Origin of the sequence: Pseudomonas sp. FSL L8-0168, from assembly GCF_037976155.1 — a bacterium.
Taxonomy (GTDB): Bacteria; Pseudomonadota; Gammaproteobacteria; order Pseudomonadales; family Pseudomonadaceae; genus Aquipseudomonas; species Aquipseudomonas paracarnis.
In genome coordinates, this window is record NZ_CP150262.1 from 1,435,510 (window position 1) to 1,492,782 (window position 57,273).

Annotated in this window: 51 protein-coding genes, 1 tRNA gene and 1 pseudogene (2 of these 53 cut by a window edge); 24 read left to right on the top strand and 29 right to left on the bottom strand. The window is 60.3% G+C overall.

Translation table 11 applies throughout. From position 1 onward, the window contains the following. The 3 genes from MHH62_RS05980 to MHH62_RS05990 form a co-directional block, all read left to right on the top strand. Positions 1–23 carry the end of a hypothetical protein gene (locus MHH62_RS05980; RefSeq protein ID WP_014718000.1) on the top strand. Its footprint begins 586 nt before the window's first position, so 23 of the gene's 609 nt are visible here — the last part of the coding sequence; its start codon lies beyond the left edge, outside the window; it ends in the stop codon at positions 21–23. 42 nt (positions 24–65) lie between these two features. Next, complete coding sequence (locus MHH62_RS05985) at positions 66–482, top strand: hypothetical protein (protein ID WP_103451814.1); 417 nt, start codon at positions 66–68, stop codon at positions 480–482. A 114-nt stretch (positions 483–596) separates the two neighbouring features. Then, on the top strand, positions 597–842 hold the full coding sequence (locus MHH62_RS05990; protein WP_258035785.1) for a YecR-like lipofamily protein: 246 nt from the start codon (positions 597–599) through the stop codon (positions 840–842). A gap of 234 nt (positions 843–1,076) precedes the next feature. Here MHH62_RS05990 and MHH62_RS05995 read toward each other — a convergent pair. From MHH62_RS05995 to MHH62_RS06015, 5 genes are all read right to left on the bottom strand, one after another. Continuing rightward, positions 1,077–1,152, bottom strand: a tRNA-Gly gene (locus MHH62_RS05995). A gap of 60 nt (positions 1,153–1,212) precedes the next feature. Next, positions 1,213–1,773, bottom strand: coding sequence for a CDP-diacylglycerol--glycerol-3-phosphate 3-phosphatidyltransferase (gene pgsA / locus MHH62_RS06000; RefSeq protein WP_003190391.1), 561 nt, complete (start codon positions 1,771–1,773; stop codon positions 1,213–1,215). 32 nt (positions 1,774–1,805) lie between these two features. After that, entirely contained in the window at positions 1,806–3,629 is a 1,824-nt protein-coding gene (uvrC, locus tag MHH62_RS06005) for an excinuclease ABC subunit UvrC (protein WP_034127084.1), read from the bottom strand. Position 3,630: 1 nt separating this feature from the next. Further along, a complete protein-coding gene (uvrY, locus tag MHH62_RS06010; protein WP_003190387.1) occupies positions 3,631–4,272 on the bottom strand; it encodes a UvrY/SirA/GacA family response regulator transcription factor in 642 nt (213 codons plus the stop codon). A gap of 151 nt (positions 4,273–4,423) precedes the next feature. Next, a complete protein-coding gene (locus MHH62_RS06015) occupies positions 4,424–4,789 on the bottom strand; it encodes a helix-turn-helix transcriptional regulator (protein ID WP_003190384.1) in 366 nt (121 codons plus the stop codon). Positions 4,790–4,871: 82 nt separating this feature from the next. Here MHH62_RS06015 and MHH62_RS06020 point away from each other — a divergent pair, with 82 nt between their 5' ends. Continuing rightward, complete coding sequence (locus MHH62_RS06020) at positions 4,872–5,111, top strand: DNA-binding protein (RefSeq protein ID WP_003190382.1); 240 nt, start codon at positions 4,872–4,874, stop codon at positions 5,109–5,111. A 35-nt stretch (positions 5,112–5,146) separates the two neighbouring features. Here MHH62_RS06020 and MHH62_RS06025 read toward each other — a convergent pair whose 3' ends face one another. Continuing rightward, positions 5,147–5,593: a GNAT family N-acetyltransferase gene (locus MHH62_RS06025; protein ID WP_019821445.1), complete on the bottom strand. Its 447-nt coding sequence runs from the start codon at positions 5,591–5,593 to the stop codon at positions 5,147–5,149. Then, positions 5,594–6,343, bottom strand: coding sequence for a carbon-nitrogen hydrolase family protein (locus tag MHH62_RS06030; RefSeq protein WP_339232678.1), 750 nt, complete (start codon positions 6,341–6,343; stop codon positions 5,594–5,596). Between the two features lie 828 nt (positions 6,344–7,171). On the opposite strand from MHH62_RS06030, the gene MHH62_RS06035 reads away from it, so the two are divergent. Then, positions 7,172–8,251, top strand: a complete 1,080-nt coding sequence (locus MHH62_RS06035; RefSeq protein WP_032903478.1) for a 3-deoxy-7-phosphoheptulonate synthase — start codon at positions 7,172–7,174, stop codon at positions 8,249–8,251. Between the two features lie 289 nt (positions 8,252–8,540). On the opposite strand, the gene MHH62_RS06040 is transcribed toward MHH62_RS06035, so the two are convergent. From MHH62_RS06040 to MHH62_RS06080, 9 genes and pseudogenes are all read right to left on the bottom strand, one after another. Next, complete coding sequence (locus tag MHH62_RS06040) at positions 8,541–8,963, bottom strand: hypothetical protein (RefSeq protein ID WP_014717994.1); 423 nt, start codon at positions 8,961–8,963, stop codon at positions 8,541–8,543. Between the two features lie 134 nt (positions 8,964–9,097). Then, positions 9,098–12,711: pseudogene (locus MHH62_RS06045) on the bottom strand (transporter substrate-binding domain-containing protein). 11 nt (positions 12,712–12,722) lie between these two features. Next, the gene (locus MHH62_RS06050) at positions 12,723–13,349 is read right to left on the bottom strand and encodes a response regulator transcription factor (RefSeq protein ID WP_014717992.1); all 627 of its coding nucleotides are present in this window, start codon (positions 13,347–13,349) and stop codon (positions 12,723–12,725) included. Positions 13,350–13,638: 289 nt separating this feature from the next. Next, positions 13,639–14,355 carry an MgtC/SapB family protein gene (locus tag MHH62_RS06055; protein WP_019821435.1) on the bottom strand — a complete coding sequence of 239 codons (717 nt, stop codon included), beginning with the start codon at positions 14,353–14,355 and terminating at the stop codon, positions 13,639–13,641. A gap of 167 nt (positions 14,356–14,522) precedes the next feature. Beyond that, the gene (gene mgtA / locus MHH62_RS06060; protein ID WP_014717990.1) at positions 14,523–17,228 is read right to left on the bottom strand and encodes a magnesium-translocating P-type ATPase; all 2,706 of its coding nucleotides are present in this window, start codon (positions 17,226–17,228) and stop codon (positions 14,523–14,525) included. A 434-nt stretch (positions 17,229–17,662) separates the two neighbouring features. Continuing rightward, a complete protein-coding gene (locus MHH62_RS06065; protein WP_339232679.1) occupies positions 17,663–18,262 on the bottom strand; it encodes a GNAT family N-acetyltransferase in 600 nt (199 codons plus the stop codon). A gap of 11 nt (positions 18,263–18,273) precedes the next feature. Continuing rightward, positions 18,274–18,615 carry an FKBP-type peptidyl-prolyl cis-trans isomerase gene (locus MHH62_RS06070; RefSeq protein ID WP_032903474.1) on the bottom strand — a complete coding sequence of 114 codons (342 nt, stop codon included), beginning with the start codon at positions 18,613–18,615 and terminating at the stop codon, positions 18,274–18,276. A gap of 247 nt (positions 18,616–18,862) precedes the next feature. Continuing rightward, entirely contained in the window at positions 18,863–19,483 is a 621-nt protein-coding gene (locus MHH62_RS06075; protein WP_003190361.1) for a hypothetical protein, read from the bottom strand. Between the two features lie 78 nt (positions 19,484–19,561). After that, positions 19,562–20,530, bottom strand: coding sequence for a hypothetical protein (locus MHH62_RS06080; RefSeq protein WP_019821429.1), 969 nt, complete (start codon positions 20,528–20,530; stop codon positions 19,562–19,564). Between the two features lie 203 nt (positions 20,531–20,733). On the opposite strand from MHH62_RS06080, the gene MHH62_RS06085 reads away from it, so the two are divergent. Then, complete coding sequence (locus MHH62_RS06085) at positions 20,734–22,230, top strand: helix-turn-helix transcriptional regulator (protein WP_014717983.1); 1,497 nt, start codon at positions 20,734–20,736, stop codon at positions 22,228–22,230. 102 nt (positions 22,231–22,332) lie between these two features. Continuing rightward, a complete protein-coding gene (locus MHH62_RS06090; RefSeq protein WP_003190355.1) occupies positions 22,333–22,605 on the top strand; it encodes a DUF1652 domain-containing protein in 273 nt (90 codons plus the stop codon). On the opposite strand, the gene MHH62_RS06095 is transcribed toward MHH62_RS06090, so the two are convergent. From MHH62_RS06095 to MHH62_RS06105, 3 genes are all read right to left on the bottom strand, one after another. Beyond that, positions 22,568–23,761, bottom strand: a complete 1,194-nt coding sequence (locus MHH62_RS06095; protein WP_339232683.1) for an MFS transporter — start codon at positions 23,759–23,761, stop codon at positions 22,568–22,570. The two genes, MHH62_RS06090 and MHH62_RS06095, sit on opposite strands and share 38 nt — an antisense overlap. An 88-nt stretch (positions 23,762–23,849) precedes the next feature. Further along, entirely contained in the window at positions 23,850–24,158 is a 309-nt protein-coding gene (locus MHH62_RS06100; RefSeq protein WP_339232684.1) for an RcnB family protein, read from the bottom strand. A gap of 218 nt (positions 24,159–24,376) precedes the next feature. Then, entirely contained in the window at positions 24,377–24,868 is a 492-nt protein-coding gene (locus MHH62_RS06105; protein ID WP_050587242.1) for a transposase, read from the bottom strand. A gap of 269 nt (positions 24,869–25,137) precedes the next feature. Between MHH62_RS06105 and MHH62_RS06110 the strand changes: the two genes are divergently transcribed. The 3 genes from MHH62_RS06110 to MHH62_RS06120 all read left to right on the top strand — a co-directional run bounded on the left by MHH62_RS06110 (position 25,138) and on the right by MHH62_RS06120 (position 29,092). Then, positions 25,138–25,695 (top strand): XRE family transcriptional regulator, encoded by a 558-nt coding sequence (locus tag MHH62_RS06110; protein ID WP_019821423.1) that lies wholly within the window; start codon positions 25,138–25,140, stop codon positions 25,693–25,695. An 11-nt stretch (positions 25,696–25,706) separates the two neighbouring features. Beyond that, positions 25,707–27,053, top strand: coding sequence for a glutamine synthetase family protein (locus tag MHH62_RS06115; RefSeq protein ID WP_019821422.1), 1,347 nt, complete (start codon positions 25,707–25,709; stop codon positions 27,051–27,053). Positions 27,054–27,232: 179 nt separating this feature from the next. After that, complete coding sequence (locus MHH62_RS06120; protein ID WP_339232685.1) at positions 27,233–29,092, top strand: DUF3857 domain-containing protein; 1,860 nt, start codon at positions 27,233–27,235, stop codon at positions 29,090–29,092. 132 nt (positions 29,093–29,224) lie between these two features. Here MHH62_RS06120 and MHH62_RS06125 read toward each other — a convergent pair whose 3' ends face one another. Beyond that, positions 29,225–30,118 (bottom strand): LysR family transcriptional regulator, encoded by an 894-nt coding sequence (locus tag MHH62_RS06125; RefSeq protein ID WP_014717977.1) that lies wholly within the window; start codon positions 30,116–30,118, stop codon positions 29,225–29,227. Between the two features lie 128 nt (positions 30,119–30,246). On the opposite strand from MHH62_RS06125, the gene MHH62_RS06130 reads away from it, so the two are divergent. From MHH62_RS06130 to MHH62_RS06155, 6 genes are all read left to right on the top strand, one after another. Further along, the gene (locus tag MHH62_RS06130; protein ID WP_014717976.1) at positions 30,247–31,914 is read left to right on the top strand and encodes a GMC family oxidoreductase N-terminal domain-containing protein; all 1,668 of its coding nucleotides are present in this window, start codon (positions 30,247–30,249) and stop codon (positions 31,912–31,914) included. Positions 31,915–32,005: 91 nt separating this feature from the next. After that, a complete protein-coding gene (locus tag MHH62_RS06135; protein ID WP_020303184.1) occupies positions 32,006–33,628 on the top strand; it encodes an MFS transporter in 1,623 nt (540 codons plus the stop codon). A gap of 217 nt (positions 33,629–33,845) precedes the next feature. After that, the gene (locus tag MHH62_RS06140) at positions 33,846–35,795 is read left to right on the top strand and encodes a DNA topoisomerase III (protein WP_032905030.1); all 1,950 of its coding nucleotides are present in this window, start codon (positions 33,846–33,848) and stop codon (positions 35,793–35,795) included. Between the two features lie 129 nt (positions 35,796–35,924). After that, a complete protein-coding gene (locus MHH62_RS06145; RefSeq protein WP_032903469.1) occupies positions 35,925–36,365 on the top strand; it encodes a CBS domain-containing protein in 441 nt (146 codons plus the stop codon). 9 nt (positions 36,366–36,374) lie between these two features. Then, positions 36,375–37,220 (top strand): NAD-dependent protein deacetylase, encoded by an 846-nt coding sequence (locus MHH62_RS06150; RefSeq protein ID WP_200599396.1) that lies wholly within the window; start codon positions 36,375–36,377, stop codon positions 37,218–37,220. A 597-nt stretch (positions 37,221–37,817) separates the two neighbouring features. Further along, on the top strand, positions 37,818–38,147 hold the full coding sequence (locus MHH62_RS06155; protein WP_003190335.1) for a hypothetical protein: 330 nt from the start codon (positions 37,818–37,820) through the stop codon (positions 38,145–38,147). 58 nt (positions 38,148–38,205) lie between these two features. Here the strand turns inward: MHH62_RS06155 and MHH62_RS06160 are convergent, their stop codons facing one another. Further along, entirely contained in the window at positions 38,206–39,108 is a 903-nt protein-coding gene (locus MHH62_RS06160) for a LysR family transcriptional regulator (RefSeq protein WP_020303180.1), read from the bottom strand. A 133-nt stretch (positions 39,109–39,241) separates the two neighbouring features. Here MHH62_RS06160 and MHH62_RS06165 point away from each other — a divergent pair, with 133 nt between their 5' ends. Genes MHH62_RS06165 through MHH62_RS06175 form a run of 3 tightly spaced genes read left to right on the top strand, consistent with a single transcriptional unit; the run spans position 39,242 to position 41,824 of the window. Then, complete coding sequence (locus tag MHH62_RS06165) at positions 39,242–39,940, top strand: CoA transferase subunit A (protein ID WP_003190329.1); 699 nt, start codon at positions 39,242–39,244, stop codon at positions 39,938–39,940. A 31-nt stretch (positions 39,941–39,971) separates the two neighbouring features. Next, positions 39,972–40,631 carry a CoA transferase subunit B gene (locus tag MHH62_RS06170; RefSeq protein ID WP_005786928.1) on the top strand — a complete coding sequence of 220 codons (660 nt, stop codon included), beginning with the start codon at positions 39,972–39,974 and terminating at the stop codon, positions 40,629–40,631. A gap of 11 nt (positions 40,632–40,642) precedes the next feature. Continuing rightward, entirely contained in the window at positions 40,643–41,824 is a 1,182-nt protein-coding gene (locus tag MHH62_RS06175; RefSeq protein ID WP_019821410.1) for an acetyl-CoA C-acetyltransferase, read from the top strand. 244 nt (positions 41,825–42,068) lie between these two features. On the opposite strand, the gene MHH62_RS06180 is transcribed toward MHH62_RS06175, so the two are convergent. Beyond that, positions 42,069–42,491: a PaaI family thioesterase gene (locus tag MHH62_RS06180; RefSeq protein ID WP_020303179.1), complete on the bottom strand. Its 423-nt coding sequence runs from the start codon at positions 42,489–42,491 to the stop codon at positions 42,069–42,071. Between the two features lie 157 nt (positions 42,492–42,648). Between MHH62_RS06180 and MHH62_RS06185 the strand changes: the two genes are divergently transcribed. Further along, positions 42,649–43,443 (top strand): DUF4349 domain-containing protein, encoded by a 795-nt coding sequence (locus tag MHH62_RS06185; RefSeq protein WP_032892467.1) that lies wholly within the window; start codon positions 42,649–42,651, stop codon positions 43,441–43,443. Here MHH62_RS06185 and MHH62_RS06190 read toward each other — a convergent pair whose 3' ends face one another. Further along, positions 43,444–44,529, bottom strand: coding sequence for a DUF1615 domain-containing protein (locus MHH62_RS06190; protein WP_032892469.1), 1,086 nt, complete (start codon positions 44,527–44,529; stop codon positions 43,444–43,446). A gap of 273 nt (positions 44,530–44,802) precedes the next feature. Between MHH62_RS06190 and MHH62_RS06195 the strand changes: the two genes are divergently transcribed. Both MHH62_RS06195 and MHH62_RS06200 read left to right on the top strand, forming a co-directional pair. Then, entirely contained in the window at positions 44,803–49,470 is a 4,668-nt protein-coding gene (locus tag MHH62_RS06195) for an RNase A-like domain-containing protein (RefSeq protein WP_339233027.1), read from the top strand. Next, positions 49,467–49,769: a contact-dependent growth inhibition system immunity protein gene (locus tag MHH62_RS06200; protein WP_019817509.1), complete on the top strand. Its 303-nt coding sequence runs from the start codon at positions 49,467–49,469 to the stop codon at positions 49,767–49,769. Before MHH62_RS06195 ends, MHH62_RS06200 begins: the two co-directional genes overlap by 4 nt. Positions 49,770–49,845: 76 nt before the next feature. Here the strand turns inward: MHH62_RS06200 and hemB are convergent, their stop codons facing one another. The 3 genes from hemB to MHH62_RS06215 all read right to left on the bottom strand — a co-directional run bounded on the left by hemB (position 49,846) and on the right by MHH62_RS06215 (position 52,481). Next, a complete protein-coding gene (gene hemB, locus MHH62_RS06205) occupies positions 49,846–50,820 on the bottom strand; it encodes a porphobilinogen synthase (protein ID WP_019817510.1) in 975 nt (324 codons plus the stop codon). Positions 50,821–50,936: 116 nt separating this feature from the next. Beyond that, on the bottom strand, positions 50,937–51,779 hold the full coding sequence (locus MHH62_RS06210; protein WP_038449690.1) for a PhzF family phenazine biosynthesis protein: 843 nt from the start codon (positions 51,777–51,779) through the stop codon (positions 50,937–50,939). 3 nt (positions 51,780–51,782) lie between these two features. Further along, positions 51,783–52,481, bottom strand: a complete 699-nt coding sequence (locus MHH62_RS06215) for a glutathione S-transferase N-terminal domain-containing protein (RefSeq protein WP_019817512.1) — start codon at positions 52,479–52,481, stop codon at positions 51,783–51,785. Between the two features lie 251 nt (positions 52,482–52,732). On the opposite strand from MHH62_RS06215, the gene MHH62_RS06220 reads away from it, so the two are divergent. Further along, positions 52,733–53,434, top strand: coding sequence for a histidine phosphatase family protein (locus tag MHH62_RS06220; protein WP_102667030.1), 702 nt, complete (start codon positions 52,733–52,735; stop codon positions 53,432–53,434). A gap of 58 nt (positions 53,435–53,492) precedes the next feature. Next, positions 53,493–54,548, top strand: coding sequence for a permease (locus MHH62_RS06225; protein WP_019817514.1), 1,056 nt, complete (start codon positions 53,493–53,495; stop codon positions 54,546–54,548). Positions 54,549–54,657: 109 nt separating this feature from the next. Here the strand turns inward: MHH62_RS06225 and mnmH are convergent, their stop codons facing one another. The 3 genes from mnmH to MHH62_RS06240 all read right to left on the bottom strand — a co-directional run. After that, positions 54,658–55,761, bottom strand: coding sequence for a tRNA 2-selenouridine(34) synthase MnmH (mnmH, locus tag MHH62_RS06230; RefSeq protein ID WP_019817515.1), 1,104 nt, complete (start codon positions 55,759–55,761; stop codon positions 54,658–54,660). Continuing rightward, positions 55,761–56,795: a selenide, water dikinase SelD gene (gene selD / locus MHH62_RS06235; RefSeq protein ID WP_020302053.1), complete on the bottom strand. Its 1,035-nt coding sequence runs from the start codon at positions 56,793–56,795 to the stop codon at positions 55,761–55,763. The genes mnmH and selD overlap by 1 nt, the downstream gene beginning before the upstream one ends. Before the next feature lie 93 nt (positions 56,796–56,888). Continuing rightward, positions 56,889–57,273, bottom strand: partial view of a TerC family protein gene (locus MHH62_RS06240; RefSeq protein WP_014717958.1) — the 3' portion only. Its footprint extends 365 nt past the window's final position; 385 of the gene's 750 nt are visible here — the last part of the coding sequence; the start codon falls outside the window, past its right edge; the stop codon is at positions 56,889–56,891.

Consider the following 57,273-nt stretch of genomic DNA (forward strand, 5'->3'; position numbering starts at 1 on the left):
TGGGCGCACCTGAGAAAAAATGACCTCCGGCGTCAACCGGCACGCTTGAATAATGAGTGATCAACATGAAATACACAGGTGCATTGGCCTTGGCCCTCGCGCTGCTGCAGACCGGCTGCGTCAGTTTTGACACCGTCCCGGAAATGTACGCGCGCAGCCAATGGAAAGGCCGCCCGGCGCAGGACGCCATCAATTTCTTTGGTCCACCCCAAAAAATGGATCGCACCGCGGACGACCAGCATGTGGTGATGCAGTGGTACCGCGACACGTCTTACAACAGCAATGAGGTGGTGGCACAAAGCGCGGAAAGGCAGGGCAATGTGATGGTGCACACCAACTATTGGGCAACCGTCAATAACCCGAATCGCTGCATCCTTTCCATCACCGTCGACCAGGACAGGAAGGTCGTCGGGTTTGAGGCCGATGAAGGCGAATTGCTGCTGTCCAGTGGCTGCCAGTCGGCCAAGTTTGGGCCGCCTTAGGCAACCGACGTTGAGACAGGCTAGTGGAAACACCTCCTACAAACGTCATGTTTTACTCTTGAAGGACCGCCCTCGACAACGAAATCCGTCATCGTCGCCATCGCCCTACCGCTCATTGCAGGCTGCGCAACGCCGAAATATTGGGGGGCCACCGGCGGCAACCCGTCCGACGGGCTTGTGCAACTCTTCTACGTCCATACGCCGTTTGAGTACGGCCAAATCCGGGCATCCCAAGGGTTGGCGATTGCCACGGGGCGTTGCCAATTTTGGAACTACGCGCGCGCTGAGCGCGCAGGCGCACAAAAATCCGTGTGCCGCACGATGGGGCAATTCCACTGCCTGGAAACCACCGTCACTTAGGATTATCGGTGCCAGAAGTGACGCCCTCCCCAAGCGTCGAGGCGCGTCGGGAAGTTGAGCGAACAGTAGTTCGCCTGGCGACCCAGGCGAACTGAGCGGATCTAGTAACAATACGAATTTGAGCGCGCGCCCTACGGTTGTGCGCACAAACAAAAAAAGACGCCTAAGCGTCCATTCCGTAAATCACACAGGCAAAAAAAAGCCACTCGTTAGAGTGGCTTTTTCATTAATGCTTGGAGCGGGAAACGAGACTCGAACTCGCGACCCCGACCTTGGCAAGGTCGTGCTCTACCAACTGAGCTATTCCCGCTTGGTGATGCGCATTCTATAGAATCCTCAGCACCCGTCAACCCCTTGATTCAAAAAAGTTTTATTTCTTTTCAACGGTGGTTCGCAGATGGGGCCAGGCCGCACGCAGATATTGCAGCATGGACCACAGGGTCAGGCCGGCCGCGACCAGCAGCAAGGCGTAGCCCGTGAGGACCCAGAACGAGAAGTCCGACGGGTTGGCCAGCAGGATCACCAGCGCGAGCATTTGCGCGGCGGTTTTCCATTTGCCCATGTTGGAGACGGCCACGTGGGCGCGGGCGCCGATTTCGGCCATCCATTCGCGCAGGGCCGAGACGACGATCTCGCGGCCGATGATGACGGCGGCCGGCAGGGTCAGCCACAGGTTGCCGTGTTCCTGTACCAGCAGGACCAGGGCGACGGCCACCATGAGTTTGTCGGCCACGGGGTCGAGGAACGCGCCGAAGGGCGTGCTCTGTTCCAGGCGGCGGGCCAGGTAGCCGTCGAGCCAGTCGGTGGCGGCTGCGAAGGCAAATACCGAACTGGACGCGACGTAGCTCCATTCATACGGCAAATAGAACAACAAAATGAAAATCGGGATAAGCAGGACGCGTAGAACGGTGATCAGATTAGGGATATTCATCGGCACAACTGGCTACGAGGTGAGAAGGCATTCTATTCGCTGTGCAGATTGGCATAAATCAATTCAGCGAGCTTTTTACTGATACCGGGTGCTTTGGCTATCTCGTCAATGCTGGCACGGGAGAGCTCCTGCAAGCCACCAAAATGTTTAAGCAAGTCGCGACGCCGCGTCGGGCCAACCCCTGCCACCCCTTCCAGGGTTGAAGTTCGCCGGGTTTTGCCACGGCGGGCGCGGTGGCCGGTAATGGCGAAACGGTGGGCTTCGTCGCGGATTTGTTGAATCAGATGCAGTGCGGGTGAGTCGCCTTTCAACGTGAACTCATGGGCGGCATCATTCAAGTACAACGTCTCGAAACCGGCCTTGCGCGTGGTGCCCTTGGCCACACCGAGCAGGATCAGGTCGGGCACCGCCAGTTCGTTGAGCACGTCACGGGCCATGGATAACTGGCCCTTGCCCCCGTCTACCAGCAGGATATCGGGCAACTTGCCCTCCCCGTCCTTCAACTTGCTGAATCGCCGCGTGAGCGCCTGGTGCATGGCGGCGTAGTCATCCCCTGCGGTAACGCCTTCGATGTTGTAGCGCCGGTAGTCGGCCTTGATCGGCCCTTCCGGCCCGAATACCACGCAGGAGGCCACGGTGGCCTCACCGCTGGAGTGGCTGATGTCGTAGCACTCCAGGCGCTGGGGCGGCTCGTCCAGGTTGAGGACCTCGGCCAGGGCGTCGAAGCGTGCAGCGACGTGCTGTCGATTGGCCAGGCGTGCACCCAGCGCCTGTTCGGCGTTGGTGACTGCCAGTTGCTGCCAGCGGGCACGGGTGCCGCGTACGCGGTGGCTGATGGCCAGCTCGCGGCCGCGCAGCTCGTGGATGGCCTCGATCAAGGTGGGGAAGTCTTCGTGCACCACGTTGACGATCAGTTCAGACGGCAGGTCGCGCTCAGGGCTGCTGACGTAGTACTGGCCAAGGAACGCGGCCATGACCTCTGCCACGTCTTCGTCGATACCGGTCTGCGGGAAAAAGTTCTTGCTGCCCAGCACCCGCCCGCCACGCACGCTGATCAGGTGCACACAGGCGCCGCCCGGGTTGACGAACGCGGCGATCACGTCGACGTCACCGGTGCCGCCTTCCATGCTTTGCTGGTCCTGGACACGGCGCAGCAGGGAGATCTGGTCGCGCAGTTCGGCGGCCTTTTCGAAATCCAGGGTGCTGGCGGCCTGCTCCATGGCCCCGGACAACTCATCGGTGAGTGCGTTGCTGCGCCCTTCGAGGAACATCACCGAATGGCGCACATCCTCGGCGTACTCCGAAGGTTCCACCAGCCCCACGCAGGGCGCCTTGCAGCGCTTGATCTGGTATTGCAGGCACGGCCGGGTGCGGTTCTTGTAGAAGCTGTCTTCGCACTGACGCACAAAAAAGGTTTTTTGCAGCAGGCTCAGGCTTTCACGAATCGCCCCGGCGCTGGGGTAAGGCCCGAAGTACTTGCCCTTTTGCTTCTTTGCCCCGCGGTGAATGCTCAGGCGGGGAAAGTTGCCGTCGGATAAAAACACGTAAGGGTAGGATTTATCATCACGCAACAGGATGTTGTAAGGCGGCCGCCATTCCTTGATCAGCGTCTGCTCAAGCAGCAGCGCCTCGGTTTCATTGGCGGTGATGGTGGTTTCGACCTGGGCGATACGCGCCACCAGGGCGGCGGTTTTCGGCGCAAGGCCGGTCTTGCGAAAGTAGCTCGCCAGACGGTTCTTCAGGTTCTTGGCTTTGCCCACGTAAAGCAGGCGCGCCTCGCTGTCGAACATGCGGTACACGCCGGGGCGGCCACTGCAGGTGGAGAGAAAGGCACTCGGATCAAACGGTGTGGTCATGTCAGGCGCTGGCGTCCACCATGCCGTGGCGCACTGCGAGCAGGGTCAATTCAACATCACTGCTGATGGCAAGCTTCTCGAAGATACGATAACGGTAGGTATTGACGGTCTTGGGCGACAGGCACAGCTTGTCAGAGATGGTCTGCACCTTCTGGCAACCGACGATCATCAGGGCGATCTGGATTTCCCGCTCCGACAGCGCATCAAATGGCGAATCGCTGGTGGGCTGGAACGACTTGATCGCCAATTGCTGGGCAATCTGCGGGCTGATGTAACGCTGGCCGGCAAATACCAGGCGAATGGCTTGCACCATCTCGGCCAGGCCCGCGCCCTTGGTGAGGTAGCCGGCGGCACCGGCTTGCAGTAAACGGGTGGGAAACGGGTCTTCCTCGCACACCGTGACCACCACGACCTTGATGTCCGGATGGCTGCGCAATAACTTGGTCGTGGCACCAAGACCGCCAATCCCAGGCATCTTGACGTCCATCAGTACCACATCGGGCTTCAACTCCCGGGCCTTGATCAGGGATTCCTCCCCCGACTCCGCCTGGCCGACTACTTGCAGGCCGTCGATGTCAGCCAGCATTCGTGTAATGCCTGTACGAACGAGATCATGGTCATCGACTACTAGCACCCTAATCAAGCAGACACCTCGCGATATGGTCTTATAGGTTGCTGAACACCTTAGCAAAAAACCAAGGCGCAGACCTAGTTGCAAGTGTCATATATATAGAGATTAAACGTGCTGCGGCTGTTCGCCGGCTGGCGAACAGCCCTGTTTCCTGGGCTAAAGGTCAGGATTCCTGGGGGGGCGACTTGGCTTTTCCGTTCACCACGGATGAATGCTCAGCCAAGGTACTGGTCAAGCGACGGATTGCGTCCTGGTCTTCCTTGAACATCGCTCGGTAATTGCCCAGCACTTTCTCTTCGATCTTGCTCAGGTTATCCAGCTGGATCGGCGTTGGGCTGCCGGTCAACACGTACAGGATATCCACACCTTTTTCGGCGACGCGAGACAAATAGTCGGCCTTGGGTGCGCGACCACCGCTTTCATATTTGCCTTGGGCGTTCGCTTCAACGCCTCCAATTTCTCCAAAAACTTTCTGCGACAGGCCAAGTCGCTCTCTTTCTTGCCTTAAGCGCGAACCGATTCCACTCATTTGGATGTATGATCCTAAATTGGCACACCCCAAGAGGTGTCACACCATCACTTCGTTAAACAAACTTGAACGGTTTTGAACTATGCCCGGAATCCGTACTGCTGCACAAGCCAAGGCCTGGCTGGAACATCAAGGAAAGTCAGTTCAAGCGTTCGCCCGGGAGCATGGCGTAGACCCGGCAACCACGTATCAAGTGCTCTCCGGGCGCAAAAAGGGACGGCGTGGAGAAGCCCATAAAGTGGCGGTACTTCTGGGCATGAAAGAGGGCGTTATCGTGGATGAGCCAAGAGCTCAATCCCACGACGAACAAAGCACTAACTGACAGCAGTATGCGCTTATTTGTAGGACGTGCATGTTTTAGTCCGATGTGAGTGCGCGACACTCACGCTCCATCCGCCAGAAGCCATCCTCTTCACCGACAATGCTCAACCCCAAGCGCTGATACAGCCTTCTTGCCGGGTTGGTCTTGAACACCGTCAAACGTAGAAAGCCCAGGCCTTCGACGCGTGCCTTGAGCGCCATTTGCTCCAGCACCCATGTGCCCGCGCCCTGCTTGCGCCAGCATTCCAGCAGGTGCAGCTCGCGGATATACAAGGCCTTGCCATCGCGGCTCAGGCTGATAAAGCCCATGACGACGTCATCGTTGCAGATCAGCCAGTTCTCGCGGCCCGCCCAGGCCACGTCGAAGCCGTCGTTGGACCACAACAAGCCGTTCTGACGGTAGTAATGGCTCATGGCCTGCTGGGTCAGGGTGCGGGCAAACGGCAGGTCCTGCTCGATGGCCCGGCGCAAATGAAACCTCATTCAGAGGGCGACCACTTGGCCGGTCCACTGCCCGCCGTCGCGACGGGCGATCACCAACGCGTCGCCGACACCGGGGGCGGCAACAAGCAAGTTGCCATCGGCGGTCCAGATCGCACTGCGGCCCGCACAAGCCCAGCCTCCGGATGGGCCACCATGGTTAGCCATCAGTACCAACAGGCCATGCTCGGCCGCATAGCCTTCAAGCAAAGCACTGTCCGCCGCGTAGCCTGCCTCGCTGATCAGTACGCTTGCGGCATACACTGTGGCGCCCGCTGCCGCCGCTTGGCGTGGATGGCTGGCCTGGGAAAAGTCCGCACACACCGCCAGCGCGATGCGCTCCTCTGCCAATTCCAGAGGCTCGCCGCCCTGCCCCGCAGCAAATGCCAGCTCTTCGCCGGGGTGCAGATGCTGCTTGGTGTAGACGCCTACTGAACCGTCCGCCTCAAGCACCAGCGCGCCGATCAGCACACCTGTTTTTGGCGCCAAGCGCACCGGCATGCCCACCACGGCCGTCAACTGCAGCTCCCGCGCCAGTTCACGCAACGGCGTCAACACGGCGTCTTGCGGGTCGATGGCCAAATCGGCCGCCAGGAACGGCTCGTAGCCTGTCAGTGACAGTTCTGGAAACACCAGGCATTGCACACCCTGTTCAGCCGCGGCCCGCATCAACGCCAGGTGCCGCTGGATATTGGCAGCGATATCGCCCGGGATGGAAACGGTTTGCGCCGCAGCAAGGGTCAAGGCAGTCATGGTCGCGTCCTGGCAATCATTGTTTGAGAGCCGTCAGCATATCCACACTTGCCCCATAGCGGCATAGGTATCGCCGTTACCGCAGGAATGGATATGTACACGGTCCAACTGTGTTGACGGTCCGGCCGTCTTCGCAGGCAAGCCAGCTCCCACATTTGGATCGCGGTGCCTCAGCCAGATCAGCGCCGGCTGTCAGGCCGTCACGGGAGCAGGCTCCCTCGCCACAGGTACAGCGTCGCAGCAACGTTGTGTAGATACCTATGCCCATAGCGGTAAGTACTGCCACGCGATAGAAATTACTGATTGAATCCACCCGCACGCCTCTAGTAAGCTCCCCCCATCATTTGGAGAGCCCCATGTTGCCACTCACCCACACTCAGGTTTGCCCTGCTGCCAGCGCCTTGCGCTCGGTGTCGGCTACCCGTGTGAATGGTTCGAGCGCACTGGCCGGCTTTTATTTTGGGTATTGGTTTAGCCACTGGCGCGCCTGATACCTGAAATCGGCGCCCACTACTCAAGGGGTCGCCTACCAGAGAAATCTAAACCCCCGGTCGGCTCCCCGACCGGGGGTTTTGTTTTTTCAGCGCCTGACAATTTGTTTTTCACGCTCACTTAAAGGAATCACACCATGAACTACGCCACCTATTACCGCTACGACACTTGCACTGCATGGCGATTTAGCCAGCTCCGTTCGGGACAGCCTGCCGCCTCCGACCGGTCACCCCGTGGTGGCAAGCCAACACACGTAGCCGATACGGCCAATTGTCGAACACCCCAGTAGGCCAAGCGTGCGGGAATCGCCCGCCGCTTGCCCAGGAAGCCTTGAATATGAACTCCTCCGTCGCCGCTTTGCCCGTCTCTGCCCTCAACAGCGCCAATGAAGCCCTGACCCAGCGTTTGCCCAGCGCTCTTGAACTCAAGCACCAACTCCCGCTCAGCCCGTTCCTCAACGAACAAGTCCACGCCCATCGCCAAGCCGTGCGCGCCATCCTCAATGGCGAAGATTCACGCTTGCTGGTGATTGTCGGCCCGTGCTCGATCCACGACCCGGAATCGGCCATGGAATACGCGCGCAATCTGAAGAAGCTTGCGCTTGAAGTCAGCGACCAGATGCTGCTGGTGATCCGTGCCTACGTCGAGAAACCGCGCACCACTGTGGGCTGGAAAGGCTTGGCCTACGATCCGCACTTGGACGGCAGCGATGACATGGCCGCCGGCCTGACCCTGTCCCGCCAATTGATGCGTGAAATGCTGCGCCTGGGCCTGCCGGTGGCCACCGAGTTGCTGCAACCCATGGCCGCCGGCTACTTCGATGACCTGCTCACTTGGGTCGCCATTGGCGCACGCACGACCGAATCGCAGATTCACCGCGAAATGGCCAGCGGCCTGGGCATGCCCGTGGGCTTCAAAAACGGCACCGACGGTGGCGTCGCCATTGCCTGCGATGCAATGCGCTCAGCCTCTCACCCGCATCGTCATTTCGGCGTCGACAGCCAGGGCCACCCGGCGATCATCCAGACGCCCGGCAACCCCGACACTCATTTGGTGCTGCGCGGCGGCCATCGTGGGCCCAACTACGATGCGCAAAGCGTGGCCGACGTAAAGCATGACCTGGCCAAGTCCAAAGTAGCGCCACGAATCATGGTCGATTGCAGCCATGCCAACAGCGGCAAGAACCCGCTGCGCCAACCGGCGGTATTCAATGACGTGCTGGAGCAGCGTTTGCAAGGTGATACCTCGCTGGTCGGCATGATGCTTGAGAGTCACCTGTTCGAAGGCTGCCAGCCGCTGAGCGCGTCGATGAAATACGGCGTTTCGGTGACCGATGGTTGCCTGGGTTGGGACGGGACCGAGCAGTTGTTACGCAGTGCCGCCGAGCGTTTGCGGGAACACGGCAAAGCCGACTGATCGGTGAAAAACATTAGATCGGCCTGGAATTTCTGTTTGGCAAACTCCTGCAGTGGGCGGGCATGGGCCGGTAGTGGCGTGTGCTCGATGCCTTCTCTTGCCTGCTTCTGCGAAGATTGAACTGGCCCGTAGATTTCGTGGCATACGGTAAACACGATGCACCCTTGAATCGCCTTCGTGCAGGAGCGAGCTTGCTCGCAAAAAACATCAACGATAACGCGTGCTTCCTGAATAAACGCAGCGCCTGCGAGTTTTTCGCGAGCGAGCTCCTACAAACAATGGCTGTGGACTAGGCCCGGGCCACCGGCATGCGGGACAGCTCTCGAAGCCACGGCAACACCCGCAGGCCGTGGGCGGTCTCGCAGGGGTCGACGATGTCCATGAAGTGTTCGAGGTTGACGTGGTCCGGCACACCCGGCAATCGCACTCGCACAGCCGGCGTTACACCGCAAGGGGCGCCCAGGTCCAGATGCTCGTAGACGAGTACATGACGCACCTGGGGCAGAGGCTCATGGGCTTGGGCCATCAGCCCCGCATTGATTATCAGCACGTCGAAGGGTTCGGCAGGAATGGCAGTGAGAATCCGCACCTCTTCGAATGTTTGCACCGGCACGATCCGGTAATAACCCAACTGGTTGAGCATTTTCTCGATGTACAAGCGTTGCAGATGCTGTTCATCGGCAATCAGGATGGTCAGTGCTTTGTTCGGCATGGCAAACCCCTGGGCAGGCAGTGCTCGGCAGTGAGCGCAGCCCATTCTCCAGACATATGCCGACGACAAAATCAGGCATGTTCCCGGTTTGTGTAAGAGTTTTCCCAAATTTCCCGAATGGCGATCAACCGCAGTCAGGGCTGATTGCAATAAGCTTTCAAGCCACGATGCAAAACATCAAGCGCTTCGTTCACGCCGTCAACCGCGGGCCCCAATGCCTGACGGTCGCGCTGTTCACATGCGGCCTCCAATGCTTCACACCCACTGATCAATAGGTATGCCTTGACCATTCGCGCGCCGCCCTTGGCACGGTGGGCCAGGTCGTGCAGCTTGGCAAAATCTGCCTGGCTTGCCAGGCGTGGCAGCAAGGCACGGTCCTCCCCCAGGCTTTTAAGCAACGGCGCCAACAATCCGACAAGCGCTGCGTGATCATCGCCGGTCAGCGCGACGAGTGTGCTCAAGTCGAATGTCGGAACAGGCTGCGGGCCTGCGTCTGCCAAACGCGAGGCCAGCGCCGACTGCAAGTCGTCAAGCCCGGTTGGCTTGAACAGGCACCCATCCATGCCCGCCTGCCGACAGCGCTCAGCTTCCTCCGGCTGGGCGTTGGCGGTGAACCCCAGCAACAGGCAGGGTTCAAGACCCTGTTCACGCTCTTGCGCGCGAATGTCCTGTGCCAGCTGATAGCCGTTCTTGAAGGGCATGTTGCAATCGGTAATGACGCCATCGAACTGCCCCGCTCGCCACTGCTCCAGCCCTTGCACACCGTCTTCGGCCGTGACGATACGGTGGCCCAGAAAGCTCAACTGTCGAGCCAGCAGCAAGCGATTGGCCGGGTAGTCGTCCACCACCAGAATGCTCAGCGCACGGCCCTCAGGCGCCGCCTCTTGCACAGGCTCAATCGGGGCCGGCAGCGTGGCGGTCAGGCCAGGGCCAACGTCACGTCCACCCGAGTGCCATGCCCCAGCACACTACTCAAGTGCAATTGGCCGCCCATCATTTCGCACAAGCTGCGGCTGATCACCAACCCCAGCCCAGACCCGCTGCGTGCCGACTGCTGATTGTTGCTGCCCTGGATAAACACGCTGAACAGCCGCTGCTGGTCGGCGACGCTAATTCCAATGCCGGTGTCTTGCACCCATAATTGCACGGCCAAGCGATCGCCCTCGACCACCGCCCGTGCAACCAGGCTGACCTGCCCATGGGGAGTGAACTTGATGGCATTGCTCAGCAGGTTCGACACCACTTGCTTGAATCGCAGCGGGTCGACCAGCACTGCCTGGTCAATCAGCGGGTCCAATTCAACCTGCAGCGCCAACCCCTTGGCTCGGGCCAGCCCCTCGAACACCCGTGCGACCGACGCCAACAGCTCATGCAGGTTGGCGGGCTCCAGGGTCAGCGACAAGTGCCCGGACTCGATCCGCGCGATATCGAGAATATCGCCGATCAACTCCAGCATCCCCCGCGAAGCCACCGAGGCCACCTCCAGGGCGTCGCGGTCGACCCGCCCCTGTTCGGCATTTTTCAACGCCAGCTCAATCATGCCGATCACGGCATTCATGGGCGTGCGGATCTCGTGGCTCATGGTCGCCAGAAAGGTAGTCTTGGCGCGATTGGCGGCGTCGGCATCGTCCTTGGCTTCCTGTAGCTGGCCGAGCAACCGGTGCCGCTCGCTCACGTCGACCCAACCGGCAATCATACCCACCACCTTGTCGTCGCCGTCGCGGTACGGCAGCATCCACTGGTAAATGGTCAGCACATCGCCGTTGGGCACCTTGAGTATTCGATCATGAATCTGCGGCTCGCCCCCAGCCATCAAGCGCAGGTAATCCTCATGAAACGACTGGGCCTGTGGCGGGTTTTCGACGTCGGTTTCCACCACCGTCCTGCCGATTACGTCTTCAAGCTTGTAGCCAAACACGTCGAGGTAGGCGTTATTGCAGGCCATCAGCCTCCCTTGGCGATCACGCACGTAAATCGGGTGCGGCGTGCCGTCAATCAATACACTCATGAACCGCATCTGATCGCTCAGCGCCCGCTCGGCCTGCAGGCGCTTGCGAATCAGGCTGCGCAGGTAAATGGCCCAGCCCAGCGTGACGGCCAACAACAGCGCCGCCAACCCAAAGCCTTGAAGAATCACGTTGCGATAGCGCAACCAGTAACTGTCCTCGATGATGACCTCGCTGCGCCACTGGCCAATCAACTCGTCCATTTCCTGCGGGGTGATACTCAGCAGTGCCTTGTCGAGGATCGAATACAACTCCAGTTGACTGCGGTTGACCCCAAAGGTCACGCGTGCAGGCTCGGTGCCGACCGTACTGGTGACACGCAAGCGGTCGCGGTAATACCGGTTGATCAGATAGCGTGCGCTGATCAATGAGTTGACCGCGCCATCGGCGTCACCATTGGACACCAGCGCCATGGCTTGCTGGGGGGTCTCCACGTCGACAAAGATCACGCCTGGAAAATTCTGCGCTATCTCATCGTGCAGCCCATTGCCAACCACCATGGCCAGGCGTTTGCCGACCATGTCCTCCAGCGTGAGCGGGCTGTGCGGACCGTCGCGGGTAACCAGCACAAAGGGGTTGGTCAAGTAGGGCCGGGTAAAGCGCACTTTATCAGCCCGCTCCACGCTAGGCGTGACGACCGCCAGCATGTCCGCCGTGCCCGCGCTGACAATGTTGATCTGGCGCGGCAACGAACTGCCTGGCACCACATCGAACTTCAAGCCGGTACGCAAGCTGATGCGCGACAGCACTTCGGCACTCAGCCCTTCAAATTGGCCTTGATCGCCGATAAACGATAAGGGAAGGAAATCATTGAGCACCGCGACCCTGACCCGTGGATTTTTCTGCACCCAGCGTTGTTCACTGGCGCTCAAGTGCAGCCGGTCAACGCCGATTATGCCCAGGTTACCCCCGCTCCAGCGGCGTAGAATTTCCATCTGCTCGCTGGCGGGAATCGCCTCCAGCGCAGCATTGAGGATGGGCAGTAAACGCGTATTTTCCCGGGTGACGGCAAACGCAAACGGATTGACTTCCAGGCCGGAAAAATCCGCCATGCGTACATTGTTGAGGTGGTTGCGATTGATCAGGTAGTTGCTACTGATGGCATCCCCCAGGTAGACGTCGGCACGACCAAACGCCACGGCACCAATGGCTTCGAAGGTCGAGGCAAACAGTTCCAGCTGGGCCTGGGGGTAAAACGCCCGTACGGCGTCGGGCTGCATATAGTGATACAGCATCGCCACGCGCTTGCCGGCCAGGTCATCATTCAACACTTGGCTGTCACCGCTGCGGGTCACCAGGGTCGGTTGATCGTTGGCATAAGAGCGAGACAACAGCAGTTGCGGATCGGCCGCTTCATAGCCATTGGCGGAACCGAGGAAATCCACCGCTCCCTGCTTCAGGGCCTCGATCACTTCATCGCGTGTGTCGTAACGCCGAACCTCGATGGAGATATGCAGGGCCTGGCCGACCAATGCGGCAAAATCGGCCGTGATACCTTCGAGCTCGTCGTTGTTGTTAGTCAAGTCAAAAGGTACGTAATCGGGCGCCGAGACGCCCATCAGTAATGAGCGCCGCTCACGCAGCCAACGCCAGTCGGCCTCGTCCAGCGTCACTTGCGGGGTTTCGATATGTGAGTGCCCCAACAGCCGCAAAGCGTGAGGCTCTTCGAGGGCCACCGCGATCAGGGGTAACAGGCTCATCCAAAGGACCGTGGCGAACCTCATCAACGCGGTGGTGACCATTTCAGTTCGGATCAGATCAGATGGTTGCGCTGGGCAAACTTGGATAAGTGCACTACCGAGGACATTCGTAACTTCTCCTTGAGTCGAGTCTTGTAGGTACTGATAGTCTTGTGGCTCAGCAGCATTTGCTCGGCGATTTCCTTGTTACCCAGCCCCAGGGCCAGCATCTGCAACACGGTCAATTCACGATCCGACAGGCAGTCGATCATCTGCCGTTCCGTTTCTTGCAGATCGTCGCGACGCACCGAACTGGTCGGCAAACTGGGGAAGCAACTGTAGCCCGACATGATGGCTTTGATAGCCTTTTGCAGCTCATCCAGTTCACCGGTCTTGGCGACGAACCCCATGGCACCGGAACGCATGCAGCGGGTAGAAAAAAACACCGCCAGGTAGGAGGTCAGTACCAGAATCTTGCATGGCAGGCCCAACGCCTTGATGCGGCTGATAACCTCCAACCCGCCTAATTTAGGCATCGCCAGGTCGAGGATAATCAGCTCGGGACGTTGCTCCCTCGCCAACTGCATGGCATCTGCGCCATCCCCTGCCTGGAAAATCTCATCAAACCCCTCCACTTTCAGGAGATATTTGACCGTCGCCCGGATAAACGGATGGTCATCCACAATTAATGCTTTGCTCATAAAACTTCCCTATGTGGACAAAATACCCTTACACATCACACCGGACCTGGGTACCTGTGAGAACTGACAGTTCCGACGAGCGGCGCTGCCTTCTGAGGACGGTAACGAGGCGGTGTCTGGCCCCTTCAATTAACTCAGCATAACCACGGACGCCGGACCTCAACGACCCAACAGCCGCAAGTGCCCAACCTTAGCAACGCAATGATGTTTCAACTGAAGGGATAATCCGGACTACATGTAGGATTTTTCCACAAACAAGCTTAGCCAATCCTGGCCAGCCCAAAGGAGATCAATCGGTGGTACTCGGGCTCCAGAAAGCCTGTACCACCAGGGTTGATGTTGAGAGGCGCGCCACCAGTGCATCCAGTTCATCGCCATCCACCGACGTGGCGGCCAGGATGGCCTCGATTTCCACTTCGTCGCTGCCGAATGGCCGCACATCGACATCACTGGCCGGGTAGTTGCAGCGGGCCAACTCGGCTTCCAGCAATGCCATCACCGCCTGTTGCTGACTGCGGCGCGCAATGACATAGAGGATATTGGTGACCTCTGCCGACACCACGTCCAAGGGTTGGCGGTTGATGTTATTGACGATCGGCCGCAGCAAGGTGTTGGCCGCCAGCACAAACAGCGTGCCCAGCAAAGCCTCGAGGATCAGATCGGCCCCGGCGCAGGCGCCCACCGCCGCCGAAGCCCAGAGGGTGGCGGCAGTGTTAAGCCCGCGTACATTGCCCTCCTCCCGCATGATCACACCCGCCCCCAAAAAGCCGATGCCCGACACCACGTAAGCGACCACGCGCACCGCGCCTTCCGCACCGCCCAGGCGGTTGGCCATGTCGACAAAGATCGCCGCGCCTACCGCCACTAGCACATTGGTACGTAAGCCGGCGGTGCGTTGGCGGTACTGGCGCTCGAACCCGATCAGGCCACCGAGAATAAACGCAGCGCTGAGGCTGACCACGGTGTCGACCAGGGAGTTGAGGTTGATGTTGTTGATTGCCTGCATAAAAAATCTCCATGAATGCAGCGACAAATTGAAAAACACCGCAGGTCCCTGTGGGAGCTGGCTTGCCTGCGATAGCGGTACACCGACCCATGAGTCTGGCGACTGATACACCGTCATCGCGGGCAAGCCCGGCTCCCACAGGGTTTGGCGATGTTGCATGGGATCTGTTACTGCCAGCCAAACCTGCGAATGTAGTAGCCCTTCACTGCCTGAGTCAGCGCCATGTAAGCCAGCAAAATCACCGGCAAGAACACGAAGTACAGCGACGGCAGCGCCTGCAATTTGAAGTAGTGCGCCAAAGGCCCCATCGGCAGGAATATCCCCACGGCCATGATCACGCCGGTCATCAGCATCAACGGCAGCGCTGCACGGCTTTGCAGGAACGGGATTTTCGGCGTGCGGATCATGTGCACGATCAGGGTCTGGGTCAGCAGCCCCACCACGAACCAGCCGGACTGGAACAGCGTCTGGTGGTCTGGAGTGTTGGCATCGAACACATACCACATGAGTGCGAACGTGGTGATGTCGAAGATCGAACTGATCGGCCCGAAGAACAACATGAAACGTCCCACTTCCCCGGGCTGCCAGCGTTGCGGCGTGGCCAGCATCTCGTCATCGACGTTGTCGAACGGAATCGCAATTTGCGAGATGTCATACAGCAGGTTTTGCACCAGCAGGTGCATCGGCAGCATCGGCAGAAACGGAATGAAGGCACTGGCTACCAACACCGAAAACACGTTGCCGAAGTTGGAACTGGCGGTCATCTTGATGTACTTGAGCATGTTGGCGAAGGTGCGCCGGCCTTCCAGCACGCCCTCCTCCAGGATCATCAGGCTCTTCTCCAGCAGGATGATGTCAGCCGCTTCCTTGGCGATGTCCACCGCACTGTCCACCGAAATCCCGATATCCGCCGTGCGCAACGCCGGAGCGTCGTTGATGCCATCGCCCATAAAGCCCACCACATGTCCGTTGGCCTTGAGCAGCCGTACGATGCGTTCCTTGTGGCTGGGGGTGAGCTTGGCAAACACATTGGTGGTTTCCACCGCCAGGGCCAGTTCGGCGTCGCTCATCGCCTCGATGTCGTTACCCATCAGCAAGCCTTGTTGCGCAAGACCCACTTCGCGGCAGATCTTCGCCGTGACCAGTTCGTTGTCGCCGGTCAACACTTTCACCGCCACGCCGTGGGCCTTCAGGGCCTTGAGGGCGGGGGCGGTGCTTTCCTTGGGTGGGTCGAGAAATGCCACATAGCCGATCAGCGTCAGGTTGTTTTCATCCGCCAGGCTGTAGGTATCACGCCCTGCCGGCATCGGCTGCGCCGCTACCGCCACCACCCGCAGCCCTTCTTCGTTAAAGGCTGCGGTCACCTGGCGAATGCGCGCCAGCAGTTCGTCGGTCAGCGCTTCATCGACGTCGCCATGGCGCACGCGGTTGCACACCGACAAAATTTCCTCCACCGCCCCTTTGCAGATCAACAAGTGCGGTTGATGCTGCTCGGCCACCACCACCGACATGCGGCGGCGGTTGAAGTCGAAGGGAATCTCGTCAACCTTGTTGAACGCGGTGCCGACTTTCAACTCGCGATGGATATCCACATGCTCGAGCACGGCCACATCCAACAGGTTTTTCAAGCCGGTCTGGTAGTAGCTGTTGAGGTAGGCCATTTCCAGCACGTCGTCCGACTCCTGGCCCCACACGTCCACATGGCGCGCCAGGAAAATCTTGTCCTGGGTGAGCGTGCCGGTCTTGTCGGTGCACAGCACGTCCATGGCGCCAAAGTTCTGGATCGCGTCCAGGCGCTTGACGATGACCTTTTTGCGCGACAGAAACACCGCGCCCTTGGCCAAGGTCGAGGTGACGATCATGGGCAGCATTTCCGGGGTCAGGCCGACCGCAATCGACAGCGCGAACAGCAACGCCTCGGTCCAGTCGCCCTTGGTGAAGCCGTTGATGAACAGCACCAGCGGCGCCATCACGAACATAAAGCGAATCAGCAACCAACTGACCTTGTTAACCCCCTGCTGGAACGAGGTGGTCGCACGGTCTGTCGCCGTGACGCGTTGCGCCAAGGCACCAAAATACGTGCTGTTGCCGGTGGCCAGGACCACCGCCGTGGCGGCGCCGGACACCACGTTGGTGCCCATGAACAGAATATTTTCCAGCTCCAGCGGGTTGCGCGTGTGGGCGTCCTGCTGGTGGGCAAACTTCTCCACCGGCATGGATTCACCGGTCATCGCCGCCTGGCTGACGAACAGGTCCTTGGCGCTGAGCACGCGGCAGTCCGCGGGGATCATGTCGCCGGCCGACAATACAATCAGATCGCCTGGCACCAGTTGTTTGATCGGCAGTTCAATGCGCTTGGCAGCATCGCGGCGCAGCACCGTCGCGGTGTTGCTCACCATGGCCTTCAAGGCGTCGGCGGCCTTGTTCGACTTGGCCTCCTGCCAGAAGCGCAACAGGGTCGAGAGCACCACCATGGAGAAAATCACCGTGGCGGCCTTCATGTCTTCGGTCAGCCAGGAGATCACCGCCAACAGAGTCAGCAGCAGGTTGAACGGGTTCTTGTAGCAATGCCACAGGTGCACCCACCACGGCAGCGGCTGCTCGTGTTCGACTTCATTGAGGCCGTACTGCACGCGCAGGGCGTCGGCCTCCTGAGTGTTCAGGCCCTCGGTGTGGCTGCCCAGCACGCCCAGCAATTGCACAGTGCTGCGGTTGGCAGACGCCACCAGTGTCTGCGCCAGGCTGGGCGGTACTTCCCGGCTGACACTGGCATCGGTCACGGTCTCCAGCATCGCCAGGCGGCGAAAATGCCGGGCGATATGCCGGGTCCGCAGGAAACCGGCGAAGAACTCTTTGAGCAAAGTGAGGTTCATGGTGTAACTCCTGCGCGAGGAAAAACCGTCGTGCAGGTACTGCCCGTCCACACCGCGCCCGTCACACAGGCACAGCCGAACCTGGCCCGCCCGCCGTAACAGGCAGGCGCGTCCGTAGCATCCAGGCGTTACCCAGGTGCTGGTCAGCGTCGATGAGAGGGAATCAGGCGGGTGCCAGGACTGGTCACCGCCGGGATGCCGCTTCTCGCTTTGTGAGGCGAGACAACGGCATCTGGAAAATGCGCGTTACCTTGCCAAGAGGCCGGTTACCGAAACCGGCCGACGACTGTCACTCGAACAAGTACCCACTGAGGGTCTCCGCTATTGATGAAAACGCGCGAAGCTTACGCCCCGATGTTGGCGGAGTAAACCGTAGGAAAGTGGCAGCCTGGTGAATAAGAAGATTCTTCAGGATGGGTTCAGGAACGCCTTTCTCAACCCCACGTTGGGCAATCCCGTTCGACCAGCGCCAGGTAGTTTTCAATGCTCGCGCTAGCCACAACCTTCACTTGGATAGACACCCTATTCACCTGCCGGCCCATCGTGATCCCCTCACGGGTGCGCACCTGTACATAGCCAAGCCTGGGCCAAAAACGCTCGGCTCTGGTATTGCCCACCACTACCGTCAGCCGTAGCCACTGAGCGCCCTTTGCCACCGCCCACGCCTCAAGGTCGGTGTGCAAACGCTGCGCCAGCCCGCTGCCGTGCCAGCGCGCATGCACCAGCAGTAACCCGATGTGCCACACCCCGGTGGCGAGCCAATCAGCGGCGATATTCACCACGGCGACCAAGTGGCCCTGCGCATCGCGGTAACCCAGCCAGTACAGGCGACTGCAATGCCAGCCAGCGGGCAATTGGCCGCGTAACTCTTCCCGTGCTTCGGTCGGGGTAGCCGGTTCGCCATTCACCGCGATGAAGTAATCGGGTGCCTGTTCAAAAAACTGCTGCAACTCAGCCTCATCGCAACCCAAAAGCTCAACCACCCGAATGCCTTCCAAGGAGCTGCCAGGCAACAGATGTAGATCAACGTCCATGTTCAACCTCTTCAATCCCGCGTCAGCACTTCCAGCAATTCAATCTCGAAGCGCAGGTTACTGTTGGGTTTGATATGCGCGCCCATCGAGCGCTCGCCATAGGCCAGGTGCGCGGGTACATACAACGTGCGCACGCCGCCAACCTGCATGCCCATCAAGCCCTGGTCCCACCCCTTGATCACGCGGCCAGTGCCGATCACGCACTGAAACGGTTTGCCCCGTTCCCAGGAGGAATCGAACACCGTGCCATCTTCCAGGGTACCGGTGTATTGGGTGGTGATCAGCGCGCCCTTGACCACGGCTTTGCCGTCGCCCAGGCGGATGTCGGTGACCTGCAGTTCATCGTTGCTCATGGGTTTCTCATTGAAGGGGTCAAAGGCTGGGGTTTTCCCAGAATCGGATGGGTTTGGCAAGTGCAGGGGAATGGCCAGCGTGATGGTGGACCGTTCGCTGGAATGCATACAGCCGCGTTAACGCAATCCAATGTGGGAGCTGGCTTGCCTGCGAAGGCGGTGTGTCAGTCAATGCATCTGTGACTGCACGACCGCTTTCGCAGGCAAGCCAGCTCCCACAATTGGATCTGCGTGCATCCAAAAGCCTTTACAACCAATGCCAGAACCGGCTCCAGAACCCACGCCCCAACTCATCCTTGCACCCGGCATATTGGCGCGCATACATCTGCGAACGCGCCTGTACCTTGCTCGCTACCGGCGGCAGCCAGGCTTTGCTGGCGTAGGTGCGCTGGCGGTAGCCGCCCCAGCCTTCGTGGTAGTTCAGGTACTGGCCGTAGGCATCGTATTTGTAGACGCCGTTGATGGTGTAGGTCTTGTCCATGTACCAGCCGATAAAGTCGATCGCGTCGTCGAAGTCTTCGCGATCAGCGCCGCTGCGGCCGGTGGCTTTGCGGTAGTCGTTCCATACTTCATCCTTGGCCTGGGCATAGCCGGAAGCGGTGGAGACGCGACCCCAAGGGATGATCCACAGCAGGTATTTACGCGGGGTCTTGGCGTCGTGGCGAAAGCCCGACTCCTGATACATGATGGCGAACGGCACCTGGATCGGTACGCCCCAGCGCTTTTGCGTGACCTTGGCGGCGTCGTACCAGTCGTCTTTTTCGCGCAAGATACCGCAGAGGTCGTTGGGCGTGCGTGGCGGCGAGGTGCCGCACGCCGCCAACAGGGAAGTGAGTAATAACAGTCCGACGGCTTTGCCTGCGCTCAAGGGTCACCTTTGTGGGATAAGGGTAAAATGCCAGTATTTTACCCCTTCACACAGGCGGCGTCCTTGCCGCAGACATCTTTAAGCCAAAGGCACGCGACGGGTAGTCAGCGCGATACGACCAATAAAGAAGCTCAACGCCGCACCCAACAGCAGCATGGCCAAGGTGCTCCAGGCCGCGCGGGACAGTTGCTTGGCAGCGACTTCACCGGCTTCACGGGCTTTCTGTTCAGCCTGCTTTTTCAGCTCATCGACCTTTTGCATGGCTTGCTGATAAGCCTGGGCATAGTTGTCGACGATCTGCGTGGCTTCTTCTTTGCTCTTGCCAGTGCGGGCCGCGACGATGTTGACCAGCGCCTCTTTATCCGCTGCATTCAATGCTGGCTCGCCGGACGCTTTCACACGTTCGAACCATTGCTTGAGCTCATCACCGGCCTGGGCAGGATTGGTCGCTGCATCGGTAGCCGACTGCTTGCCATCGGCAGCTGCCTGATCGGCTTTCTGCTCGACATTGGCAGGGTCCAGTTCAGCCTTGCCGCTCTGCTTGAGCAAGGTATCCAGTTGGCCTTGCAGGCTGTTCCAGTCCAGCTCGATGCCCTGCTCATTCAACTGTTGCTTGATGCTATTGCCAATCCCCGGCGCGGCGGCAGCAATGCCACTGCCCGCAGCAGACAGACCTTTACCCACCACGTTGCCGGCCGTACCGACCACGCTGGAAGCCAGGCCCGCCAACAGCCAAGTGGTGAGCAAGGTGGTCAAGGTCCAGGTCAGCACCCCATGCAGACCGCCACGATCCGGCGCGGTGCGGCCGGCCACGAACGCGCCCAACGCGATGGCGACCAGTGTCGATACAAACAGCCAGATACCCGCACCCGTGCCAAAACCGCTCAACGGGTTGCCCGCTTCCATCGGGTCAACGGCACTGGCGCCAATGGCGGTGCCCAACACACTCAAGACCAGGTAGGTGACCAGTGCGATTGCACTACCGGCCAATACCGAGCTCCACGACACTCGAAACAGCGATCGATTGGTTTCATAGACAGTGGTCATACAAAGGTCCTTTTCAAATTGAGGAGCAAGGCAATGCGCCTTGATGGGTGTGAGTGTGGCGAAACGACATACGTTCAGTCCTGGCCCATATGCACCAGGCGCCCTGGTGCATTCGCACTGCCCCGTGGGCAATTACTCTGCACTATCCTGACGCCAGGATGTCGTAACCCAATGTGCCTTGCCCTGCCCTAATCGGAGACGTTATGACCCAGGATGTTCTCGCCAAAGAAACCAACCGCCGCCAACTGCAGACCATCATCTCGGGACTGTCCGACGGTGTGATTCTGGCCGAGGTCGACCAGACCATTCTGTGGGCCAATGAAGCGGCGTTGACCATGCATGGGGTCAGCGAGGTCAAGGAACTGGGCGCCAATACCGAGGCGTACGCCAAACGCTTTGCCCTGCGCTATCGCAACAACCATCCCTTGCCACTGGACAGCTACCCCCTCAGCCGCGTGGCTGCCGGCGAAGAGTTCAGCGATGTGGTGGTGGAAGTCACACCCGCCGACGACGAACACCGCAGCTGGGTACATCGCCTGCGCAGCCTGGTGCTGACCGATGCCCAGGGTGAACCTGAGTTGCTGGTACTGATCCTCAGCGACGCCACCGAATGGGCCAGCGCCGAGCAACGTTTTGAGAAAACCTTCAACGCCAACCCGGCGCCCGCGGTGATCTGTCGCCTCAGCGACCTGCGCTACATCAAGGTCAACCAGGGTTTTTTGGAGATGACCGGCTACAACCGCGACCAGGTCATCGGCAAATCCGTGTATGAACTGGATGTGCTGGAACAGGCCGAGCGCAAGGACCTGGCGATCCAGCGCCTGGGCGAAGGCGCGACCATCCCGCAGATGCAGGCCGAACTGAGACTGCCCGAAGGTGGCAGCAAACTGGTGATCGTCGCCGGCCAACCGTTGGACATGAACGAGGAAGACTGCATGCTGTTTTCCTTCACCGACCTGGAGCCACGGCGTAAAGCCGAGATCGCCCTGCGCCAGAGCGAAGAACGCTTCGCCAAATCCTTCCGCCTGACGCCCGTGCCGACCCTGGTATGCAGTGCCGACAACCGCCAGGTGGTAGACATCAACGAAGCCTTCATGAGCATCACCGGCTATATCAGCGAGGAACTGATCGGCAAATCCATCGAAGACATCAACTTCATCGACAGCCCCCAGGCCGGCGCGCAGTTGTTCGCCACCCTGGAAAAAGCCGGCAACCTTGAAGGCCAGGACCTCAAGGTGCGCAAGAAAGGCAACGAGGTGATCGACTGCGTGGTATCCGCCGACACCGTGATTATCCAGGACGTGCCCTGCTACCTGATGGTGCTGATGAACATCACCGAGCGCAAACGCTCGGAGCTGGAACTGGTAGCGGCCATCGAGGAAGTCATGCAGGACGCGTCCTGGTTCAGCCAGACCCTGATCGAGAAGCTGGCCAACGCCAAGAGCGTCAACAGCCCCAACCTGCCGAATGTTTCCTTCACCGACCTCACCGCCCGCGAGCGCGATGTATTGGGCCTGATCTGCGAGGGCCTGGCGGACAAAGAGATCGCCTCGCGCCTGAAACTGGCGCCCAACACCGTGCGTAACCATGTGGCCACGGTGTATTCCAAGCTGGGGGTGCACAGCCGTAGTGCAGCGATCGTCTGGGCTCGTGAACGCGGGCTGTTTGCCGGTGATTTGCGCCTGAAAAACAAGCCCTGACCCTGCAAATGCACTAGTGCGTCTAGTGCGAATTCGCCTTATTGAGCGGCGGTGCAAGCAATAACCTTCAAGGGATCGTATTTATGCCTAGAAGGAACCCGCATGTTTACCCTCTCTCAACTGCGCAACTGCATCGAAGAAGGCCTGTCACCGCTGACGTGCGAATTCACCCTGTGCCGGGACGCGTCCTTGACCCTCAAGGTCTATGATGCCGAGACCGGCCGCGTCGACCTGGTGGTCACTGGCATCAGCACCAACCGCCTGCAGACCCCGCAGGAAGTAGCGAAAATGGTGGATGAATTGCGCTACGAGTTGCAAAGCAACAACGTCGGCAAGCTCACGCTGGATGATTTGCCTTTATCGCCGCTCCCATGAAATAAAACACCCCACCTGCGACGATAAACGCCCCCAGCATGTAGAACATGTAATGGGCCGGCAGGCTGGCCAACACCAGCCCACACAGCACCGGCCCCAGCGCGGCACCAAGGTTGGACAGGTTTTGCGCCCCGTAATACATGCCCCGCAGGTGGTCCGGGGCAATTCGGTCGATAAACATGTACTCGGCCGGGAACACGATGATCTCCCCGACGGTGAACACCGCCATCGCCAGCACCCAGCCCACCACGCTGGTGGACAGCCCGAAGCCGATCAACCCCAGCATGAACATGCTCAAGCCAGCGCTCAGCCACTGGCTCAGGTAAGGGTGCGAGATGCGCCGGCCAATCAGGTACTGCAAGGCAATCACTAGCACGGCGTTGGTGGTCAGCACCGCGCTGATCACCGTGTAGGTGTATTCGGCGGTCGTGGTGGTCACCAGGTATTGCGACAGGTAGGCCGTGAACTGGCCGAACACCACCGCGCTGAGTAAACCGCCGAGGGTGAAGCACACCAGGCGACGGTCCTGCAGCAAAACGCGGGCGACGGCAAGGAACGGCAGCGGCTTTTGCGTGGCGTCCACCGTGGCCAAGTTACGGTCACCCCAGCGCCCATACAGCAGAAAAAACCCCAGCCCCAACAGCGCCGACAGAACAAACGGCAAGCTGATATCCAGCTTGGCCACCATCGCGCCAAAGAACGGCCCTACGGCATAGCCGATATTGGTGAGGGTGTACTTGATGGAAAATACTTCGCTGCGCGCGTCTTCGGGCAGCAGGCTGGCGAAGCCGGCTTTCACCGCAATATCAATGACGGCGTAGGCCAGGTTGATCAGGATCAGGCAGCCATAGAACGCCCAGATATTCTGCGCCAGCACCGTACCGATAAACCCCAGCACAAACACCAGGCTCAAGCCGAGCAACAGGCGATAGCTATTGATGCGGTCGACCAGGAAACCGCCGTAGACACTGAGTAGTGAACCGACGATCAGCGAACTGCCGATTACCAGGCCGACCTGGGTAATGTCCAAGGCGAAGTGGCTGGTGAGGTAGATCACGAGATAAGGAAAGGTGATGGCCTTGGCCAGCGTCAGCAGCAACGTGGCGCACAGCAACAGGTTCACGGTGCGGGGGTAGTTTCTGATGGTGGCAAGCATCCTGCTCTCGTTCTTCAAAGGTAACGCGACCATTGCGGTCGGTTACCTTAACGCAAGAAACATGAAGCGAGCAGGTGCCCCGGCGGAATTATTTCTTGACTGGCGTAATCTCGAGGATGGTGCCGTTGGTGGTCTTGAGCAGGACGTACTTGTCACCTACACGCGTCCATTGGCTTTCTTCTTCGGGCTGTTTGAGCCCGCGTTTTTTCCAGTCTTTAATCGCTGACTCCTCGCGCATCAAGATGTCCGGGGCGCGATCACCCTCTTTCAAGTCACGGGCGTTGATGTTTGAAGGTTGCACGGTTTCCTGAGGGGTATCGCCGGCCTGCACGACAGCGCTGACGGAGGAAAAGCTGGCAGCGACCAGCAGGCAAGCGGCTAAGGTTTTCGACTTCATGGGTGCTCCTTCAATTAATGGTGCGTACCCAGGTTCCGACCGCGGCGGCGCGCAATCATTCAGCCGTATTTCCCTGCGGACAGAGATTGCTCCCGCTGGGCTGCGCAGCGGCCCCAACCCATTCACCGCATGTTTTCAGTGGGTACGCGGTCGGGCTTTTTGGGGCCGCTTCGCGGCCCAGCGGGAGCAAGCTCCCTCGCCACAGTGGGGGTACACCGTTATAGCCAGGCGGCGTCCCAGAGTGAGTAGTCGCCAACATGCCCGGCCAGTCCGGCTCGCAGTGGGTTGGCGATGATGTAGCGAGCAGCCTTGATAAGGTCTCCCTCGGCTCGCACCGCACGATCGTGATAGCCGTTCTGCCAGAAAGCACCCTGTGTGCGACGGGCTCGGTTGATGGTCAGTGTGCTTCGCGACTTCACTCGCTTCATCACTTCAGACAGCGTCGCGCTTCGCAATTCAAATAACCAGTGAAGGTGATCCGGCATAATGACCCAGGCCAAAGAGTTGACCAGCTCAAGGTCATGGGCTCGTTTGAGCTCGGCAACCAATAGCCGCCCCAGGTAAATATCGGCAAATACCGGACGACGCTGATAAACCACGGTAGTTACCAAATAAGCTCGACCAGGTTCCGAATAACGGCCACGTCGCAACAAATGAGAGTTGGGCTTGTGAAGCAATCCTTTGCTCCCCTGAATGGTTGAATGGTCCATTCAACCTAGCAGGCACCTGAGATGTCCCTGCCCAATACAGTTTCCCCATATTTCCCAATCCTTTGTGGCGAGGGAGCTTGCTCCCGCTGGGGTGCGCAGCAGCCCCAAAAAGCCACACCGCGCATCCACTGAACGCATGCGGTGAATGGGGTGGGGCCGCTTCGCTGCCCAGCGGGAGCAAGCTCCCTCGCCACAAGGGTTTGTGCATAGGGTTTGCGAGCGTGAAAATAATCGTGTAATTTTTCATGAAATTATTCGAATTAAATTTCATGACCCCACAAGAAGAACTCGCCACCCTCGCGGCGCTGATCCACGACCTGCGCAAGCACAAGAAGCTCACCCTGGCCCAACTTGCGCAAAAAATCGAAAGGTCGGTGGGATTTCTGTCCCAGGTCGAACGTGGCCTGTCGCGCCCGACCGTGGCCGATTTAACCGCCATCAGCCACGCCCTCGACGTGCCCACCACGTATTTCTACAGCCTGCCCAAACCCAAGGCGGTGGATTGGGTGACCCGCCCCAACGAGCGGCGCACGGTGTATTACGCCAACGGCATCACCGACATCCTGGTGTCGCCGAGCATGAACGGCGCGTTCTCGATGCTCGACAGCCTGTTGGCCCCCGGTGCCAACAGCGGCGAACAGACTATGAGCGACCGCGCCGAACAGGCTGGTTTTGTGCTCGAAGGCGAGTTGACCCTGTGGGTGGATGACGAAGCCGAGCCAGTCACCCTCGGCCCCGGCGACAGCTTCCACCTCGCCAGTTTCGCCCACTGCCGCTACGCCAACCTGACCGACCTGCCCGCCCGCGTCTTGTGGGTTTACAACTAGGAGCTGCACCCGTGAAAAGCCATTCCTCCACGTTGCTGGCCGAAGTACGGAGCTTTCGCCAGAACCACCCCGACGTGCGCTATGTCGACCTGATCGCCCTGGACATTCCCGGGCATTTCTACGGCAAGCGCTACCCAGTGGAGATGCTTGAAAAAATCGCCGCCGGCAGCCCGCTGAAGCTGCCGCAGAATGCGGTGCTACTGGGGGCCCAGGGTGGGCTGTTCAAGATTGGCGACTACTGCTTCAACGATGGCGACCCGGACGCCAATCGCCGATTGGTGCCCGGCACGCTCAAACCGGTGAACTGGGAGTCGCAGCCATTGGGGCAAATGCTCATCACCTCGGACGGCACCGAAGCGCCCATCGAGTTCGAACCCCGCGAAGTCCTGGCCAAGGTGCTGGAACGCTTGCAGCATCAGGGCATTCATCCCGTGGTGGCGTTTGAGCTGGAGTTCTACCTGTTTGATAAACAGCTGGAAAACGGCCTGCCGCAATTTGCCCGCGACCCGCTCAGTGGGGATGCCGACGACCAGCCCAACCTGCATATCGAACGGCTGTCGCGTTTCAGCGACGTGCTCGACGACATGGCGCAAACCGCCAAGGACCAAGGCATCGACATCACGGTGATCACCGCCGAGATCGGCCCCGGCCAGTTCGAGATCAACTTCGGCCACTGCGATGACGGCCTGCGCGCCGCCGACTGGGCCGCCCTGTTCTGCCGTAGCACCCGTGGCGTCGCGCTCAAGCATGGTTACCGCGCCAGCTTCATGGCCAAACCCTACCTGCAATTTCCCGGCAGCGGCATGCACGTGCATGTCAGCCTTTACGACGCAGCGGGCAATAACTTGCTAGCGGCCCATCAGCAGCAGCCATTGCGCCACGCCGTAGCCGGTTGCCTGGAATTACTGCCCCACTGCATGCCGATTTTCTCGCCCAACCACAATGCCTTCCGCCGCCTGGGCGGCACGGTTAACGCTGCGACGCGGGCGAGCTGGGGCTTTGAAGACCGCGATGCCTGTGTGCGCATCCCCGAGTCCGACCCGCGCAACCTGCGGATCGAGCACCGCCTGGCCAGCGCCGATGCCAACCCTTACCTGGTGCTGGCGGCGATCCTGGTGGGCCTGGAGCATGGGCTTGAGGCCAAGCGCGAACCCATCGCGCCACTGAACGAGGACCGCAACAGCGGCGCCGATTTCCCGGTGGAAATGCTCGACGCCGTGCGTGCCATGCAGCAACAACCAGTACTGCGCGACAAGCTGGGCGCGGAATTTGTCGAGGTGTATTGCGAGAACAAACGCCAGGACCACCTGGCTTTCCAGCAGGAGATCCAGGCGCGGGAATATCGCTGGTTCCTCTAAGCGCGTGACGCGCTCGCGGCATAAAAACCTTGATCCAAATCAAAGAAAGGCTCTAGCACGGGCCTTTCAGCCCGATAAATTGTCGAACAATCCTGGCCTTTGCCGTTGAGATCCATTATCATCCGGCGCCTTCTCGCTACCCGCCGGGTAGCTGTTTCAATGTGTCACCCGAGGCGCCCATGTACCGTTTTCCGTTTCACCGCCCTTTGATTGTCATCAGTCTGGGGCTGGTTTCCCATTCCGTCAGCGCGGCCCTGCAACCCATAGCCGAAGCCCCGCTGGCCAGTGACACCGAGCTGCACTGCCACTTCAACCGCGACGCCAGCACTGACTGCACCACCACCTACCACTACACAATTCTCAAGGCCAACGGCCGCGAAATGCTCTCGCGCATCGACTTCGACTACTCCGAAGCCGACACCTTTGAAGTGGTCAGTGCACAGTCCACTCAGCCTGGCGCCAAGCCGGTCGCCCTGGCTGCCACGCAAATCGATACCCGCAGCGCACCCAACCCGGACCAAGGCTTCAGCCGCGACAAGCAAACCTCCCTGGCCTTCCCCAACCTGCGCGTGGGCACGCAGATCCGCTACACGGTACGCCAGCATTACCCGGCCAAACCGCTGATGACTCAGTTCCACTATGTGCTCAAATTCGGGCCCAGCTCAGCCCGCCGCGATCGCTTCAAGGCGCGCTTTACCGCCGAACGGCCGATCCAGTGGCGAAGTGAATTGTTCGACGGTTTCAAGGTAACGCCTTCGAGCAACGGCAAGACCCTGGACGTGGTGCAAAAAGCCCCGACCTACCTCAACTACATCAATGAATCCTCCGCCGCCGCGCTGCTGCGCGTCCCACGCCTGGAAGTGGGCAGCGCCGTGGACCGCCAGGCGTACTTCGGTGATTTCGCCCAGCGTTACAACCAGATCCTCGGCGCCACCCTGCCGGCGCAAGCCGCCACCGCGGTGGCCGCCGCACGCAGCCTGGCGCCGGCTGAGCAAGTGGCCGCGCTGATGCAGCACATCAATGATCACTACCGCTACCTGGGTGACTGGCGGGCGACCGAGCGCGGCTATGTGCCGTTCAGCCTGGCGGAAATCGAGCAGCACGGCTACGGCGATTGCAAGGACCTGGCGACCCTGCTGACGGCCATGCTCAAGGCCAGCGGCATCAAGGCTGAGACCGCGTGGGTCAGCCGTGGCGACGTGGTCGATGCCTTGCTGATCCCCGGCACCCAGGCGCCGAACCATGCCATCGTGCGTGCCGAAGTGAATGGACAGGTGTGGTGGCTTGACACGACCAACCCGGTCTTCGCCCCTGGCCAAACCATGCCCGACATTCAGGACCGGTGGGTATTGGTCAACGATGCGCAGGGCCAGGTGCGTGAAGAACACATCCCACTGGAGCGCCCCGAAGTCTCGATACGCCTGGACAAACAGGTGCAGTACGGCAAAGAGGGAGATGGCGCGGTCAAGGCGACTATTACCTTCAGCCGCTTGCCGTTGATGCAACTGAGCGTCGCTGACCGCCAGCAAGGCACCACCGCCACCGACCAGAACATCTGCGCCAACTTCGGCAATGACATCAGCGACTGCCAGATCACCCGCGAACCCACCCGCTTTGTGGTACATGACGGCTACAGCGTCACCGCCCGCATGAACGATCAGCGCGCCCTGGAAAAACTGGACAATGACTATGTCTACAACGACCCGTCCTTGAAAGACCGCTGGGAGGGCTACATCAACTATCGCCGCCAGGGGCAACAGGCTGACCTCTACCTGGGCAACCCAGAGACCTACGACTACACCTACACCCTGGCTGGCGGGAAGATGGAAAAAGCCATCCCCGGCTGCAAGGTGCGCTCGCCCTGGTACGACCTCGACCTGGACGGCAAACTCGAGGACGGCTCGCTGCGCTACCACTATCGCCTGAGCCAGAAAAAGCGCTGGCTGACCCATGCCGAAGTCACCAGCGATGCGTTCGGAAAGATGATTGAAGAGGCTCGGGCCTGTGCCGAGCAGGTGCATCAGGTAGTAAAGTTCTAGACTGCCCCTGACACACCCCGATCCAAATGTGGGAGCTGGCTTGCCTGCGATGGCGGTGTATCAGCCACTCATGTGCAAGCTGACACGCCGCCATCGCAGGCAAGCCAGCTCCCACCGTTTAATCCGTGTGCGTCAGCGGGATTCACCGAGCAACAAGCCCTGCTCCCGCGCGCACAACCCCACTACATAATCCCACAACACCCGCAACCGCACCGACTTGTGCAGCTCCCGGCGCGAGCTGATCCAATAGCTGCGCTGAATGCCCTCTGCCGGCAACAACGGCACCAACGCCTCATCGCCAGCTGCCATGAAACACGGCAACACCGCAATCCCCAACCCCGAACGCGCCGCCTGGTGCTGGGCGATCACGCTGGTGCTGTGGAACACCACCTTGGGGCTACGGCAGAAGCTGTTGAGGAACTTCAGTTCCTGGCTGAACAGCAAGTCGTCGACATAATCGATCCAGGCATGGGCAGCGAGGTCTTCACGTTTTTCGATGGGCGGGTTACGCGCCAGATAGGCACGGCTGGCGTACAGCGCCAGGCGATAATCGGTGAGTTTGCGCGTCACCAGTTGGTCGGCGCTGGGGCGTTCCAAGTGAATGCTGATCTCCGCCTCGCGGTTGAGGATGCTGACAAAGCGCGGCACCGCGACCAGCTCCACCTCCAACCCTGGGTAGCGTTCAAATAGCCCGCCCATGCGTGCGGCCAGAAACATCACGCCCAGGCCTTCGGCTACGCCGAGGCGGATCTTGCCCAGGGGCGCAGCAGAATGGGTGAGTTCATCTTCGGCCAGCAGTGCCACATTTTCCATAGCCTCGGCATGCTTGAGCAACGCTTCGCCGGCGGGCGTCAGTTCATAGCCCTGGGCGTGCTGCACGAACAGCGCCGTGCCGAGGCTTTTCTCGATGGCGTCGATGTGCCGCGCCACGGTGGCATGCGTGGTTTTCAGGCGTTGGGCGGCGGTGAGCAGGCGGCCACTGCGCTGCAACTCGAGAAAAAACCGCAGGTCATTCCAGTCGAACATATCGCCTCCAGAGCCTGGGCCAGCCGGCGTTGTTTAAAAACGCACAGCGGGTGGGTAAAAACTAACATTTTTAAGACGAAAACTAACAACTAGGATGGGCCCAATAAGAAAAACAAGCGAGACCCCAGATGCCCAATGCAACTGCTGAATACGATTACATCGTCGTCGGCGCCGGCCCTGCCGGATGCCTGCTGGCCAATCGTCTGTCCGCCAACCCGGCTCACCGTGTCCTGCTGCTGGAAGCCGGTGGCCGCGACAACTACCCCTGGATCCATATCCCCGTCGGCTACCTGTTCTGCATCGGCAACCCACGCACCGATTGGTGCTTCAAGACCCAACCCCAAGCCGGCCTGCAGGGACGCGCCTTGAGTTACCCTCGGGGCAAAGTGCTGGGCGGCTGCTCGTCCATCAACGGCATGATCTACATGCGCGGCCAGGCCCAGGACTACGATGGCTGGGCGGCGGCGGGCAACGCGGGCTGGGCTTGGAAAGACGTACTGCCGCTGTTCAAACAGAGCGAAAACCATTTTGCCGGCGGCTCTGAATTCCACAGCGAGGGCGGCGAGTGGCGCGTCGAGCAACAGCGCCTGTCGTGGCCGATCCTCGATGCGTTTCGTGAGGCGGCGGCTCAAAGCGGCATCGCCAATATCAATGACTTCAACCAGGGCGACAACGAGGGCTGCGGTTACTTCCAGGTCAACCAGAAAGCCGGTGTGCGCTGGAATGCGGCCAAGGCGTTTCTCAAGCCGATCCGCCAGCGCCCTAACCTCACCGTGCTGACTGAGGTAGAGGTTGAGCGTGTGCTACTGGAGAACGGGCGTGCTTGCCAGGTACTGGGGCGTCAACACGGCCAGTCGATGAGCTGGAAGGCGCGCAAGGAGATTGTGCTGTGCGCCGGTTCCGTGGGTTCACCGGGGATTCTGCAACGCTCAGGGATCGGCCCTTCCCATGTGCTCAAGCCGCTGGGTATCAACGTGGTGCACGAGCTGCCAGGGGTTGGTGGCAACCTGCAAGATCACCTGCAACTGCGCCTGATCTACAAGCTGGAAAATGCCCGCACCCTGAACCAGATCGCCGGTACCTTGTGGGGCAAGATGGGCATGGGCCTGCGCTACCTGTACGACCGCAGCGGCCCGCTGTCGATGGCGCCCAGCCAGCTTGGCGCGTTTGCCCGCTCCGGCCCGGAGCAGACCTCGGCCAACCTGCAATACCATGTGCAGCCACTGTCCCTGGAACGCTTTGGCGAACCGTTGCACGGCTTCCCGGCATTTACCGCGTCGGTCTGCGACCTGCGCCCGCAAAGTCGCGGCCGGGTGGATATCCGTTCGACCAACCCGGCGGATGCGCCGCTGATACAGCCTAATTACCTCAGCCACCCCGAAGACTTGCGTGTAGCGGCCGACGCTATTCGCCTGACCCGGCGCATCGTCGCCGCTCCGGCCCTGAGCCAGTTCAAACCGGTGGAATACCTGCCCGGCGAAGCCCTGCAAACTGAAGAACAACTGCACGAGGCCGCTGCACGGATCGGCACCACGATTTTCCATCCGGTGGGCACCTGCCGCATGGGCGATGACAAAGACGCCGTGGTCGACAGCCAGCTGCGCGTACACGGCATTCCCGGCCTGCGCATTGCCGATGCGTCGATCATGCCGCGCATCACCTCCGGCAATACCTGCTCACCCACGCTGATGATCGCGGAGAAGGCCGCACAGCTGATTCTGTCACCCAACACTGCAGGAGCGAGCTTGCTCGCGAAAAACCCACCAGCACCGCGCACCACAGGGCACCCCGCGTAATCATTAACGCTATATGAAGTTGAAAAACACCGGCGCCGAGGTTGGCGCCGACAGTGGAAAAACAATAAATAATCACTGTGAGGGACACCCGATGTCAGAACATGCTCAACCCCTGGGCTCGGCGGCCAGTGCAAGTACCGCCAACGAATCAAGAAAGGTCATCTTCGCCTCCTCTTTGGGGACGGTGTTCGAGTGGTATGACTTTTTCCTCTACGGCGCCCTGGCGGCGGTGATCAGCAAGCAGTTTTTTGCCGGGGTCAACGACACCACGGCATTTATCTTTGCCTTGATGGCTTTCGCCGCAGGCTTTGTGGTGCGGCCATTCGGTGCGCTGGTGTTCGGCCGGCTGGGCGATATGATCGGGCGCAAGTACACCTTCCTCGTGACCATCATCCTGATGGGCGTGGCAACCTTCTGCGTCGGGTTGCTGCCGACCTACGCCAGCATCGGCATTGCCGCACCGATCATCCTCATTGTGCTGCGCATGCTGCAGGGCCTGGCGCTGGGCGGTGAGTACGGCGGCGCCGCTACCTACGTGGCCGAGCATGCGCCACCGGGCAAGCGCGGCCTGCACACCAGCTGGATTCAGTCCACCGCCACCCTCGGCTTGCTGCTGTCGCTGCTGGTGGTGCTGGCCTGCCGTTACTTCACCGGCGATCAGTTCGAAGTGTGGGGCTGGCGCATTCCGTTCCTGTTTTCCATCGTGCTGCTGGGCATCTCGACCTGGATCCGCATGAGCCTGCACGAATCGCCCGCCTTCTTGAAGATGAAAGAGGAAGGCAAGGCCTGCAAGGCGCCGATTCGCGAGTCCTTCGGCAAGTGGGAAAACCTCAAGGTGGTGCTGATCGCGCTGTTCAGCATCAACGGCGGGCAGGCGGTGACCTTCTACGCAGCGCAGTTTTATGTGCTGTTCTTCCTCACCCAGTTCCTGCGCATGGACCCAGCCCTGGCCAATATGCTGTTGATCATCAGCGTGGTGATCGGCGCACCGTTCTTTATTCTGTTTGGCTGGCTATCGGACAAGGTCGGGCGCAAGCCGGTGCTGATGCTCGGCCTGCTGTTGGCGACCGCGCTGTACTTCCCGATCTTCAAGGGCCTGGCGCACTACACCAACCCCGCAATGGACCAGGCCAGCCAACAGGCGCCGATCACCGTACTGGCCGACCCGGCCACCTGCACTTTCCAGTTCGACCCGGTGGGCAAGGCACGTTTTGACAGCCCCTGCGACAAGGTCAAGACCTTCCTGGTCAAACAGGGGCTGCCCTACAGCAGCGCCGCCGCCCCTGCGGGCAGCCCGGTGCAAGTGAGCGTCGGCGATGTGCGTATCGACGGTTTTGATGAAGCGGCCCTGCGTGGCGCCGTGGCCCTGGCCGGTTACCCGTCATCGGCCGATGTGGCCCAGGTCAACAAGGTGATGGTGGTGGTGCTGATCGTGGTGCTGATCTTCATCGCCGCCATGTGCTACGGGCCCTTGGCGGCGCTGATGGTGGAGCTGTTTCCGACGCGCATCCGCTACACCTCGATGTCCCTGCCCTACCACATCGGTAACGGCTGGTTTGGCGGGTTCCTGCCCACTGTGTCGTTTGCCCTGGTGGTGTACACCGGCGATATCTTCTATGGGTTGTGGTACCCGGTGGTGGTGACGGGCGTGAGCCTGATCGTCGGGTTGTTCTGCCTCAAGGAAACCCGGCATGTGGATATCGAAAAAAACTGATACCTCTCCCTTGTAGGAGCTCGCTGGCGAAGATCCTGAGAGCAACGCGGGGCACCAGGCGCCCCGCGTCATCGTTAACGACCTTCGCGAGCAAGCTCGCTCCTACAGCGACGTATGGCACCCACACAAATTGCTGTACATCCATACAGATAATGGTTGCTCAAACCCCTTCAAATAAGCATCCTGCAAGGCATCAACCCGATCTGATGTGATGACCATGCGGCTGTACCTCTGTGAAAAACCCTCCCAGGCCAAGGATATCGCGGCTGTGCTTGGCGCCAGCCGCCGGGGCGATGGGTGCTGGCTGGGTAATGGAGTCACGGTCACCTGGTGCATCGGCCACCTGCTGGAAACCGCCCCGCCCGACGCCTACGACGCCAAATACAAACGCTGGGTGCTGGCCGACCTGCCGATCGTCCCGGAAAAATGGAAGATGCTGGTCAAGCCCAAGACCGCCAGCCAATACAAGGCCGTCAAGCGCTTGCTGGGCGAAGCCCAGGAACTGGTGATCGCCACCGACGCCGACCGTGAAGGCGAGATGATCGCCCGTGAACTGGTAGAACACTGCCGCTACCGCGGGCCGATCCAGCGGCTGTGGTTGTCGGCGCTCGACGACGCCTCCATTCGCAAGGCCCTGGCGGCGCTCAAACCCGGTGCAGAAACCTTCAGCCTGTATCATTCGGCCCTGGGGCGCTCGCGTGCCGACTGGCTGATCGGCATGAACATGAGTCGCCTGTTTACCCTGCTGGGGCGCCAATCCGGTTACCAGGGCGTGCTGCCGGTAGGCCGCGTGCAAACCCCGACCCTGCGCCTGGTGGTGGACCGTGATCGCAGCATTGCCGACTTCGTGCCGGTGGCCTATTGGGCCATTGATGTCGACCTGCGTCACGAGCACATGACCTTCACCGCCCAATGGCGCGCCCCTGACGATGCCTGTGACGACCAGGGCCGTTGCCTCAACCCGCAACTGGCGCGGGACGCCGCCGACGCCATGCTCAACGCCGCCACGGCGCGACTGGTGAAACTGCGTACCGAGCGCATGCGCGAAGTGGCGCCCCTGCCCTTCGACCTCGGCACCTTGCAGGAGATCTGTTCGAAGAAGCTCGGCCTGGGCGCCCAGGAAACCCTGGACATCGCTCAATCCCTGTACGAAACCCACAAGGCCATCACCTACCCGCGCAGCGATTGCGGCTACCTGCCGTTGAGCCAGCACAGTGAAGCGCCGAAGATTCTTGCGGCGCTGGGCCGTGCGGACACGGCGGTCAACGAGCTGATGTCGCACATCGACCCTCGGCGCCGTTCGCGGGCCTGGAACGACGCGAAAGTCAGCGCCCACCACGGCATCATCCCCACCGGAGCCGGCAAGGAGGTCAGCCAACTGACCGGCAAGCACCGTGCGGTCTATACGCTGATTCGTGCGCGCTACTTGGCGCAGTTCCTGCCCAACCATGAATACGACCGCACCCAGGCCGATTTCGACTGTGCCGGCCAAGCGTTGCGCGCGGTGGGCAAAGTCATTATTGAACCGGGCTGGAAACGCGCCTTGCCCGAAGCGCTGGCACCCGCCAAAGGTCGCGAAGCCCCTGCGCCCCAAGCGTTGCCGACGCTGGTGCAGGGCCACGACTACGCCGTGGCCAAGGTCAACCTCAAGGACCTATGGACCCAGCCGCCCAAGCCCTTTACTGAAGGCGACCTGATCAAGGCCATGAAAAACGTCGCCAAGCTGGTGGAGGACCCGTTGCTCAAGCAAAAACTCAAGGACACCACTGGCATCGGCACCGAGGCCACCCGCGCCGGGATCATCCAGGGCTTGCTGGACCGCGGTTATCTGGTGAAAAACGGCAAGGCCCTGTCGGCAACCCCGGCCGCGTTCAGCCTGATTGACGCAGTGCCCCGCGCCATCGCCGACCCCGGCACCACCGCCATCTGGGAACAGGCGCTGGACATGGTGCAAAGCGGCGAAATGAGCCTGGAGGAATTCGTCGCCAAGCAAGCGGCGTGGATGAGCAAGCAGGTGGCACGCTGTAACGGCATGCGCATGACTATCACTGGCCCCGCCAGCCCGGCTGGACGAGGTGCAACGCCCTGGAAAAAGAAACGCAAGGCCGCCCCGCGCAAGGCCGGCGCCAGCCCCAAACGCGGGAAAAAGCCGGTAAATGCGGGATAGATACCGAAAAAAACCGGCACATGACGTTTTTCGACAGGTTTAACGCCGCATTGGCCCTTGCTCCGGCGAGTTCGGTCTAGGATTCTGTAGGGGATCTGGACTACCAACAACAACACCGGAGTGGCCGCCATGAAGACCGTTGCACAACTGCTGAAAGCCAAGGAGCAGAAAAACCAGGACGTCCACACGATCAAATGGGACCACACCGTGTTTGAAGCGCTGGTGCGGATGTCCGAGAAAAACGTCGGTGCCTTGCCAGTGGTCAAGGATGACGTGGTGGTCGGCATCATCAGTGAACGGGATTACGCGCGCAAAATCATGCTCAAGGGCCTCTCGTCGGTCACCACCAAGGTCCATGAGGTGATGAGCTCGCCGGTGATCACGGTGGATACTCACAAGAGTGTCGAGGCATGCATGAACATCATGACCGACAGTCACCTGCGCCACCTGCCGGTGGTCGAAGACGGCAAACTGCTGGGCCTGCTGTCCATCGGTGACCTGGTCAAGGAAGCGATTGCCGAACAAGCGGCCTTGATCCAGCAGCTGGAACAGTACATCCGCGGCGAATAGGGGGAACCCATGCTCGACACGCTGGACCATCAGGAAGATCACCTCGACACCCTGCACCGGGCCATGACCGGCCGGCGTTTCCTGGTGCTGACCGGCGCAGGGATCAGTACATCTTCAGGTATCCCGGATTACCGGGACGGGGAAGGTGTACGCCGGGGCAAGCCACCGATGATGTACCAGGAATTCCTCGCCACTCCCGAGGCGCGGCGCCGCTACTGGGCGCGGGCGATGCTGGGGTGGCCACGGGTGCGCATTGCCCAGCCGAACAAGGCCCACCTGGCGCTCGCGACGCTGCAGCACCGTGGCCACATCAGCGGGCTGATTACGCAGAACGTCGACACCCTGCATGACCAGGCCGGCAGCCAGGGTGTGATCGAGCTGCATGGCAGCTTGCATCGGGTGCTGTGCCTGGATTGCCAATTGCGTAGCGAGCGCGACGTGATCCAGCGGCAGATGGAGGTCGATAACCCGCACATGGCACAGGTTCATGCGGTGCAAGCGCCGGATGGCGACACCTTGCTCGATCCGGCCTTTGAACAGCGCTTCCAGGTACCCCACTGCCCACATTGCAATGGCGAACGGCTGAAACCGGATGTGGTGTTCTTTGGCGAGAACGTCGCACCAGCGACGGCGCTCAAGGCAATGACGGCGGTAGAGCATGCCGAAGGACTGTTGGTGGTGGGGTCATCGCTGATGGCCTATTCGGCGTTTCGCCTGTGCAAGGCGATGGTCGATCAGGGTAAGCCGGTGATTGCCATCAACCTGGGCAAGACTCGGGGTGATGAGCTGTTGCAGGTGAAGATCCAGGCCTCGTGCGAGCGGCTATTACCCTTACTGTCCGAGAGATTGAGATAGCGACGCATCAACATGTGGGAGCTGGCTTGCCTGCGATAGCAGTGTGTCAGGCGAACATGTACTCACTGACACATCGCCATCGCAGGCAAGCCAGCTCCCACAGGGGATCTGCGTAAACTCGCCACCAAAACCCTGCGACCCACCGCACAGAAAATGACGCCCAAGTCACGTTTTCGCGCATTCCCCCGTCCCCGCGGCAATTTATGTAGTGAGCAAAAATAATCACTACATAACCGTTGACGTAACCTTTTTGTCCTTGCATGATCTAGACGTCTCTCGGATCGAGAGCGTTGGTAACAAGCGTTTTGAACAGGCTCGTCTGACCGCCGAGCTGTTTTTCCGGATGTGCACTGCCCACAAGGCAGATTGATGAAGCTGACCGGCCCCGGAAGGGACAGGTACAAGGCGCTCAAACGCGGCTTGTCTTCGTGATCAGAGCATTGCGTAGCAGTCCATCAGCAAGACTACATGCATCAGCTTCAAGACCCTGCCCGTATTCGGCAGCCCGTCGCTGACGCCCGGTTTTAGTGACCGGAGACAACTTACTGGTATTAACGAATCAACTGATAGATCGCCAACTGGTCAAGGGGCTTACACATGAATCTGAACAACCAACCCACTATCGATGAATTGGCTGAGATGTTCGCAGCGCAGAAAGACACACTCGACGACCATATCCTGTGGATTGGCAAATCCGGCGAAGTGCAAATTGACTGCCTGGCGCCCCATACCGAAGAAGCCGAGTTTGACCGTAACAACCGTGAGCTGGCGGCGCGCCTGAAGATGTACCGCCGTGGCCAGGGTTATGTCGGCAAGAAGGCCGCCGCTGATCGCAACTTTATCGAGCAAGTGTTCGACACACTTAACAATGCCTGGGCGTCTTTCAAAGACAGCTCGCAAGTTAAAGTGATCGACCGTTACTACTAAGTAGTACTCAATCAATGTGGGAGTTGGCTTGCCAGCTCCCACAGGTGTATTTACTGGTTTAGAAAGTTGGAAACCTGCCCTTCCTCGCCTCATCCCGAAAGATATCAAACAACACCTGCGCCGCCGCCGACAGTTCATGCCCCGGCTTGGTCAGCACCCCAATCGGCCGCTCGATCACCGGGCCAGTCAAGGTAATGCAATGGGCTCCCGCCTCCTCCATCTGCCTGGCGCATAACGCTGGCACCGCGCTAACCCCCAAACCGCTGGCAACCATTTTGCCCACCGTCGCCAATTGATGGCTTTCCAAGGCAACGGGCAATTTCATCTGCAAGGCACCGAGGTGTTCTTCCAGCATCACCCGCACAGTGGAAGGCCGTTGCAGGGTGATGAACGGCTGTTCCAACAAGGCTTCCCAGTCGATTTCAGCACACTGTGCCAAGGCTGAATCGCCTGGGACCACGGCGACAAAGCGATCCAGATACAACGGCGTGAACGCCAATGACGAGCCCTCAGACGGCTCGAAGGCCACCCCCAGCTCCACTTGACGGTCGCGCACCATCTCCAGCACTTGCTCATTGATCAGGTCATGCACCGTCACGTTCACCTGAGGGTAACGGGCGCGGAATATCTTCAGGATGGGGGGCAGCAGGTTGCCAGCAAACGATGGCATCGCTGCCACCGTGACACGCCCCCGTTGCAAGGTAAAACGCTGGCGCAGTTCGTCCTCAGCGTTGTCCCAGTCGGCAATCAACCGGCGGGCCAGGGGTAACAGGGACTCACCTTCAGGGGTCAGCGCGACGTTACGGGTATTACGGCTGAACAGGCGCCCGCCCAAGCCTTCTTCCAGGCCCTTGATGGTCAAGCTCAACGCCGACTGGGAGAGGTGCAAACGCTCGCAGGCAGCGGCAAAACTCAGACTCTGAGCAACAGCGAGAAAGGCACGCATCTGTTTAACGGTCATGACGCAGCTCCGGACGACGACTGGACTATGCTGTTTTCTAAATCAATCAACCTTAAAAAACAACTTAACAAATCAATCCGCTGGCGCAACACTCAACTCACTGGCTGGACCACAAACAATAAAAGAGGTGCATATGGCAGGTTTCGATAAACGCGTGGCGTCCTATGAAGAAGCGCTGGCAGGCCTGGAAGACGGCATGACCGTGCTCTCCGGTGGTTTTGGCCTGTGTGGCATTCCGGAAAACCTCATTGCCGAAATCAAGCGCAAAGGTACCCGCGACCTGACGGTGGTCTCCAACAACTGTGGCGTCGATGGCTTCGGCCTGGGTGTGCTGCTGGAACAGAAGCAGATCAGCAAAGTGATCGCTTCCTACGTGGGTGAAAACGCCCTCTTCGAGAAACAACTGCTCAGCGGCGAGATTGAGGTGGTGCTTACCCCTCAAGGCACCCTGGCAGAAAAAATGCGCGCAGGCGGTGCCGGCATTCCGGCCTTCTTTACCGCCACTGGCGTCGGCACCCCCGTTGCCGAAGGCAAGGAAACCCGCGAATTCAAGGGCCGCCCGTATCTGATGGAAGAGTCCATCACCGGCGACTTTGCCATCGTCAAAGGCTGGAAAGCCGACCACTTCGGTAACGTTATCTACCGTCACACCGCCCAGAACTTCAACCCGCTGGCCGCCACCGCCGGCAAGATCACCGTGGTCGAAGTCGAGGAAATCGTCGAACCGGGCGAGCTGGACCCGGCGCAGATCCACACCCCTGGCATCTACGTCGACCGGATCATCTGCGGCACCTTCGAAAAGCGCATTGAACAGCGCACCGTCCGCAAATAATCCCCGTCCAGAACAATAAGAGGAAACAATCATGGCGCTTACCCGCGAACAAATGGCTCAACGCGTTGCCCGCGAGATGCAGGACGGTTACTACGTCAACCTCGGTATCGGCATTCCGACCCTGGTGGCCAACTACATCCCCGACGGCATGGAAGTGATGCTGCAATCGGAAAACGGCCTGCTTGGCATGGGCCCGTTCCCGACCGAAGAAACCATCGACGCCGACATGATCAACGCCGGCAAGCAGACCGTCACCGCACGCATCGGCGCCTCGATCTTCTCCTCCGCCGAGTCGTTCGCGATGATTCGCGGTGGGCATGTCGACCTCACCGTACTGGGCGCATTCGAAGTGGACGTACAGGGCAACATCGCTTCGTGGATGATCCCCGGCAAACTGGTCAAGGGCATGGGCGGTGCCATGGACCTGGTGGCCGGCGCAGAAAACATCATTGTGATCATGACTCACGCATCCAAAGACGGTGAGTCCAAGTTGCTCAGCCAATGCAGCCTGCCGCTGACCGGTGCCAACTGCATCAAGCGTGTGCTCACGGACCTGGCGTACCTGGAAATCGAAAATGGCGCTTTTGTCCTCAAGGAACGCGCACCTGGCGTCAGCGTTGAAGAGATTGTGAGCAAGACCGCCGGTAAACTGATCGTCCCGGACCACGTTCCAGAAATGCACTTCCAGTGAGGACAGATTCCATGCAAGACGTCGTGATTGTTGCTGCCACCCGCACCGCCGTGGGCAGCTTCCAAGGTTCGCTGGCGAACATTCCGGCCCCGGAACTGGGTGCCGCCGTGATCCGTCGCCTGCTGCAGCAGACCGGCCTGGACCCGGCGCAAGTGGATGAAGTGATCCTCGGCCAGGTGCTCACCGCAGGCAGCGGCCAGAACCCGGCACGCCAGGCTTCGATCCTTGCCGGCCTGCCCCACGCCGTGCCGAGCCTGACCCTGAACAAGGTCTGCGGTTCGGGCCTCAAGGCTTTGCACCTGGGCGCACAGGCCATTCGTTGCGGCGACGCCGAGGTGATCATTGCCGGTGGCATGGAGAACATGAGCCTGGCCCCGTACGTATTACCTGCCGCACGCACCGGGTTGCGCATGGGCCACGCGAAGATGATCGACAGCATGATCACCGACGGCCTGTGGGATGCGTTCAACGATTACCACATGGGCATCACCGCCGAGAACCTGGTGGACAAGTACGGCATCAGCCGCGAAGCCCAGGACGCCTTTGCCGCCGCCTCACAGCAAAAAGCCGCGGCCGCTATCGAAGCCGGGCGCTTTGCCGATGAGATCACGCCAATCCTGATTCCCCAGCGCAAAGGCGACCCGGTGGCCTTCGCGGTGGACGAACAACCCCGCGCCGGCACCACCGCCGAATCCCTGGCCAAGCTCAAGCCTGCGTTCAAGAAAGACGGCAGCGTCACCGCCGGCAACGCCTCGAGCCTGAACGACGGCGCTGCGGCCGTGCTGCTGATGAGCGCCGACAAAGCCAAGGCTCTCGGCCTGCCCGTACTGGCGCGTATCGCCAGCTACGCCAACGCGGGCGTCGACCCGGCCATCATGGGCATCGGCCCGGTCTCGGCCACCCGCCGCTGCCTGGACAAGGCCGGCTGGCAGTTGGCTGATCTAGACCTGATCGAAGCCAACGAAGCCTTCGCCGCGCAATCCCTGGCGGTGGGCAAAGAGCTGGAATGGGACGCGCAGAAGGTCAACGTCAACGGCGGCGCCATCGCCATCGGCCACCCGATCGGTGCTTCAGGCTGCCGCGTACTGGTGACCCTGCTGCACGAAATGATCAAGCGCGATGCCAAGAAAGGCTTGGCAACGCTGTGCATCGGCGGCGGCCAAGGCGTGGCCCTGGCGCTCGAACGCAACTGAACCGGATCGCGGTTGTGGCGAGGGAGCTTGCTCCCGTTGGGCTGCGTAGCGGCCCCCATGCCAATAAGAGCAACACAGAAAAGGCCCGGCTCCACGAAAAGCCAGGCCTTTTCTTTTATCGATATCCCCTGAATGAACTCGATAAAAATGTGGGAGCTGGCTTGCCTGCGATAGCGGTCTATCAGTCAGATCATTGCTAACTGACACACCCCTATCGCAGGCAAGCCAGCTCCCACATTTGATCTCACTGCCTGTCAGCTTGCGGCACCGCAAACACCGCGCTCGCCCGCAGCACCACGCGCTCCTCCACTTGCAAACTCAGCGTGGCGAACGCCATCTGCCGTCCGCGCTTATGGCTTTCCAGACGCACCACCATCCACTCCCCTACCTGCACGGCGCCCAGATAATCCACGGTCATGCTGGCGGTAATCAACGGCAACGGCGGCTCACTGGAAAACGCCATGGCGTACCCCATGCCGATATCGGCCAGCGTCGCCAGCACCCCGCCGTGCACCGTACCTCGCCCATTGGCGTGGCGATGATCGGCGCGCAGGCCGACTTCCAATTGCAAACCTTCGCCACGGCAACACGCCGGGCCGAGCAGTTCCAGCAACGGGCTGCTGCGCGGCAATGGGACAAAGCCTTGGGGGACGGTCTGAGCGTTCATGGTGGTTGCTTCCCTGGTATGAGGCTTGAGATGTACGCCAGCCTCGACCCGGCAGCCACCACCATCAGCCGGGCAAATCCCGGGCAATGCTTTGCGTTAATGGGCCAGACCCGCTTTAATCTCGCCCAATTTCTTCCGCACATTTCAAGGAAACGCCATGCGCCACCTGGACGGCAACTCCCACCCGCTTCGCGCGCCGCTGTTGCTCTTGCTCGCCGGCCTGGCCTTGGCCGGTTGTTCCCCAAAGGAACACTCTCGCGCCACCGTCATCAATGGCGAACAGGGCAAGGCCGGGGCACAACTGGCTTATGAACATGAATTGACCCTGGCCCTGCCCGGTGCCCTGCTTTCGCCGCGCATGCAGGCCACTCGCGAGGCGTGTGAAACGGCGCGCTTTGGCGCCTGCAATATCCTGGGCATTACCGAAGACAGCCAGGGTGGCCAGATCATCCTGCGGATCGCGCCCACGGGTGTGGAGCCGATGGTCGCCCTGGCGGCCGAAGGCGGTAAGCTCGGCCAGCGCATCACCACGGCCGAGGACCTGGCCGATGCCGTGGCGGATGTGCGCCGTCGCCAGGATCGCCTGCAAGCCCAGCAGCAACGTCTCGACGAACTGGCCAAGCGCAAGGACATCACCGTCAGCGACCTGATCGTCCTGAGCAAAGAGCAAGCCGGTATTGAAAACGAGCTGCAGGAATTGGCCCAGGTTGCCGCCGGCCAGCAACGCCGCCTCGACACCAACCGTGTGACCTTGAACTTCCGCTCCTCCGACGGCGCCAACCAGGTGTCAAGGTTCACCCGGATGTTCAGCAACCTGGGAGACAACCTGGTGAACGGCACCGCAGACGCCCTGGAACGCGCCAGCTATGTGCTGCCCTTCGTGATCCTGGCGTTCCCGGTGGTGTGGTTGTGGGTGGGCTTGTGGCGCCGGTTCGTCAAGCGCCGCGGTTGATCAGCGCTTCAGGCAGCGCTGGTAGCGCTCATCCACGCGTTTGGCAAACCAGGCCGTGGTCAAGTTGCGGGTGATCTTCGGGCTTTTGAGCACAATACCCGGCAGGATCGCCCGTGGCAGCGGCTTGCCGGCCGCCTGGTCGGCCAAGGCGAAGACGCGCTTGTACAAGGTGGTGTCCTCGAAATCCAACTGCTCGCCCTGCTCCAGTTGGCTGCGAATGCTCGGGTTGCGCATGTCCAGTTTCGCCCCCAGTGAACGCACCGCCAGCTCGGTGGTGCCGGGCAGCAAGGAGCCATAGCGAATCAAATCCCCATCCAGTGCAAGCTCTTTGCCTGAAACACGGCTGACCGCGGCCTGGAACGCGGCATTGCGGCTGGCGTACCAACCGGCATTGAAATCGGCAAAGCGGTACAGCGGCTGGTCGTAGCTCACCGGGTAGCCGAGCAAATGGGCGATGCCGAAGTACATACCGCCGCGACGGGTGAACACTTCGCGGCGAATCGTACCGTCCACTGTGTAGGGATAACCCCGCGCCTGTTTCTGCGCAAAGTCGATACTGACCTGCATGGGGCCTGCGGTGTGTACCGGGTTGAACCCGCCAAACAGCGTATTGCCCAGGGGCACCATGCTGATGAAGTCATCGAAAATGCCGCTCAAATCCCTCTCCGTACGGGCGGCATTCAAACGGTCGGCGTAGGTTTTGCCGGTGGGCGAGCGCAACTGCAAGGCGCTACGCACCACGAAGGCGGGCACATGCACCTTGCCGGCGCGGCGCAGGATTTCATCCTGGGCGATCTTGCCCATGCCCGGCACCGGCGGGTCGACCTGATAGGTGGACTCCTGCTCGGTCACCGCCAGTACCGCACAGATGTTTTCGGTGCTGGGGTAGATTTTCTGGGTGTCGAAGGCGGTATAGATGTCCTGGGCCCAGCCGTTACGGTCCGCGACCTTGGCCGGCAGCAGGCGCACGATCTGCGCCTTCACCTCCGCTTCACTGCGCTCGGGCTGCTGAGGGCCACGGGAAGTGGAACAACCGGCCAGTACCAGCAAAGGAATGAGGCAGAGCAGCAGACGCGTTGAATACATGGGGCTTCCTTGGTTAACGACAGACCGGGCAGTGCAGATATCGACAGGTAAGTCTAACCGGGGTTCGTCGGCATGCCGAACCCCGTGCCTGGCAGTAACTGAAACATCCCACACAACTGCCGGATAAGCTCTACTCCTCACCCCGGCAAACCTCTGCAAAGTCCCTCGCCTGATCAAACAGTGCGAGGGAGTGCAGATGGTTTTTTTCGTGACGCGTGCGGTTGACGGGGCCGACAGTTGAACCCGGCCATTGGCAGGCTGGCGCTGACGCCAATGAACGTGGAAGTGGTCGACGTTGAAGGCGTCTTCCGTGACTTTCGCGATTGCTTGAACACCTTTGACGAGTGGGCCAAAAGCTTTTGGAGCTTCTCGGCACTGGAAGTCGAACAGGTGTTCAAGGTCGGCGATGACGTCGCACTGGTTGCACCGATCAATCGTTCCCTGTTCCCCAGCAGTACCGTCGCCACGTGCCAGGCCACAGGTACCTTGACCCTGGTGCATATGTTCCAGAGCACCAGGTTCGTGCCCATCGGCAACACGCCAGTGGTGGTGCAACGCGTTGATCCACACGGCGACCCGCTGGGCGAGCCCCTCCATAAGACCATCGGCCCCAGTGGCATCCTCGAAGTCACCGAGTGTGATCGCAACCAGCAATACCGGGTGAGTTTCTACCCCAACGTTTCCCAGGATCACGTCCAGGCGCTGTATGCGTCCTACCAGTCGGTGATCGCTGCACTGGAAACCCGGCTGCGCAAAGAGTGGACCGACACCTTCCAAGCCCAGTGGAAAAACTACACAGACGCCCGCCCGCTGGAACGGCGCCGCCTGCTGGAAGCGGCTTTTGCCAGTGGGTTGGGCAAGGCGCTTTACAGCCTGTGGGACAACATTGGCGAGCTGTCTGCGCTGCTGGCAGACCTCAAACCCAATAGCGAAAAGCTGCTGCACTACCTTTCGCAAGCTGAGCTCGATGAACTGCTGACCCTGGGCAGTGACTCGATCGCCCAGGGCTTGTTGGTGCTCAGTGATGAGCCGCTGCTGTTTATCTACCTGTCGGCGCTGGTCAGCTGGATGCGCATGCTCCCGCCTACGGAGATGGCTGAACTGTGGGGTGAGATTACCGGTGAGGTGCTGATCAATCTGCTGCTGATTCGCGTGTTGGGTGCGATGGGCGTGATGGTGCGATTGGGGGCTCGTGTGCTCAGTCACGTCAAATCCGGGCGGGCGCGGGCGTTGTTGGAATTGCTGGCCAAGCAAGTAGTGGGGCCTCGGCTGGAAACCCATGTGGAGGCCGCCAAGCCGGTGTTGCTGAGCAGTGCGGCGACGCCGATTAAGACGGTGCCGGCTGTGCCGTTGAAGGCGGGCGACACGCTGGTTTCGAACCCGGTGCCGATGGTGCGCGACAAGACCCAGCGCACGACGTTGGTCCGTCAGGAGCCTGTCGATGATGTGCCAACTGTGGCGTCGAATCCGAAGGGCGATGCGGCGGCGCCTGCGGATAAAACAGTCACTCACGGCTGCCCGGTGTCGATGGTCACCGGCGAGGAATTGCTCACCCTCACCGACGGCGCGCTGGACGGGATTTTGCCGTTTGAGTGGACACGGCTGTATCGCACTAGCGCGGTGGAGGTCGATTGTGGGCTGGGGTTGGGTTGGAGCCATGCGCTGGCTCATCGGCTGGTGGTGTCGGGCGATTCGGTGGTGTGGACCGATCATGAGAACCGCCATACGCAGTTTCCATTGCCCAGCGACTCTCGGCCCGCAATCACCAATAGCCTGGCGGAAGCGGCGATCTATTTGGGTTCGGCGCCTGACGAGTTGGTGCTGGCCCAAGCGTCACGGTTCTATCACTTTCGCGACGGTGTACTGACTGCGATCAGCGATGCGTATGACAACCGTCTACGCATTTGCCGTGATCGTTCCGGGCGGATTGAGCGGCTGGATAACGGCGCGGGTCGCTCGTTGCTGTTGCGTTATGAGCTGGATCGCATCGTTGCGGTGGACTACCAAGTACATCGTGCCAAAGGGCGAGAGCCCTACGTGTGGGAGACCGAGCAGAACCTTGTTTCCTACGCCTATGACGAAGACGGACGACTGGTTTGCGCGACCAATGCTGTCGGGGAAAGCGAGCGTTATCGATATGACGATCAGCACGTCATTCTTGAGCGGCAGTTGGCCGGTGGGGCGAGTTTCTTTTGGGCGTGGGAACGCGCTGGCAAGGCGGCACGTTGCGTCAGGCATTGGGCGAGTTTTTCGCAGATGGACACGCGTTACGCCTGGGGCGATGACGGGCGCGTCACCGTGCATAACGCCGATGGTAGCCAGGAAGTCTATGTCCATGACGACCGGGCGCGCTTGGTGCAGCGCATCGATCCGGATGGCGCTCAGCATTACAAATCCTACGATGCCAAGGGCCGGCTGACCGTCGAGCAAGACCCGATGGGCGCGGTGACGGCCTATCAATATGACGACGCCGGACGCATGGTGGCGCTGTTTCCGGGGGATGATGAGCCGACTTCCTACGAACATGACAACGGTTTTGTTCGGGTTGTCAGGCGTGGGGAGGCGGTCTGGAAATATGAGCGCAATGTTCAGGGCGATGTCATCCGCAAGATTGACCCGGATGGCAATTCGACTGACTACAGCTATGACAAACATGGGCAATTAGTTGGGGTTTGGTATCCCGACAGCAGTTGCCATCGGCTGGTGTGGAACGAACGCGGGCAACTGCTTGAGGAGCAATTGCCCAATGGTGGGATCAAGCGTTATCGCTATGACGATCTGGGGCGGCAAGTTGCCTGTGAGGATGAGCATGGTGCGCTGACGCAATATCACTGGGACTGCGTCGGCAGGTTGATTCGTCTTGTATTGCCAGGCGGTGGTTGTAGGGAATTCAGCTACAACCCCTACGGCAAAATCATCGCCGAACGCGACGAACTGGGCCACGTCACCCGCTATGAATACGCCGACGGCCTGCACCTGATCAGCCGCCGTCTCAACGCCGACGGCACCCAAGTCAAGTACCGCTACGACAACGCCCGGCTGCTGCTCACCGAGATCGAAAACGAAGCCGGCGAAACCTACCAACTCGACTACCACCTCAATGGCCTGATCCGCCAGGAAACCGGCTTCGACGGCCAGCGCACCGCCTACGCCTACGACCTCAACGGCAACCTGCTGGAGAAGACCGAATACGGCGACGATAACAGTCAGCTAATCACCCGTTATCAGCGCGACCACGCCGGGCGCCTCGTCCGAAAAACCCTGCCCGATGCCAGCGTTGTCGACTATGCCTACGACCGTCAGGGCAACCTCCTCAGCGTCGAGGACGGCCACTGGGCGTTGGCCTACGAATACGACCGCCAAAACCGCCTCACCGCCGAACACCAGGGCTGGGGCACCCTGCGCTACGGCTACGACGCTTGCGGCCAGCTGAAAAACCTGTGCCTGCCAGACAACAACCGCGTCACCTTCAACCACGACAAAGGCGGCCACCTCGCCACAGTCGAACTCAACGGTGAAGTACTCACCTCACATCTGTTCAAGAGCGGCCGCGAACATCAGCGCCAGCAAGGCCAACTGCTCAGCCACTACCACTACGATGACCAACACCGCCTGCACGCCCACGCGGTGACCCAACAGCAAAACCACCTCTACCAACGCCAATACGACTACGACAAAGCCGGCAACCTCACCCGCCTGCTCGACACCCGCAAAGGCGAACACCTTTACCGCTACGACCCGCTTAATCGCCTGACCCGCGCCGACCACTCCCATGACGTACAGGAACGCTTCGGCCACAACCCGGCGGGCAACCTGCTCATGCAAGACCGCCCCGGCCCCGACATCGTCGCCGCGAATCGTCTGATGATCCAGGGCGACCGTCATTACGACTACGACGCCTTCGGCAACCTCATCCGCGAACGACGCGGCAAGGGCCAGCAACTTGTCACTGAGTACCGCTACGACTGCCAGCATCGGTTAGTCGGGGTTACAACGCCCAACGGCCAAACCGCCAGCTATCGCTATGACCCATTTGGACGCCGCATCAGCAAAACCGTGGACGACAAAACCACCGAGTTTTTCTGGCAAGGCGACAAGCTGATTGCCGAACACCATGCAGAGCGCCATCGCAGCTACCTCTACGAACCCGGCAGCTTCCGCCCATTGGCACTGTTGGACGGTTTCGGCCCAAAAGAAACCAAGCCCTACCACTACCAACTCGACCACCTCGGCACCCCGCAGGAACTGACCAGCCCCGAAGGCGAAATCGTCTGGTCCGCCCACTACCGCGCCTACGGCCAGATCGCCCGGCTCGACGTGGGCAAAGTCGACAATCCACTGCGGTTTCAAGGCCAGTATTTCGATGCAGAAAGCGGCCTGCACTACAACCGCCATCGCTACTACAATCCGGATATTGGTCGTTACCTGACGCCAGATCCAATGAAGCTGGCGGGGGGGATCAATGGGTACCGGTATGTGCCCAATCCGACAGGTTGGGTAGACCCGCTGGGACTGAGCTGTAAAAAAACAAGCTGCCCTGAAGGGCCGTATAGCGTAATCGTTCCAGGAGGAGGTTTAGCCGCACATGAGGCGGCAGGAGGACATCTAATGCAAAAGCATGTCGGTAGAACTGATCAACAGCTGCTTGACCGCTTGAGACAGGAACCACATATCCCGGCAGCCTCTACGTTTCATGATCGCGCAACAGCTGAACTCGCCGTTTCAAAGGTATTGGATAACAATCAAGACAAAATCAAAGACTTCCTAGAAGGAAACAACCAGCAGATAGTCATCACTCAACTATCCCCAGAGCCAATCGGCACAAGTTTCAAAAAGAACACTACGACACCTGTACCCGGAAAAGAAATTTACTTAATTATTCGCAGAGACCAAAAAATGCATACTGGATATCGAATTCACACAGGGTTTCCAAACCCATGAATAAAGACTACCCCGAGCTGCAGCAATTTCTTGCTGGATACTTCAATCAAGATTGGGTTGATGATCATAAAAGCGCAAACGACGTAATTGATTTTTTTATTTCGGAGTCGCCTGAAGATACGATAAAAATAGTGCTATCAGAGCTAGAAAAACTAATATCAGCCAAAAAAACAGAGCAAGATCTTCAAGACTTTTTACTCTCTGATATCGGCTGTTATTACTATTACCCTAATGAATGGAGTGATGGGCAAAGGTGGTTAAACCATGTTGCCTTAACATTAAAAAACGCCATTAAATAATTTCCTGGCCGAGATACGGGGCTGCTAGGCAGCCCCGCGCGAGCAAGCTCGCTCGCCACAGGTGTACTAGGTTCCTTTAGATCCCCGCCACCGCCAAATCCATCGCAAAATACGTAAATATCAAATCCGCCCCCGCCCGCTTGATCGACCCCAACGTCTCGCGCACCACTCGATCCTCATCAATCGCCCCGGCCTGTGCGCCGAACTTGATCATCGCGTACTCACCGCTCACCTGGTACGCCGCCACCGGCAGGCGCGAGGCTTCGCGGATGTCGCGGATGATGTCGAGGTAGGCACCGGCAGGCTTGACCATCAGCGCATCAGCGCCTTCCTGTTCGTCCAGCAGCGATTCGCGCACGGCTTCACGGCGGTTCATCGGGTTCATCTGGTAGCTTTTGCGGTCGCCCTTGAGCGCGCTGCCGCCGGCTTCTCGGAAGGGGCCGTAGAGGGCCGAGGCGAATTTGGTGGAGTAGGCCATGATCGGGATGTGGGTGAAGCCGGCGTCATCCAGCGCGCGGCGGATGGCCTGGACCTGGCCGTCCATCGCCGCTGACGGGGCGATCACGTCGGCGCCGGCGCGGGCGGCGGCCACGGCTTGTTTGCCGAGGTTGACCAGGGTCGCGTCGTTGTCGACATGGGCACCGTGCATCACGCCGCAGTGGCCGTGGTCGGTGTATTCGCAGAAGCAGGTGTCGGACATCACGATCATTTCCGGCACGGCGTCCTTGATGATCGAGGACATGCGCGAAACCAGGCCGCGTTCTTTCCACGTGTCGCTGCCGCTGGCGTCGAGGTGGTGGGACACACCGAAGGTCATCACCGACTTGATGCCGGCGCGAGCGTAACGCTCGATCTCACCGGCGAGTTTTTTCTCAGGAATGCGCAACACACCCGGCATGCTGGTGATGGGCACGAAGTCGTCGATTTCTTCTTCGACGAAAATCGGCAGTACCAAGTCGTTGAGGGTGAATTCGCTTTCCTGGAACAGGCCACGCAATTCCGGGGAGCGGCGCAGGCGACGTGGACGGGCTTGGGGGAACTGGCTGGTCATGGCAATCCTGAAAAATGGCTGAACACTTTGGGGCGAAAGCTTATGCCCCCAAGTCCCGGCAACACAAATGCCGAGGGGCCAATAGTGTATTGCCGGGGGCGTAACAATTCATTGATCTAAAGCTGTAGACGCCCTTCGATGCACAACGCTACGGCGCCGCCCACCCAGATTTCATCGCCCTGGCGCTCGATATGAATACGCCCCGCTCGCCCAATCGCCGTGCCTTGGCTGACCACGTAACGGCTGGGCGCCAGGCCCTCGGCGAGCAGCCATTGGGCCACGCCGGCATTCAAGCTGCCGGTGGCCGGGTCTTCGGCGGCGCCATCGCCAGCGACAAAAGCGCGCACTTCAAAGTGCGCGTCCACCGCATCACGCGTCGGATCACAGGGGGCGATCACCCCTACGGCCAGACCCAGCAGTTGCGCATAGTCCGGTTGCAACGCAAGCACCGCGTCACGATCAGCCAGCATCACCGCCAGCCAACCCGCACCATTGTCGACCCACTGGCTGCGCACAATCGCCTCGGGCGCCAGCTTCAAAGCCAGGCGCACGCGCTCCAGCAACGGCGCCTCCACGGGCCCTGCACGCAACAATGGCGGCGCGATAAACGCCAGTTGGTCACCCTGGCGACGAATACGCACCAAGCCGATTTCGCACTCCTGGATAATCTCCTCCCCACGTGGCACGCCGCCAGCCTGCAACCAGGCGTGGCAACTGCCCAAGGTCGGATGCCCGGCGAACGGCAGCTCTTTGAGGGTGGTGAAGATTCTTACCCGATAGTCAGCACGTGGGTCGCGCGGCGTCAGTAAAAACGTGGTTTCGCTGAGGTTGGTCCAATTGGCAAAGTCCGCCATCTGCTGGTCGGTGAAGCTATCGGCCCCCAGCACCACGGCCAAGGGGTTGCCTTTGAGCGGCACGCTGCTGAATACGTCCAGTTGTTGAAAATCGAAAGTCGGCATGCATCAGCTCGGAATGTTCAGGCCACGGATCACCGCAGGACGTGCGACAAAGCCGTCCAGCGCGCGCAGTACGTTAGGGAAATCGGTGATGCCTACCAGGTCACCGGACTCGTAGAACCCGATCAGGTTGCGAACCCACGGAAAGGTCGCAATGTCGGCGATGCTGTACTCGTCGCCCATGATCCAGGTGCGGCCCAACAGGCGCTTTTCGAGCACGCCCAGCAAGCGCCGCGATTCGGCGGCGTAGCGATCACGCGGGCGCTTGTCCTCATAAGCCTTGCCGGCGAATTTGTTGAAGAACCCCAGTTGGCCAAACATCGGGCCAATGCCGCCCATCTGGAACATCAACCATTGCAGGGTTTCATAGCGGGTGGCCGGGTCTTCGGAAAGCAACTGGCTGGTCTTTTCCGCCAGGTAAACGAGGATCGCGCCGGATTCGAACAGTGCCAGCGGCTGCCCGCTCGGGCCGTTGGGGTCGATAATCGCAGGGATCTTGTTGTTGGGGTTCAGGGACAGGAACTCGGGAGACAATTGGTCCTGGGTGTCGAAGCTGACCTTGTGCGCCTCGTAAGGCAGGCCCAGTTCTTCGAGCATGATCGACACCTTGACGCCGTTGGGCGTGGGTAGCGAATACAGCTGCAGGCGTTCTGGGTGCTGGGCGGGCCATTTGCTATTGATCGGGAAAGCGGCGAGTGCGTTCATCGAGAACCCCCTGGTCGGAAAGCCCCATCATAGTCATCTGCCTGCCGCCGTGCATGGGTCATCGTTGCGCAACATTTGCCGGCTAGTATCCCGCGTGGGCGAACCAAAGCGCCCGAATGCACTCTTAAAGAGCGCCCGAACAATGAATGGAGGCTGCTTGCTATATCGACAGGGAACACCGCAGGACGCTGATGCGTCACTGGGGCCGGGCTTGTCCGCCTTAACCCGACGCACGAAGACTCGAACCTATCATGACGATCAAGCCTCTGCGCCTTGTGCCACGACTCAAACGTTATTCCTACATGGTATTGCCGCTGCTGCTGGTCAGCGCTGCTATCGTCACCGCCCTGGACGCCCGTGAAAGCCGTGCGCAACCGGTCGATGGCGTGCAAACCCTGGTATTCCTGCGCCATGGTGAAAAACCCGCCGGTGGCCTGGGCCAACTCAATTGCCAGGGCCTGAACCGCGCCATGAACCTGGCGACACTGTTGCCGGAAAAGTTCGGCAAAGCCAACTATGTGTTCGCTGCCAACCCGACGCGCAACGTCGAGGAAGGCGAACTGGATAACTCCTACAGCTACATTCGCCCACTGATCACCATCAGCCCCAGCGCGATCAAGCTCGGCCTGCCGGTGAATATCGAGTTCTCAGCGAATGACACCAGTGCCCTGGCCGAAGAACTGGTCGAGGACAAGTACCGCAACGCGACCATCTACACGGCCTGGTCCCACGGTTACTTGCCGGAACTGATCAACAAAGTCGCCAGCGAAGCCGCTGGCGAAAAACACACCATTACCGATGATTGGTCTGGCAATGACTACGACTCCCTGTACGTGCTGACATTGACCTGGCACAACGGCAAGGCTTCGCTGCTCAGCCGCAACTACAAGCAAGGGCTGAATAACGGCGGGGAAAACTGCCCGGACCCGACCCAGGTCAGCGCAGATATCTGAAGCTTGGGCCGCAGGGGCGTATGATGCCGGGCTATCGACTCACCTGCGGATCCTCTCCATGTCCAACCTCGCTTCCACCCAGCCCAACCGCGGCTGGGCATTCTGGTGCAAACCTGCGCTGTTTCTCCTGGTGGCCTGCATCGGCCTCTACTATGTGAAGTGGTCGCCCTACTACCTCAAGGCGTTTGTAGCGGCCGACAACCACAGCATTGGCGCCTCGATTCTCAATGACCAGCAAAGCTCGCCCCTGGCGGCGGCGCTGGCCTATGCCCAGGTGTATTTCCTGGCCATCTGGAAAGCCGCCGTACTGGCAGTGATCCTCGGTTCATTGCTGCAGGTATTGATCCCTCGCGACTGGCTGCTGCGCCTGTTTGGCCGCGCCGGGCTGGGCTCGACCCTGCGCGGTGGGCTGTTCGCCCTGCCGGGGATGATGTGCAGCTGCTGCGCGGCCCCGGTGGCGGCGGGCATGCGCCGCCAGCAAGTGTCGGTCGGCGCGGCGCTGGCGTTCTGGATTGCCAACCCGGTATTGAACCCGGCCACACTGGTATTCATGGGCTTTGTGCTGGGCTGGGGTTTCACCGCGCTGCGGCTGGTGGCGGGGATTGTGCTGGTGGTGGGCGTGTCCCTGGTGGCACAGCGCATTGCGCGCCCGGACCACGTGCCGGAAGCAGCACTTGAAGCCGTTGCCGACGTCAGCACAGTGGAGTCGCAACCGTTCTTGAGCCGCTGGTTACGCACGCTGTGGCAGCTGTTCTGGAGCACTATCCCGGTGTATATCCTGGCGGTGCTGATCCTCGGCGCGGCACGGGTTTGGTTGTTTCCCCATGTGGACGGAGCGATGGCCGACAGCCTGGTGTGGCTGGTGCCGCTGGCGATTGTGGGCACGCTGTTTGTGATTCCGACAGCGGCAGAGATTCCCATCGTACAAACCATGATGGCCCTGGGCATGGGCACCGGCCCGGCCGTGGCCTTGCTGATGACCCTGCCGAGCGTGAGCCTGCCGTCGCTGTTGATGCTGCGCAAGGATTTCGATGCGCGGGTGCTGGTGACGGTGGCCGGCTTGACCATGCTGGTGGGGGTGGTGTGTGGGTTGATTGGAGCGGTAATTCTTTAGATTTTCAGTGGGGCCGATGGCCTCATCGCAGGCAAGCCAGCTCCCACCTTTGTATGTATTCACACTTCAAAAGGTGGGAGCTGGCTTGCCTGCGATGGCGTCCCAAAGGTCACCCCACCCGGGCCGCCCGCTCGCGCAAATACTCCACCACTGCACCCTGCTCCCCGGCAAACTCGATACGCGCGCCCTTGCTTTCGCGCTGGAACGCATACATCGGGTCGTAATACTCACGCAGCAAACCTTCAATCCATACCCGATGCAGCTCCACTGCACCGCTGCGTGCCTGTTCGGCCAGGGCATCCTGCAACACCGCCTGCAACCGCTGGAAACGCTCGCCGCCCAGTCGCTTGTGAATATTGGCCAGGCTTTGGGTCAGGCGCTCGGCAAATAATCGCTGGCCGGTTTCCCCAAAAACCTCAATGAACTCGGCGCACAGGTCCACCACGTAATCCTTCAGGATGCGCTCGACACGGCCCTCGACGCTGTCTTCCAGCCACACCATCGGAAACGTCTGCATGCCCTTGTGCAATGGCAGCGGCAGCGCACAGCTGCCGATCATGCGGCTCTCGTCCTCGACCACGAACTGGTCAATGCCCGTCGCGCGCTTCTTCAACAGGTCCACCGCCAGGCGGTTCTCGAAGTCGATATTGGACGGTTGCGCCGTAGCACGCTTGCCGAAGCTGGAACCGCGATGGTTGGCGTGCCCTTCCAAATCCAGCGCATTGCGCAGTTGGCCGAGCACTTCGGTCTTGCCGGTGCCGGTCATGCCGCCCAGCAGTACGAAATCACACTGGGCAGTCGCCTGCTCCAGGGTCTCCAGCAGGAAGGTGCGCATGGCCTTGTAGCCACCGCCCACGCGGGGATATTCGATGCCCGCTTCGGTTTTCAACCATTGCTGCACGATCTGCGAACGCAGGCCGCCCCGAAAGCAGTAAAGGTAGCCATTGGGGTTAGCCTGGGCAAACTGCGCCCACTGTTCGATACGCTCGGCCTTGATCGCCCCGGACACCAACTCATGCCCCAGCACGATCGCCGCTTGCTGGCCTTGCTGCTTGTAACAGGTGCCGACCCGCTGGCGCTCGTCGTCGGTCATCAGCGGCAGGTTGATCACCCCGGGGAACGCGCCCTTGGTGAATTCGACCGGCGCGCGGGTATCCATCATCGGGCGGTCGTTGAGGAAAATGTCGCGGTAATCGGTGATGTCCGTCGCCATCAAATCACCTCAACCGCGTTGGTCTGTCGCTCCAGCAGTTCACCGATAGGCTCAAGGGCCAGGCCCAGCTCGGCGGCGACGGCGTGGAACTCGGCATCACCCTCCGGGGTAACGGCGATCAGCAGGCCGCCGCTGGTCTGGGGGTCGCACAGCACGCGCTTGTGCAGTTCCTGCACACGCCCCAGCTTGCTGGCGTAGCTTTCAAAGTTGCGCAAGGTGCCACCCGGCACACAGCCCTGGTCCAGGTAATACTCCACCCCTGGCAGGCGCGGAACCTTTGCATAATCGATGCGGGCCGTCAGGCCACTGCCGTCGGCCATTTCCACCAGGTGGCCGAGCAGGCCGAAACCGGTGACATCGGTCATGGCCGTCACGCCGGCCAACTTGCCGAAACGGCTGCCCGGCTTGTTGAGAGTGCACATCCAGTCACGCGCCAGGCCGATATCCGCCTCGCGCAGCTTGCCCTTCTTCTCGGCGGTGGTGAGGATGCCGATGCCCAGGGGCTTGGTCAGGTACAGGCGGCAACCGGCGGTGGCCGTGTCGTTACGCTTCATATGGCGCTTTTGCACAATGCCGGTCACGGCCAGACCGAAGATCGGCTCCGGCGCGTCGATGGAATGCCCGCCCGCAAGCGGGATGCCCGCCGCGTCGCACACCGCCCGACCGCCACGAATCACTTCGCGGGCAATCTCCGGCGCCAGCACGTTGACCGGCCAGCCGAGAATGGCGATGGCCATCAAGGGATCGCCGCCCATGGCGTAGATATCGCTGATGGCATTGGTGGCGGCAATGCGGCCGAAGTCGAACGGGTCGTCGACAATCGGCATGAAAAAGTCCGTGGTGGACACCACGCCGCGCTCGTCGTCGATGGCGTATACCGCCGCATCGTCGCGGGAGGCATTGCCCACCCACAGGTTGGGGTCGAGGTTCTGTGCACCGCTGCCCGCAAGGATCACTTCCAGCACCTGGGGCGAAATCTTGCAACCGCAACCCGCACCGTGGCTGTACTGGGTAAGGCGAATCGGCTCGTTCATGGGGGACCTCAAGCTAACAAATGGGCCGATTCTAGCAGACAGCAAAAGGCCGGCTGGGCTCTTGTGAGCACAGCCGGCCTGTTTGTTCAGCGATTACTGGCGTGCAGCGAGCAAACGTGCGTGCCGGTTACGCCGGGCGATGTTCAAGCATTCGATCGCAGCCGAGAACGCCATGGCCGCATACACGTAGCCTTTTGGTACGTGGGCGCCGAAGCCTTCGGCGATCAGCGTCATGCCGATCATGATCAAGAAGCCCAGGGCCAGCATCACCACGGTCGGGTTGTCGTTGATGAACTTGGCCAACGGCTCAGCGGCCACCAGCATCACGATCACCGAGACCACCACGGCAATGATCATGATCGGCAAGTGCTCGGTCATGCCCACGGCGGTGATGATGCTGTCGATGGAGAACACCAGGTCGAGCATCAGGATCTGGCCGATGGCGGCGGCAAAACCGATGGTCACGGTGTTGCTGACA

What these genes read in the sequence shown, in the direction of transcription:
- MHH62_RS05985 (WP_103451814.1), top strand. Translation starts at nt 66, where the DNA reads ATGAAATACACAGGTGCATTGGCCTTGGCCCTCGCGCTGCTGCAGACC.
- pgsA (WP_003190391.1), bottom strand. Translation starts at nt 1,773, where the DNA reads ATGAATATCCCTAATCTGATCACCGTTCTACGCGTCCTGCTTATCCCG.
- uvrC (WP_034127084.1), bottom strand. Translation starts at nt 3,629, where the DNA reads ATGACCACACCGTTTGATCCGAGTGCCTTTCTCTCCACCTGCAGTGGC.
- MHH62_RS06015 (WP_003190384.1), bottom strand. Translation starts at nt 4,789, where the DNA reads ATGAGTGGAATCGGTTCGCGCTTAAGGCAAGAAAGAGAGCGACTTGGC.
- MHH62_RS06020 (WP_003190382.1), top strand. Translation starts at nt 4,872, where the DNA reads ATGCCCGGAATCCGTACTGCTGCACAAGCCAAGGCCTGGCTGGAACAT.
- MHH62_RS06025 (WP_019821445.1), bottom strand. Translation starts at nt 5,593, where the DNA reads ATGAGGTTTCATTTGCGCCGGGCCATCGAGCAGGACCTGCCGTTTGCC.
- MHH62_RS06030 (WP_339232678.1), bottom strand. Translation starts at nt 6,343, where the DNA reads ATGACTGCCTTGACCCTTGCTGCGGCGCAAACCGTTTCCATCCCGGGC.
- MHH62_RS06035 (WP_032903478.1), top strand. Translation starts at nt 7,172, where the DNA reads ATGAACTCCTCCGTCGCCGCTTTGCCCGTCTCTGCCCTCAACAGCGCC.
- MHH62_RS06040 (WP_014717994.1), bottom strand. Translation starts at nt 8,963, where the DNA reads ATGCCGAACAAAGCACTGACCATCCTGATTGCCGATGAACAGCATCTG.
- MHH62_RS06050 (WP_014717992.1), bottom strand. Translation starts at nt 13,349, where the DNA reads ATGAGCAAAGCATTAATTGTGGATGACCATCCGTTTATCCGGGCGACG.
- MHH62_RS06055 (WP_019821435.1), bottom strand. Translation starts at nt 14,355, where the DNA reads ATGCAGGCAATCAACAACATCAACCTCAACTCCCTGGTCGACACCGTG.
- mgtA (WP_014717990.1), bottom strand. Translation starts at nt 17,228, where the DNA reads ATGAACCTCACTTTGCTCAAAGAGTTCTTCGCCGGTTTCCTGCGGACC.
- MHH62_RS06065 (WP_339232679.1), bottom strand. Translation starts at nt 18,262, where the DNA reads ATGGACGTTGATCTACATCTGTTGCCTGGCAGCTCCTTGGAAGGCATT.
- MHH62_RS06070 (WP_032903474.1), bottom strand. Translation starts at nt 18,615, where the DNA reads ATGAGCAACGATGAACTGCAGGTCACCGACATCCGCCTGGGCGACGGC.
- MHH62_RS06080 (WP_019821429.1), bottom strand. Translation starts at nt 20,530, where the DNA reads ATGACCACTGTCTATGAAACCAATCGATCGCTGTTTCGAGTGTCGTGG.
- MHH62_RS06085 (WP_014717983.1), top strand. Translation starts at nt 20,734, where the DNA reads ATGACCCAGGATGTTCTCGCCAAAGAAACCAACCGCCGCCAACTGCAG.
- MHH62_RS06090 (WP_003190355.1), top strand. Translation starts at nt 22,333, where the DNA reads ATGTTTACCCTCTCTCAACTGCGCAACTGCATCGAAGAAGGCCTGTCA.
- MHH62_RS06095 (WP_339232683.1), bottom strand. Translation starts at nt 23,761, where the DNA reads ATGCTTGCCACCATCAGAAACTACCCCCGCACCGTGAACCTGTTGCTG.
- MHH62_RS06100 (WP_339232684.1), bottom strand. Translation starts at nt 24,158, where the DNA reads ATGAAGTCGAAAACCTTAGCCGCTTGCCTGCTGGTCGCTGCCAGCTTT.
- MHH62_RS06105 (WP_050587242.1), bottom strand. Translation starts at nt 24,868, where the DNA reads ATGGACCATTCAACCATTCAGGGGAGCAAAGGATTGCTTCACAAGCCC.
- MHH62_RS06110 (WP_019821423.1), top strand. Translation starts at nt 25,138, where the DNA reads ATGACCCCACAAGAAGAACTCGCCACCCTCGCGGCGCTGATCCACGAC.
- MHH62_RS06120 (WP_339232685.1), top strand. Translation starts at nt 27,233, where the DNA reads ATGTACCGTTTTCCGTTTCACCGCCCTTTGATTGTCATCAGTCTGGGG.
- MHH62_RS06125 (WP_014717977.1), bottom strand. Translation starts at nt 30,118, where the DNA reads ATGTTCGACTGGAATGACCTGCGGTTTTTTCTCGAGTTGCAGCGCAGT.
- MHH62_RS06130 (WP_014717976.1), top strand. Translation starts at nt 30,247, where the DNA reads ATGCCCAATGCAACTGCTGAATACGATTACATCGTCGTCGGCGCCGGC.
- MHH62_RS06135 (WP_020303184.1), top strand. Translation starts at nt 32,006, where the DNA reads ATGTCAGAACATGCTCAACCCCTGGGCTCGGCGGCCAGTGCAAGTACC.
- MHH62_RS06140 (WP_032905030.1), top strand. Translation starts at nt 33,846, where the DNA reads ATGCGGCTGTACCTCTGTGAAAAACCCTCCCAGGCCAAGGATATCGCG.
- MHH62_RS06145 (WP_032903469.1), top strand. Translation starts at nt 35,925, where the DNA reads ATGAAGACCGTTGCACAACTGCTGAAAGCCAAGGAGCAGAAAAACCAG.
- MHH62_RS06150 (WP_200599396.1), top strand. Translation starts at nt 36,375, where the DNA reads ATGCTCGACACGCTGGACCATCAGGAAGATCACCTCGACACCCTGCAC.
- MHH62_RS06155 (WP_003190335.1), top strand. Translation starts at nt 37,818, where the DNA reads ATGAATCTGAACAACCAACCCACTATCGATGAATTGGCTGAGATGTTC.
- MHH62_RS06160 (WP_020303180.1), bottom strand. Translation starts at nt 39,108, where the DNA reads ATGACCGTTAAACAGATGCGTGCCTTTCTCGCTGTTGCTCAGAGTCTG.
- MHH62_RS06165 (WP_003190329.1), top strand. Translation starts at nt 39,242, where the DNA reads ATGGCAGGTTTCGATAAACGCGTGGCGTCCTATGAAGAAGCGCTGGCA.
- MHH62_RS06170 (WP_005786928.1), top strand. Translation starts at nt 39,972, where the DNA reads ATGGCGCTTACCCGCGAACAAATGGCTCAACGCGTTGCCCGCGAGATG.
- MHH62_RS06175 (WP_019821410.1), top strand. Translation starts at nt 40,643, where the DNA reads ATGCAAGACGTCGTGATTGTTGCTGCCACCCGCACCGCCGTGGGCAGC.
- MHH62_RS06180 (WP_020303179.1), bottom strand. Translation starts at nt 42,491, where the DNA reads ATGAACGCTCAGACCGTCCCCCAAGGCTTTGTCCCATTGCCGCGCAGC.
- MHH62_RS06185 (WP_032892467.1), top strand. Translation starts at nt 42,649, where the DNA reads ATGCGCCACCTGGACGGCAACTCCCACCCGCTTCGCGCGCCGCTGTTG.
- MHH62_RS06190 (WP_032892469.1), bottom strand. Translation starts at nt 44,529, where the DNA reads ATGTATTCAACGCGTCTGCTGCTCTGCCTCATTCCTTTGCTGGTACTG.
- MHH62_RS06195 (WP_339233027.1), top strand. Translation starts at nt 44,803, where the DNA reads ATGAACGTGGAAGTGGTCGACGTTGAAGGCGTCTTCCGTGACTTTCGC.
- MHH62_RS06200 (WP_019817509.1), top strand. Translation starts at nt 49,467, where the DNA reads ATGAATAAAGACTACCCCGAGCTGCAGCAATTTCTTGCTGGATACTTC.
- hemB (WP_019817510.1), bottom strand. Translation starts at nt 50,820, where the DNA reads ATGACCAGCCAGTTCCCCCAAGCCCGTCCACGTCGCCTGCGCCGCTCC.
- MHH62_RS06210 (WP_038449690.1), bottom strand. Translation starts at nt 51,779, where the DNA reads ATGCCGACTTTCGATTTTCAACAACTGGACGTATTCAGCAGCGTGCCG.
- MHH62_RS06215 (WP_019817512.1), bottom strand. Translation starts at nt 52,481, where the DNA reads ATGAACGCACTCGCCGCTTTCCCGATCAATAGCAAATGGCCCGCCCAG.
- MHH62_RS06220 (WP_102667030.1), top strand. Translation starts at nt 52,733, where the DNA reads ATGACGATCAAGCCTCTGCGCCTTGTGCCACGACTCAAACGTTATTCC.
- MHH62_RS06225 (WP_019817514.1), top strand. Translation starts at nt 53,493, where the DNA reads ATGTCCAACCTCGCTTCCACCCAGCCCAACCGCGGCTGGGCATTCTGG.
- mnmH (WP_019817515.1), bottom strand. Translation starts at nt 55,761, where the DNA reads ATGGCGACGGACATCACCGATTACCGCGACATTTTCCTCAACGACCGC.
- selD (WP_020302053.1), bottom strand. Translation starts at nt 56,795, where the DNA reads ATGAACGAGCCGATTCGCCTTACCCAGTACAGCCACGGTGCGGGTTGC.